Genomic DNA, 56,891 nt, shown 5'->3' with positions numbered 1-56,891 from the left:
GCATGCTGCAGACGTACTGCATCGACCTCCACAACCCGACCCAGCGCGACGCCCAGTACCAGGAGGCCTCCTGGAGCGGCACCTCGCTGAACGGCAACAAGGACGCCGGCAAGATCCGCTGGATCCTGCGGCACTCCTACCCACAGGTGAACGACCTCGCGGCGCTGTCCGACATGGCCGGTGCACACGGCCTCACCGAGCAGGACGCGGCGGCCGGCACCCAGGTGGCCATCTGGCGGTACTCGGACGGCGCCGACGTGGACGCGGTGGACCCGCAGGCGGAGAAGCTCGCCGACTACCTGCAGAAGAACGCACGGAACATGGCGGAGCCCAAGGCCTCGCTGACCCTCGACCCGCCCGCGGTCTCCGGTCACGCCGGCGAGCGGCTCGGCCCGATCACGGTGCACACCGACGCGGACAGCGTGACGGTGACGCCGCCCGCGGACGCGGCCGCCAGCGGGGTGAAGGTCGTCGGCAAGGACGGCAAGGCGATCACCTCGGCGACCAACGGCAGCCGGCTCTACTTCGACGTGCCGAAGGACGCCACGGACGGCTCGGCGGCGCTGACCGTGCAGGCGTCGACGACCGTGCCGGTCGGCCGGGCCTTCGTCTCGGGGACCCGCAGCCAGACGCAGATCCTCGCGGGCTCCAGCGAGTCGACGGTCTCGGCGACGGCGACCGCGAACTGGGCCAAGCAGGGTGCGATACCGGCGCTGTCCGCCACGACGAACTGCGCCAAGGGCGGCGTGGACGTCACGGCGGCCGTCTCGGGCGACGCGCCGTTCACCTTCTTGCTGATGGGGGCCGAGCACACCGTCGCGGCGGGCAAGTCCCTGACGGTGACGGTCCCGCTGAAGGAGGACCAGGCGTACGACTTCACGCTCACGGGTCCGAACGGTTTCGAGAAGCACTTCACCGGCATGCTCGACTGCAAGACACAGGGCAGCGCTGGCGACATCACGACCCAGACGGTCGGTGAGCCGAGCCCGGCCCTGACGAGCGCCGCCTCCACCGGGGACACCAACCTCGCCGAGACCGGTGGCTCCGGGGCGACCCCGGTCATCGCGGGCATCGCCGTCGGCCTGGTCGTGATCGGCGGCGTGGTGATGCTCCTCCTCCGCAAGAAGAAGGCACCGGCGCAGAACTGAGCACAGCAGTACCGCACCTTGGCAACTCAACAGTGAGTGACCGCAAGCACCGGTGGCTCCGTGAGCCGCGGCCCCGGCCCGCCCTCCCAGGCGACCGGGGCCGCGGTCCTTTCCGGGCGCGCCCGTCAGACCATCGCGTCGGACAGCGAGGCGATCAGAGCGGTACGGGCACGGGCCACGCGTGAGCGGACCGTACCTATGGGGCAGTCGCTGACCAGGGCCGCCTCCGCGTACGGCAGTCCGAGCAGCTGGGTCAGTACGAAGGCCTCGCGGCGCTCCTCGGGCAGTTCGGCCAGCAGTTCGTCGAGAGCGATGCCGTCGTCGAAGCCCGGCAGGCCCCGCGGCTGTGCGCGTTCGGCGGCGAGCTGCCAGTCGGCGGAGTCGGCCAGCCGGGGCCGGGCCGCCGCGGTGCGGAAGCTGTCGATGACGGCCCGGCGCGCGATGGCCAGCAGCCAGGTACGGGCCGAGGAGCGGCCCTCGAAGCGGTGCAGGCTGCCGAGGGCGCGCAGGAAGGTGTCCTGGGCCAGGTCGTCGGCGCTCTGCGGGTCCGCGCCGAGATAGGTGACGTAACGGCGTACGTCACGGTGGAGGGCGCGCACGAACCGGTCGACGGCGTCGCGGTCACCGGCGCGGGCGGCCAGCGCCCAGGCCGTCAGCGACGCGTCACGTGAGGTGGGCGGGGCAGGAGTGGTCACCTGGTGTCCTTCTCGGGTCATCCGGGATCCGGACCCGGCGCACGAGGGCGGGCCGAGGGTCCGGTGAGCGAAACGGCCGCACGAGGACATACGGCCGAGGCCCGGGGCGCACTGGGGCGGCCTCGGGGAACCGGCTGTCTTCAGACGACAGCGGTCCCGGCGGGCGGACCCCGAGAAGTGATCGCGTGGACGAGAAGGAGCTGCCGCGGCACGCGGGCGGTGCGGTCGCGGCGGATACGTGGACGCGGGCGGGTTGCCGGCGCGGGCAGCGCGAGCGGCAGCCGCAGCGGGGCGGCCAGCAGGCCGGCGAGAGCCCTCAGGATGCGGAAGGCGGCACGCTCTCCGTGCCCGAGCCAGAGGCCGCACAGCAGGGCGGCCAGCAGGTGGACGGCGAGCATGCCGAGTGAGGACGACGTGCCGTCCGCCGCGTGCCCCATGTGGTCCAAGGGGCCCATGTCCATGGCGTCCATGCGTGCCGAGTCCATGCGTGTCGAGTCCATCGGCATGGAACTCATGGACATGGGGCCCGTGGGCATGGAGCTCATGTCGTGGCCGGTGAAGGCCGCGGCCGTCGCGCCCCACACTCCCAACGAACCCGACGACTGCGCGAGCGAGAACACCGAGTGGAGCACCGCCTGCGCCCCGACCACGGCGGACACGATCAGCGGCAGTCCGCGTTCCCGGCCGGCCAGACACCAGCCCGCGCCGCCGACCGCCGCGCCCGAGGCGCCCAGGGCCCACCCGGGCACCATGCCGCCGGACATCGTCACGTGCCCCAGGGCGGCGAGCAGCACACAGACGACCGCGAACACCGCGGCCCGTAGCGTGCGAGAACACCACCCAGCAGTCATGGCGGGCTCATCCTCGCATCCGGGCAACAGGCGTCATGGGAGGGTACGGAAATTTCTCACGCCCCACTCATGGACGGGCTCAGCTCGCGTCGGACACGCGGTGTTCGAGGAGTTCGGCGGTCGGAGCGTCGCTCCGTCCCGCCGGCGGAGGATGAGGTCGGCGGGACGGCGACCGTTCACCGGCTGATCACCGGCCGGTGAAAGCCAGTGAGAGGCGGTGAGAGGCGGCTCGCTTACTCGGAGCGGGCGTTCCGGCCGCGCGCGAGGGCGAAGCCGGCCGCGGCCAGGCCGAGGACACCCACGACCAGCCCGGCGATGCCCAGACCACGGGCCGTGGAGTCGCTGCTCGAGGTCGAGTCGGACGCGGCGGCCGGGACCGGGCTCGAGGACGAGGCGGAGCCCGACGCCGAGTCCGAGGTCCCGTCGGAACCGGTCTCCGCATCCTCGGCGGTCAGGGTGAGCACCGGCGCCGGGTTCTCCGGCTCCTCCGCGCCCTTCTTCGCCTCCTCGATCCAGCGGGCGACATTGCCGTCCGAGTAGGTCTGCAGGGTCTTGAAGCTCAACTGGTCGGTGTCGTCGGGCAGCTGGCCGAAGGCGACGTTGAAGTCCTGGTACTGGCCGTGCCTGATCCGGCCGCCGGTCCAGGTGATCTCCGAGACGGCCTCGGTGATGGTGCCGTCGTCGGTCTTGACCGGGGTCTTGAGCTTCGTGGTCGTCACCTGCGCCGTCCAGCCCTCCTGGGGGGTGACGAGCACGCCGAGGACCGGGTGGTCCGTCGGCAGGAAGACCTGCACCTTGGTGGTGCTGGCGGTGTCCTCCTCGTTGGGGACGCGGAAGGTGAGAACACCGTCCGTGGCTCCCTTGGCGTAGCTCTCGGGGTGGACCGTCACATGCGCGAAGGCGGCACTCGCGGCGGTCAGAACACCGGCCGTGGTGAGGGCGGCGACAACGCCGGCACGGCGCAGGGTGGTGCGAATCGGGGACATCAGAGGAACTCCGTACTGGTGTGGATGCGGTCAGGGCGTGTACGAGAGCCCTGCCGGCGGTCCCCGACGAGAGACCGCGTGGCGCAGCAGCAACTGTCGAACCGGCCGGGGTTCCCGCGCGGTCCGGCGTACGACGGCCGACCGGGCCGGTACGGCGGACCACCCCGCGCGCACCCGCCACCAGGCGGCGAGCCCCGGCACGAGTGTCGCGGCCCGTCGCAGCAGGGACCAGAAGGCGGCTTCACCGCGCCGCAGCCACCAGGTCGCGAGGAGGGCGGCCACCACGTGGGCGGCGGTGGCGTGCGGTGTGATGGCATGCCCCGGTGGGTTCGCCATGTGCGCGCCGTGCATGTCCATCGCCATCCGCGGGCCGGCCGCCTCGAAGGCGAGGTGCAGTCCGGCCTGGGCGGCCAGCATCCCGCCGCCGATCCCGACGAGTGAGCGTTCGCGTCCGCTCAGCGGCCAGCCGACCGAGAAGACGGCGAGGAGCCCGGCACCGTCCGCCCACAGCGGCGGCGCCTGCCCGGTGGCGAGCCAGTGCCCCCCGGCGGCAAGCAGCACGCACAGCACGGCGAACACCGCCGCGCGCAGGCTCCGTACCTCTGGGGACGCACTCATGGAGCCCAGATACTGCCATGGCGGGTGAACGGCCGTCGCGGCTTCCGGAGCAGCCGCTTCCTCCGAGGCCGCCCGGAGGCCTCGAAACGCCGCTCGCCAGGGTCCGGCAGTGGCGGACGACGTGGAGGTCGCGCGCCCGTCGGCTGACCTGCAAACCCCTGACCGCCCGCAACCCGCACCATCACCGCCCTGGTGGACGTCGGCCCACCAGATTCGAGACGGGCACGCTGACCAGGCCAAGTGGAGAAGCCCAACTGGAGTACTAAGCCCCCGCTCCCATGCCGACGTTCGCCCCGGGCGCCGACTTCAGCAGCGGTCCGAGGACGGCGGCCTGAGGGAACTTCAGGTCCGGCAGTCCGTAGTGATCGGGGTTGGGTGCGCTGAGCGGGGTGTCCATGGCCAGCCCCGGCGTCAGCGTGGTCAGATCGGCCGCGGGTGCGTCCGCCCCGAGGTGATCAAAGCCGTCCCCGAGGAGGTGCGGAAGGGGCGTGCGCAAACCCGCCCCGGGCAGTCCGGCGCCGACCGGCAGTCGCGGGACCGCCCGGTCGGGGAGCAGTCGACCCTCGACGTACCGCGGTCCCTCGGGTCCGCCCGGCATGGGCACCGGAAGCTCTCCGGCGATCTCGGGCGTCCGCAGGTTGAGGGCGCGTCCCACGCCGTCCAGAGGTACGGGGACGGGAACCTTTTCGGCCGCGACGGCCGGGGTCGCGGCGGCGGCACCCATCGCAGCCGCGACGCCGGTGACGACGGCGGCGAGAGTTCCTCGAGTGGTCGACTTCATCTCAGGTACGGTCCCCTTCAGGATTCGGTGGATCTGCGTCCGTACCGGGTAACGATCCTGAGAACGCCTTCAGTTCAAGATTCCCCTGACGGACCCAATAGTCAGCTCATCCAGAAACTCCACCAGCGGGTCAGGATCAGCATTCCAATGATCCCGATGTGCATGACCGGCAGAACCCAGGTGAACTCGTCGAGGAATCCCCTCAACCAGCCAGCTGCGGGCAGAAATGCATGCCGTACGTTGAATGACGTCACGTACCAGAACATGATGATCGTGGCGACCCACGCCAGACAGCACCAAAGACACAGCGCATTGATGCGGTACAGCGACTGGAACTGCAGCCAGGTGCAGAATCCGACACCGAAGAGGGTGCCGGCGTTGAAGGTCAGCCAGTACCAGCGCGGGTAGGTGGCCCGCGCGAGCAGGCTCATCCCGACGCAGATCACGATGCCGTACGCGACGAGACCGAGCATCGGGTTGGGGAACCCGAAGGCCGCGGCCTGCTTGCTCTTCATGATGTTGCCGCAGGAGACGACCGGGTTCAGGCTGCACCCCGGCACGAAGTTCGGGTTCTCCAGCAACTTGAACTTGTCGATCGTGATGACCCACGCGGCGAGCAGACCGGCCGCACCGGTGATCACCAGCAGCACGGCGAACGCCCGGCTGCCACCCGCGGTCCGCACCCTCGCGGCGCCGCCCGCGGTCCGTGTCATCAGCCGCGCAAACTGTGCGCGGGCAGGAGCACGTGGGCCGCGCTGAGCAGGATCTCCTCGTTACCCGCGAAGGCGGCCAGGCTCTCCGGCTGGACGGGCTTGCCGGGCTTGGCCTCGGGCCAGACGTGGGTGGCGAACAGGAAGTAGGCGTAGCCCCGTTCGCCGACCGCCGTGAGCCATTCGGGCGGCACGACGCACTGGGCGTTGAGGTACGGCATCTTGACGACGGCCTGGCCCGCCTCGACAAGGAGGGTGAGCGGCAGGTTCGGCTGCTGGGTCGCGTCGAGCAGCGAGTCGCCGACGGGCAGACCGTTGTTCCGCAGCAGCTGCTCGATGGCGACCGTGGCGGCCTCCGGCCCGCCTTCGCCGTCGCCCAGGGAGTAGGCGAGGAGATAGGGCATGTCGCCGTCGGGCACCTCACCGCTGAAGGCAATGACGGCGAGCGTGCCGAGATCTGCGGCCCGAAAAGGGCGCGTTTGGCTTGAGGTTGAGGTCACCGCGGAACCTTATCGACGCACCCGAACGGGCCCACCCTATTTCTCACCCGAATGGACGACAGCCGACGGGCGACCACACGAATGAGGGACGCTCTTCGAACAACGCGAAGGGCCGACTCCGCGGGCACGGAATCGGCCCTTTCAGTCCCCGTACGACGCTGAGGCCACAGACGTCACCGGAACGACCACGGGTACCAGAATGACGTTACCGGAGGCGACGCCAGGGGGAATTGACCGGCGAGGCCTGGACGCAGGCATCCGCGCCGACGCAGGAGTTCGCCCACTTCGGCTTCATTGTGAGCCTGCCGCTGGAGGACCGGGTGCTGCCGGTCGCCACGTACCGACGGACGAACCTGACTCTGCGGCAGTTCGCCCCGATGTTCGGGATCTCAAAGTCCGCCGCCGTCGCCGAGCAGTCGAAGAACTGGCGAGATTCCACCGACCACCACGTCGTCATCGACGCCGACACCCGCCTCGTTGTCGCCGTTGGCAAACCGGGATGAATCCGCAGGCCTTTCGGAAAGACACGCGATGAAGTGAACCCACTACCCTGAAGGGGACCGACTGGCTCCGGAGGGAACCGATCAGTTCCGGAGGGGAAGTCCGCCGAGGAGCCGCGCGGGGCCGCCGGCCGCGTTGAGCGCCTTCGTCGTGCCGCTCACGGAACTGAGCACCGAACTCTTGTTCTCGGTGTCGAGCGCGTCGGACTGATGCTGCAGGGGCTGCACGTCCTTCAGGCTGAGCGAGTGGTGGTTCGTGACGGTCTCTAGTGCGCTGTTGAGGCTGGTGGGCGTGAGGTCGGAGGCCTCGGCGGCAAAGGCGGGCGCGGCGGCACCAGCGATGACCATGGATCCGGCAACGACAGCGGCAGCCTTCAGGGACTTCATCGTGCTCCTTTCTTCGGCGACTCGTGCCACCGGAGGGAATTTCCGCTTTTTCCGGACTGACTAACGAGACCCGGACGCGAAGGAAACCCTGTACAGACGATTCACGCACCTCACCCGGACGATTTCCGCATCCCGCCCGAACGCCTACCCCGCGATGAACAGCGGGTCACATTCCCCTATAAGGCAGCCGTCGCGCCGACCGAAAATGGCCGGCACGACGGCGGGTGGCGACCAGGGCCATGCGGATCTCATGGCGGTGATGAACCTGGGTGCGTTCGTACTGGCAGACCAATGACCCGCTCCGGTGCGCCGGCGACCGCTTCGCCTCAGGCGCCGCTCCCCGCGCCCAGGAGGGCAGGGTCACCGCCCAGGACCCCGGCACCGTCGGCGAGGTCAATGACCGCGGTGAGGATGCCACCGGCGCCGGCCCACGACGTCACCTGCGCCAGGAGCGCCTCCGCGCCGGGAACGGGTCCGCCTCCCTCGATCGGGGCAACGCGGACCGGCCGCCCTCCCGTTGGGGAAGACGGCCGGTAGAAGGGTGTGCGCTGGCGTCAGCCGTTAGCGCAGGTGTTGCCGAACGCGGGGTTCAGCAGACCAACAACGTTCACAGTGTTCCCGCAGACGTTGACCGGAACGTGGATGGGAACCTGCACGACGTTGCCCGACAGGACGCCAGGGGACTGGGCGGCCGAGCCGGTTGCGCCGCTGTCGGCGGCAGCGATACCGGCGGCGCCCGCCACAGCAGCGGCGGCAACGGTGGTCAGGGCCAGGCCCTTCGCGATACGCGACATGAAGAAGTGCTCCTTGGAATCGTCACAACAACCGGGCGAGATGCCCGGTGCTGGAATCAACGCGCGGCACACGCACGAGTTGCGGCTCCAAAGGAGTGATCTCATCGTCACGAACTCCACCATTCCGATACATTCAGGGGTTTAACCGATAAACGCGGGTCAGCGGCTGGAGTCGAAAGCCGCCCGAGGCTCCTTACCAGGGGATGCCGGAATCAGACTCCGAACACCTCATCGCAGCCTCGGGGTTTCGGGGTGAGCTGCGAGCAGCTCGGGCTGCCGGCCGGCGAGCCGCGCAGGAGTCTGGCGGTGGTGGTCGGCGGTTCTCGGAGGCCGACCGGGACTTCGGGTCCTCGGCGCCGGGCCGCTTCATGGCGGCCACGCTCGTACGAGGGTTACGGCCGCGGCCGCACGCGGAGCCGGGCGGCGAGCGGGTCCCAGCGCCCGGGGACCAGGCACGGGCGGGACGCGGCCATGCGCGTACAGGCCGACATCAAGGAGCAGAAGGAGAAAGGGGACAGCACAATTGGGTGCCGGGCGCGGCGAAGCGTCCGGCACCCAGAGTGTCGTGACTACCGGCGGGAGGCGACTCGACCTCGTCGGTACAGGATGGCTCCGCCGATCAGCAGCGCGGCGCCGGCGGCCGAGGCCCCGAGCACGTTCTCACTGCCGGTGTGCGCCAGGGTGGGCGGATTCTCGGAGGGAGAGACGGGCACGATCGTCTCCCGGAAGGTCCGCGGGGGGGTGGCGGGTGTCGTCGGCGTCGTGCCGGGAGGCGTCACCGGAGGCACGGTCGGAGGCGTCACCGGCGGCGTCACCGGCGGGACAGTCGGAGGCGTCACCGGAGGCGTCACCGGCGGCACGGTCGGAGGCGTCACCGGAGGCGTCACCGGCGGGACGGTCGGCGGCGTCACCGGCGGCGTCACCGGCGGGACAGTCGGAGGCGTCACCGGAGGCGTCACCGGCGGCACGGTCGGAGGCGTCACCGGAGGCGTCACCGGAGGCGTCACCGGCGGTGTGTTGACGGTGCCCCCGGTCTCGTTCCCGCACCTGTTGCCGAACGCCGGGTTCAGCAGGGCGACGACGTCGACCGTGTTGCCGCACGCGTTCACCGGAACGTCCACCGGGGCCTGGACGAGATTGCCCGACAGAACGCCGGGCGAGCCCTGGGTCCTGCCGGACGCCGTGGCGCCGGAGGTGCGGCCCTGTGAACCCGAGCCGTTGATGCAGGAGTTCCCGAAGGTCGGGTTGAGCGCGCCGATCACGTTGACAGTGTTGCCGCAGGCGTTCACCGGCACGTGCACCGGAACCTGAACGCTGTTGCCCGACGCGACGCCGGGCGAGTCCGTAGCGCTGGCGTCCGCGTGCGAGTCCGCGAACACGGGGGTGCCGTACAGGGACAGGATGCTCGTCGTGGCCGCGGCCATGACGATTCCCCTACTCAGGTTCTGTCGCAATCTCGTTGTCTTCCTGCTTGAAACGAAGTGAGGAAAGCCGGCCTTGGAGCCGAAAGAGTGGCCCAAGGCCGACCGTGACGCAGCCGGAAAGGCTGGTGCTGTCGCGTCAGCCGTTGGTGCAGCTGTTGCCGAACGCCGGGTTCAGCAGGGCGATGACGTCGACCGTGTTGCCGCACGCGTTGACGGGGATGTGAATGGGAACCTGGATCACATTGCCCGAGAGGACACCCGGCGAGCCGACGGCGGCACCCTCGGCACCGGCGTCCGCGAAGGCCGGGGCGCCCATCCCCAAGGCCATGATCGCGCCGGCGACAACAACAGCGCTCTTCTTGTGCTTCACGTGTTTTCCTTTCTCTGCGGTCATGGCCCTATGACGGCCGAAACCGAGCGAGCACACCTTGAGCTGCTCGCACCACGACCTGCAGCCTGTAAACGAGGGAGGACCGTCCGAAGAAACTAAAGAACGTGCGCCGCTTGGGAATTCACTCGAATCGCCCTGCCTTCGAATGGACACCGAGACGCACACGAACACCCATACGAGAAGAAACGGTTCCCTTGAATGCCCAGAAGAGTGCGGGGTTCCTTTCTCCATGAAGACACATGTTCCTACTCTCGTATCAACCCGGTGATCCTGGACCAGTTTCGGTGATTCACCCGATCGGCCCCCATGGGCCATCAGGATGAATCGGAGCAACCAAGGGCGTCCGCGGCGGTTGAACCAAAAACGCTCCGGTGGACGGGGTTTCTTCAGAATGGAACCAGCCAGTGATCAAGAAGTTCATGACCGCCGCCGCGGTCGCCGTTTGCGCCGTCGGCGCTTCCGCTGCTGCCGCGCCGCAGGCGCTGGCGACCGGGAATGACGGTGGCACGACGTCCAGCAGCGGCGTCGGTGCCACGCAGTCGTTCGGCAACTCGGCGACCACGGGCGACATGAGCCCGCAGATGGCGCTCATCCAGGGCTCGCTGAACAAGCCCTGCGTCGGCCTGCCCGCGAAGGCCAACGTGGGCTCGCTCGTCGGCGTCGTCCCGATCGCCGTCCAGGACGTCCCGGTCCTGTCGGCCCCGCAGAACCAGCAGTGCGTCGAGAACTCCACCCAGGCCAAGGGCGACGAACCGCTGTCGCACATCCTGGACGACATCCCGGTCCTGTCCGGCAACGGTGTCGGCAACAAGTAGCACTTTTCCCGCTGGCGGGCCGCGGAATTCTCGGCGGCCCGCCGGCCCGCCTTCTAAACGTGACAATTCATGTGCCGAGTCACGCGCCGAAGAGAAGGCTCCCGCCCTATCCGTAGAAACTCGACAACACCCCTGCCGAGCGACCCGCCACGTTGGGCCAAATGGGGCACTACCCGCAACCCTTGGGCGGTCTGCCCAGTTGATGATCATGCAGCTCCCCAACAGGAGTCCGCTTTCCGAAGGGAATGAACATGAAGAAGCTGTGGGCAACCGCGGCTATCGCCGCTTCCGTCGCCGGTATCTCGGCCACGGCCGCCCCCCAGGCTCTGGCGATCGGCGACGACGGTGGCACCACGTCCGTCAGCGGCTACGGCGCCACGCAGTCGTTCGGCAACTCGGCGACCTACGGCAGCATGAGCCCGCAGATGGCGCTCATCCAGGGCTCGCTGAACAAGCCCTGCGTCGGCCTGCCCGCGAAGGCCAACGTGGGCTCGCTCGTCGGCGTCGTCCCGATCGCCGTCCAGGACGTCCCGGTCCTGTCGGCCCCGCAGAACCAGCAGTGCGTCGAGAACTCCACCCAGGCCAAGGGCGACGAACCGCTGTCGCACATCCTGGACGACATCCCGGTCCTGTCCGGCAACGGCACGAACAACAGCTGATCCCAGCACCGCGAGAGCGGGCCGCCGAGCACCTCGGCGGCCCGCTTTTCGCGTACTCGGTGGCCCTCTTGGCTTACTCGGGGGACCACTCTTCGCCGCTCATTTCCCGTACGCCCGCTGGAACGCGCATCCGCAGGAGCGGCCCACCGGGCGACCGACACGTCGCGCGTCCCAGTCCGTCGTCCGCGCGCTGCCGTCGGCGTGTGCGACGGACCGACCGCCGCCGCTACCCCATGAGCCGGCTCGCCCGCTCCACCGCGTCCGCCAGGTCGTCCACCGCCTTGTCCTCCGCGGCGGACGCCACCCGGTGGGCGCGGTCGGCGAGTTCGCCCAGCGGGAGGGCGCCGGGGAGCGGGCTCCCGTCGTCCTCGCCCGTGCGCAGGTCATCGGCGAAGTACGCGGCCACGGCGTCGACCTGGAGGCGGGTGGAGGAGTTCCACAGATCCTCGTCGAGGGAGCCGGTCTCCAGTTGGCCGGACTCCTCGTGCGGGGCGCGGCTGTCGGGGTCGAGCCAGCGGACGCTGGCGGTGGCGAGATGGCCGGAGGCGCCGGGCTTTGTACGGACGGCGTAGAGGGCCGTGACCGTGTGGCCGGGACCGACCTCGCCGCCGTCCACCCGGTCGTTGCGGAAGTCGTCGTCGGCGACCTGACGGTCGTCGTATCCGATCAGCCGGAACTGCTGGACGGTCTCCGGGTCGAAGGCGACCTGTGCCTTGGCGTCGCGGGCTGTGAGGTCGATGTTCTGCGGGAGCTGGTCGCAGAAGACCTTGCGAGCGTCCTCGGGGGTCGAGACGTACGTCGTGTGGCCGTCGCCCTTGTCGGCGAGGCGCTCCATGAGGGCGTCGCCGTACTCGCTGCCCACCCCGACGCCGAAGAGGGTGATGCCGTGCTCGCGGCGGGCGATGGAGATGTTCTCGAGGATGGCGTCCGCGTCGGTCTCGCCGGTGTTGGCGAGGGCGTCGGAGATCAGCACGACGCGGTTGGTGGCGCCCTCGCGCAGACCCTTGACGGCGGTGGCGTACCCGGTGCGCACGCCCGCGCCGAGGTTGGTCGACTCCGTCGGCTCCAGCCCCCTGATCACGTCGTGGACGCGCTCGCGGTGGTGGCCGAGGCGGGTCATCGGGAGCACGGTCTCGGCCTCGTCGCTGAAGGTGACCAGGGCGACCGAGTCGTCGTCGCGCAGTCGGTCCGTCATCACGCCGAGGGCGTCCTGGGCGAGGTCGAGGCGGCCGGGCTCGCCCATGGAGCCGGAGATGTCGATGACGAAGGTGAGGGCGGCGGGCGGGCGTTCGCCGCTGTCCGCGGCCGCTCGGGTGGCGAGGCCGACGCGGACCAGCGACCAGCCCTTCTCCCGGGTGCGGGCGCCGTCGACGGTGACCGAGAAGCCGTTGCCGTCGGGGCGCCGGTAGTCCTGCCGGAAGCTGTTGACGAACTCCTCGGGGCGGACGGTCGAGGCGTCGGGCAGTCGGCCGTCGGCCAGGGCGCGGCGGGCGTAGCCGTAGGAGGCGGTGTCGACGTCGAGGGCGAAGGTGGAGAGGTAGTCGGGGGACGGCGCGACCTCGCGGTTCGCGTCGCCCGTCGGTGTGTCTCGCTGCTCGCCCTGGGAGGTACCGGAGGTCCCGTTCGGGGCGGGCTGCGGGAACCCGCGTCCGCTGGACTTGTTCGAACCGTCCGCCGACGAGCCGTTGCTGTCGCCCGCGCCGCAGCCGGTGAGGAGCAGGCCGCCCGCGAGCGTCAGGCCGATCAGGGTGGCGACCGGTCGCCCGATCCTCGACTGCCGGCGCCGTCGCCCTGTGTGGTCGTCGTTCCCCGTCCGTGTCATCCGTGCCCCCTCGGTGAGTCGTCTGTCTGCCGACGTCCATGGGCCGACGTCTGTGACTGTGACGCCCGAAGGGGCCCGGATGTGCGTTACGGAGCGTTGCGGATGGATCTCGAAGCGGCCACGAAAGGCGTCCGCCGAGACCGGTAGGTGACGCTCCGGAGATCTACGACACGATGTCCTTGCGCCGGAAACCCCGGAAGGCCAGGGCGAACAGGACGAGGGCGTACGTTATCGAAATCGCGGTGCCCTGGATCATGCCGCCCCACTCCGCGTTGGGCTGGATGGCGTCGGCCCAGGCGAACTGCCAGTGCGCGGGCAGGAAGTCGCGCCAGTGGCCGAGGGCGGTGACCGCGTCCAGGACGTTCCCCACGATTGTCAGGCCGACCGCTCCGCCGACCGCGCCCAGGGGTGCGTCCGTCTTGGTGGACAGCCAGAACGCGAGCCCCGCGGTGACCAGTTGGGACACGAAGACGTACGCGATGACCACGAGGAGCCGCTGGGCCGCGGTGCCCGCGGAGAGCACGCCGCCGGTGGGGATCTCCAACGGGCCCCAGCCGTACGCCGCCGTGCCCACCGCGATCGCGACGACCGGCAGCAGCACCATCGCGGCGAGGCTGAGGCCCAGCGCGACGGTGAGCTTGGACCACAGCAGCCGGGCCCGCGGCACGGGCGCCGCGAGCAGATAGCGCAGCGAGGACCAGCTCGCCTCGGAGGCGATCGTGTCCCCGCAGAACAGGGCGACGGGGATGACGAGGAGGAAGCCCGCGGAGACGAAGAGGTTCACCGCGGCGAAGTTGGCGCCCGACGCGGTCGCCGTGTCCATCAGGGTGACCTGCCCGTTGCGCGAGCCCGGGTCACCGCCGATCGCGAACGCGACGACCAGCACGAAGGGCAGCACCGCGAGGATCGCGCCCATGACGAGCGTGCGGCGCCGCTTCAACTGCCGCAGCAGCTCGACGCGGAGCGGCAGCGTGTGCCGTGCCCGGTACCCGTCCGCCGTCTCGGCCCGTTCGACGAGCGTGCTCATGCGGCACCTCCGATCAGGGTGAGGAACGCGTCTTCCAGCCGTCGGTGGGGGCCCACCGACCGCACGGGGACTTCCAGTCGTACGAGCTCCACGAGCAGGCGCTCGGCGCTGCCGCCCTCGTCGAGGCGGACCAGCAGCCCGCCCTCGGCGGCGACGGCCGAGGCCACGCCGGGCAGCGCGTCGACCTTCTCGACGACCGGCCCCTCCACGGGCACGCTCGTACCGACGAGGAGGGTGTCGCCGGAGCCGACGATCTCGCTCACCGGGCCGGCCTGGATGAGCCGGCCGCGGTCCATGACCACCAGGTGGGTGCAGGACTGCTCGACCTCGGCCAGGAGGTGGCTGGAGACGATGACCGTGCGGCCCGCGGCGACGTAGCGGATCATGACCTCGCGCATCTCGCGGATCTGGGGCGGGTCGAGACCGTTGGTCGGCTCGTCGAGGATGAGGAAGTCCGGGAGGCCCAGCATCGCCTGGGCGATGGCCAGGCGCTGGCGCATGCCCTGGGAGTAGGTGCGGACCGCACGGGCCAGCGCGTCGCCCAGGCCCGCGATCTCCAGCGCCTCCTCCATGTGGGCGTCCTCGGACGGACGGCCCGTCGCCTGCCAGTACAGCTCCAGGTTCTCGCGGCCGGAGAGGTGCGGCAGGAAGCCCGCGCCCTCGACGAAGGCCCCGACCCGGGAGAGCACCGGGGCGCCCGGCCGGATCGCGTGCCCGAAGACGCGGATCTCGCCGCCGTCGGGCTTGATGAGGCCCATCAGCATGCGCAGCGTGGTCGTCTTGCCCGCGCCGTTGGGCCCGAGCAGGCCCAGGACCTGGCCCTTCTCCACGCGGAACGACAGGTCACGTACCGCGTACCGGTCCGCCGACTTCGCGTAGCGCTTGCTCAGGTCGGTGATCTGGAGCGGGACTTCGGCGAGCTCGGGGTCGGGCGCGACCGGAGCCGTACGACGACGGCCGGTCAGCAGGAGTGCGGCGGCGACCAGGGCTCCGGCCAGGGGCAGCCACCACACCCACGAGGGCAGCGCGGCGGCGGCGGTCTTCACACCGGGGGCGGTGGGAACGTGCAGGTCGCCCTTCAGGGAGACCGTGTACGTCGCCGGGGCCGCCGGTGAGGCGTAGCCGAGGTCCGTCGAAGCGAGGACAAGGCGCAGCCGGTGACCCTTCCGGACGTCGTGGTCGATCGCGGGCAGCACGATCGTGACGTCCTTGCCCGCCTTCGCGCCGGTCACCCGCACCGGCGCCACCAGCTGCGAGGGCAATACCTGCTGGGTGCCGCCCGGCCCGACGTCGTACACCTTCCCGAAGAGGACCGCCTCGTCGGTGCTCGACCGGACGTGGACGGTCACGGTCGGCGACCCGGTGATCCGCAGGTCACTGCGGAGTGCCGAGGCGTCGAACTGCGCGTACTGGCCCGGGAAGTCGAGGGACACCCCGAGCCCGAGCGCGGACAGCCGGGACAGGCCGCCGGTGCCGCCGATTCCGGGGAGGGCGGAGATCGCGGGCGGACTCCCGCCCGCGGGGTTCTGGAAGGTCTGCTCGCGCCGGCCGTCGCCCAGCGCGATGGTGTGCTCGCCGCTCTCCAGGCCGGGGTAGGTGTCCGCGCTCGCGCCCCGCAGCTGTGCGGCGCCGTCGGTGGAGTCGATGCCGCCGGTGCGGGTGACGCGGAAGGCGGGCCCGGTGTCGGCGTTCTTGTCGTCCTTCAGGTAGCGGTCGAACCAGGAGCCGACGCGCGCTTCGACACGGCTCGTCTCCGGGTCGCCGCCGTCGTGCCCGCCGGCGATCCAGTCGACGTCCACGGGCGCGCCGCCCGCCCGGATCGCCTTGGCCATCGCGTCGGCCTGGCCGAGCGGGAAGAGGGAGTCGGTCTGGCCCTGCAGGATGAGCGTGGGCACCTTGATGCGGTCGCCGACGGCGGACGGCGAGCGTTCCTCCAGCAGAGCGCGCGCCTGGGCGTCCGGCTTCCCTGACTCCGCCACCCGGTTGTACATCGCGCACAGCTGCGTCTCGAAGTGGCCGCAGCCGCCGCCGGAGTTGATGAAGATGCCGGCCCAGAGCTTCTTGAACACGTCGTTCGGGAAGAGCGCGTCCGCCAGGTTCCAGTACGTGATCGAGGGGGCGATCGCGTCGACCCTCTTGTCGTACCCGGCGGCCAGCAGGGAGATCGCCCCGCCGTACGAGCCTCCGGCGAGGCCCACGCGTGGGTCGCCGCTCTTGTCGAGCCGGACCTCGGGCCGTTTCGCCAGCCAGTCGATGAGCCTGGAGACGTCGGCGACCTCGCCCTTGGGGTCGTTCAGCCCGATCTTGCCGGTGGACCGGCCGAAGCCGCGCGCCGACCAGGTCAGCACCGCGTACCCGTCGCGGGCGAGCTGCTCCGCCTGCCGCCGCATGTCGTCCTTGCTGCCGCCGAAGCCGTGCGCGAGAAGTACGGCGGGGCGGCGGCCGGAGCCCGCGGTGAAGTACGACGTGTCGATGTTCACCCCGGCGCCCGTGGTCATCACGCGGTCGGTGCGGTGGACGGCCGGCCCGTCGTCCGAGGCGACAGCGGTCCACGTACCGGCGCCGGCGAGCACGACGACGGCGGCCGCGGCGGCGAACCACCGTCGGGGTCCTCGCCGTGCGGGCCCGCGCAGTCGGGGCAGTCGAAGATCCATGCGTCAACGGTACGGGCCGCCACCGACAACAAAGGCAGCCACCGGTCTGAACCCGCGCCCCTCCTCCGGGCGTACGAGGCCCCTCCCGCATACCGCGCCCGTGGTACGTACTCCCCCCCCGGCATCTTCACGTGCGCGGTGGTGACGTGAGCCCCTCGCGTGACCCCCGTAGGGCTCAGACCTGGGCGTCCTCCGGGATCGACACCAGCCAGCGGGTCTCGCGGCGCGGGCGGAGGTAGAAGGCCCAGTAGAGGGTGGCGACGGCTGTGATGCCGCCGGTCCAGAGCAGGTACGTCGCCTCCTGCTGGCTCAGGATGTAGGCGAGGACCGCGATCAGGAGCACCGGCATCGCGGGCCACAGCGGCATGCGCCAGGCCGGGGTGTGGCGGTGCTGGCCGCGCCGGGCGAGCAGGGCGGCGACCGCGACGAGCAGGTACATGGCGGTCACCGAGACGCCCGTGACGCCGTACAGGGTGTCCAGGTTGACGAAGCACAGGAGGGCGCCGGGGACGCCCACCAGGAGGGTGGCGACCCACGGGGAGCCGAAGCGGCCGAGGCGGGAGAGGCCCTGGTTGACCGGCTCGGGCCAGGCCTTGTCGCGGGCGGAGGCGAACAGCACCCGAGAGTTCTGGATGACCATGACGATGCCCGCGTTGATGATCGCGAGGGCGACGCAGAGGCTGACGAAGGTGCCGACGGCGGAGTTGGACCAGGCGGTGACCATGGCGCTGATGTCGCCGCCGGTGAGGGTGGACAGGTCCGAGGCGCCCATGGTGATCGCGACGACCGGGACCAGGATGATCACGGTCGAGATGGCGAGGGTGGCCAGGACCGTACGGGCGACGTTGCGGCGCGGGTTCTCCAGTTCCTCGGAGAGGTAGACCGCGGTCGAGAAGCCCTGGGTGACGAAGAGCGCGATCGCGAGCCCGGAGACCACCAGCATGGCCGTCACGGTGTCCGTGTGGCCCCCGGAGCCCGCCACCTGCATCGAGGTGAGGCTGCCCACGCCGCGCTGGCTGTGCGCGAAGCCCAGGACCGCCACGACGGCCGCCGCGATGACCTCCAGGACCAGGAAAACCCCGGTGATCCAGGCGTTGGCCCGCAGGTCGAGCAGGCCCGCGAGGGTGGCCAGGAGCATCACGCCCGCGCCCGCCATCGACGAGTCGAGGTGCACGATCGGCGCCAGGTAGTCCGCGGTGCCCATCGCGATCACCGGCGGCACGATCATGACGACGAGGAGGGAGAGCACGAAGACCAGCCAGCCCGCGAGTCGTCCGGCCATCGTCGACACCATGGCGTACTCGCCGCCCGCGCTGGGGATGAGGGTGCCCAGCTCCGAGTAGCAGAACGCCACGGCGATACAGAGCAGCGAGCCGATCGCGATGGTGAGCGCGGTCGCCGTACCGAGGGACGAGAACAGGTCGGGCACGACCACGAAGAGCGTGGAGGCGGGCGTCACGCACGAGAGCGTCAGCAGGGTCCCGCCCACGATGCCGATGGAACGCTTGAGCTTTTGGGGGCTTCCGGAGGCCGTGGGGTCGGCTTCCGGGGCGGCGGCCTCGACAGGGCGGAGCGTGTCGGTCATGAAGCGGTTCCGATCGACTCATGCGTCAGAAGACGACTCGTGCGTCAGGTGATGAGGTCGGGAGCGCTATCGCCTCCGGCGGCTCGCGTCGTTCATCTCTTCGTCCGCTCCCGACGCGCTGATGGAACCTTGACGGAAACCGTTGCGTCAATGGCCGTTTACCTACGGAATCCGCACTGCCCGAGCGACGCAGGTCACACCACTTTCCCAGGCCATGGCGCCCCTATATTGCAATCACCAAGACCCAACAGACTGTGACCTTGCTTTCGAAGGCAGTAACCGCAAACTGCCTCCGCCATCCGTTTCATCACCTCATGACGAGAACCGCAGTCGAGGCTCCGAAATTCGCCAAGATTGGTCCGCGCTCCGGGGCTCCCGCCGAACAGTAGAGTCCCGCCTCACAGCGCCGCCCGGCAGCAGAGCTGAGCACGCGGACACGGCGGTGCCCCACCCCCCCGGGACGGGGAGCGGGGCACCAGGGGTCACTCAGTGGTTGCGCGGGAAGCCCAGGTCCACGCCCGTCGGGGCGTCGGCCGGGTCCGGCCAGCGGGTGGTGACGACCTTGCCGCGGGTGTAGAAGTGCGTGCCGTCGTTGCCGTAGATGTGGTGGTCCCCGAAGAGGGAGTCCTTCCAGCCGCCGAAGGAGTGGTAGCCGACGGGCACCGGGATCGGCACGTTCACGCCGACCATGCCCGCCTCGACCTCCAGCTGGAAGCGGCGGGCGGCGCCGCCGTCCCGGGTGAAGATCGCGGTGCCGTTGCCGAAGGGCGAGGCGTTGATGAGGGCGACGCCCTCCTCGTAGGTGTCCACGCGCAGCACGCACAGCACCGGGCCGAAGATCTCGTCCTTGTACGCGTCCGAGGTCACCGGCACCCTGTCGAGCAGCGAGAGCCCGATCCAGTGGCCGTCCTCGTACCCCTCGACCGTGTACCCGGTGCCGTCGAGGACGACCTCGGAGCCCTGCGCCGCCGCGCCCTTGACGTAGGACGCCACCTTGTCGCGGTGCACGGCCGTGATCAGCGGACCCATCTCGGAGGTCGGGTCGTTGCCGGGGCCGATCTTGATCTTCTCGGCGCGCTCGCGGATCTTCTCCACCAGCACGTCGCCGACCGAGCCGACCGCGACGACGGCGGAGATCGCCATGCAGCGCTCGCCGGCGGAACCGTAGGCGGCCGACACGGCGGCGTCCGCGGCCGCGTCCAGGTCGGCGTCCGGGAGGACCAGCATGTGGTTCTTGGCGCCGCCCAGGGCCTGCACACGCTTGCCGTTCGCGGAGGCCGTGGTGTGGATGTAGCGGGCGATCGGGGTCGAGCCGACGAAGGACACCGCCTTGACGTCCGGGTGCTCCAGGAGGCGGTCGACGGCCACCTTGTCACCGTGGACGACGTTGAAGACACCGTCGGGCAGACCGGCCTCGGCGAGCAGCTCGGCGACCTTCATGGCGGCCGACGGGTCCTTCTCGGAGGGCTTCAGCACGAAGGTGTTGCCGCACGCGATGGCGATGGGGAACATCCACATCGGCACCATGGCCGGGAAGTTGAACGGCGTGATGCCCGCGACGACGCCCAGCGGCTGCCGGATCGAGGCCACGTCGACCTTGGAGGCCACCTCGGTCGACAGCTCGCCCTTCAGCTGCACGGTGATCCCGCACGCCAGGTCGACGATCTCCAGACCGCGCGCCACCTCACCGAGCGCGTCCGAGTGCACCTTGCCGTGCTCGGCGGTGATCAGCTCGGCGATCGCGTCCCGGTTCGCGTCGAGCAGCGCCCGGAACTTGAAGAGGATCGTGGACCGCTTGGCCAGCGAGGACTGGCCCCAGGTCGCGTACGCGTCCTTGGCCGCGGCGACGGCGGCATCCACCTCGTCGACGGTCGCGAAGGCGACCTGTGTGGTCACGGCGCCGGTCGCCGGGTCGGTGACCGGCCCGTACGTACCCGACGCACCCTCGACGGTCTTGCCACCGATCCAGTGGTTGACGGTCTTCGTCATGGCCAAAAACTCCTTCACAGATGGCGGCGTCGGGCGGCGACGTGCCGGTCGTACTCCTCACGTGCTTTGACCGCCGACGATCGGGTCGCGGTCTCGGCCACAGGTACATCCCACCAGGCTTGGGCCGGGGGCGCGCCCGACACAGTGTCTGCCGTTTCGGTCTCCACGTAGACACATGTGGGAGTGTCCGCGGCGCGCGCCTCGGCAAGGGCCGCCCGCAGGTCACGGACGGTCTTCGCGCGCAGCACCCGCATGCCGAGGCTGGCCGCGTTGGCGGCGAGATCGACGGGCAGCGGCGCCCCCGTGTACGCACCGTCCTCGGAGCGGTAGCGGTACGCGGTGCCGTACCGCTCGCCGCCCACCGACTCGGAGAGGCCGCCGATGGAGGCGTATCCGTGGTTCTGGAGTATGAGGACCTTGATCGCGACGCCCTCCTGCACGGCGGTGACGATCTCGGTCGGCATCATCAGGTAGGTGCCGTCGCCGACCAGCGCCCACACCGGCCGGTCAGGGGCCGCCATCCGGACGCCGATCGCGGCCGGGATCTCGTAGCCCATGCACGAGTAGCCGTACTCGACGTGGTATTGGTCGCGCGACCGGGCCCGCCACAGTTTGTGCAGGTCACCGGGGAGCGAGCCGGCCGCGTTGATCAGGATGTCGTCCTCGGTGACGAGCTCGTCGAGGACGCCGAGGACCTGCGGCTGGGTGGGCCGGATGTCGATGTCCTCGGCCTCGTACGCCGCGTCGACGCGGTACTCCCAGCGCTCCTTGTCGTCCGTGTACTCGGTGGCGTACGCGGGCTCCACGCGGTGCCCGTGCAGCAGCAGCGCCTCGGTGAGTGCCTCCAGGCCGGCCCGCGCGTCCGCGATCAGCGGGATCCCCGACAGCTTGTGACCGTCGTAAGGCGAGATGTTGAGGTTCAGGAAGCGGACGTTCGAGGCGGTGAAGAGGGTGCCGGAGGCGGTGGTGAAGTCGGTGTAGCGGGTACCGACGCCGATCACCAGGTCGGCGGTGCGGGCGAGCTCGTCCGCGGTCGCCGTGCCGGTGTGGCCCACGCCGCCGACGTCCTGCGGGTGGTCCCACTTCAGTGATCCCTTGCCCGCCTGCGTGGAGGCGACGGGGATGCCGGTGGCGGTGGCGAGCTCGGCGAGCACGTCCTCGGCACGGCTGTGGTGCACCCCGCCACCCGCGACGATCAGCGGGCGCCGGGCCTCACGGATCGCCGTGACGGCGGCGGCCAGCTCGGAGGCGTCGGCCGCCGGGCGGCGCACGGTCCAGGTCCGCTCCTGGAAGAACTCCTCCGGCCAGTCGTAGGCCTCCGCCTGCACGTCCTGCGGCAGCGCGAGCGTGACGGCGCCGGTCTCGGCCGGGTCGGTGAGCACACGCATGGCCTGCAGGGCGGCCGGGATGAGCGCCTCGGGCCGGGTGACCCGGTCGAAGTACTTCGACACCGGGCGCAGACAGTCGTTGACCGACACATCGCCCGCGTAGGGGACTTCGAGCTGCTGCAGGACCGGGTCGGCGGGGCGGGTCGCGAAGATGTCACCGGGCAGCAGGAGCACCGGGAGGTGGTTGATCGTCGCGAGCGCCGCGCCGGTGACGAGGTTGGTGGCACCGGGTCCGATGGAAGTGGTCACGGCGTGCGCCGACAGCCGGTTGGACTGGCGTGCGTAGCCGACCGCCGCGTGCACCATCGACTGCTCGTTACGGCCCTGGTGGTACGGCATCTCGTCGGCGTACTCGATCAGTGCCTGGCCGAGTCCGGCGACGTTGCCGTGACCGAAAATGCCCCAGGTCGCGCCGATCAGCCGCCGCCGCTCACCGTCCCGCTCCGTGTACTGGGCGGCCAGGAAGCGCACCAGCGCCTGTGCGACCGTCAGCCTCGTCGTTGAGGTCATCGGTATCCCTCTGTGCTCGCTGTGTTGTCTACGTGTTCCGGGTGGAAGCAGATCTGCCACTCCCTGTCCTCGCCCGGTCCGGCCATCACGTTCAGGTAGTACATGGTGTGGCCGGGCTGGGCGATGGACGGGCCGTGCCATCCGTCGGGGACGAGGACGGCATCGCCGGTGCGGACCTCGGCGAGGACGTCGGATCCGCCCTCGCGCGAAGGGAATACGCGCTGATAGCCGAATCCGTTCGGGCCGTCGATCTCGAAGTAGTAGATCTCCTCCAGCTGCGACTCGACACCGGGACGGTGCTCGTCGTGCTTGTGCGGCGGGTACGAGGACCAGTTGCCGCCGGGGGTGATGACCTCGACGGCGATGAGCTTGTCGCACTCGAAGGCGTCGGCGGAGGCGAAATTGCGCACCTGACGTGCGCAGTTGCCACTGCCTCGGTCTTCGACGGGGACCTCCGGCGCGGGGCCGTAGCGGGCGGGGAGTCTGCGCTCGCACTTCGCTCCTGCCAGGGCGAAGCGGCCTCCCGCACCGGAGGCGATCTGGGCCCGGGCGTCACGGGGCACGTACGCGAAGTCGGAGACTCCCGCGAACACGCTTTCCCTGCCCAGGATTTGGAACTCTTCGTCCTCTATGCGCACGGTACAGGCGCCACCGAGCGGAAGCACGATCCACTCACTGTCGCCGGTCGTGAAGGTATGTGTGCCGCCCGGTCCGAGTTCGACCACGCGCAGGCTGCTGTGGGTCCAGCCGGCCCGCTTGGGGTCGATGTCGACGGCGTACAGCCCGCCCGCGGTGGCACCCTTGGGCACGTACAGGCCCTCGCTCCAGGTCGCGTCCGTCGCCGAGTGGGTCCGGGGGTCCGTCATCGGGTCCTCACAGCAGTCCTACGGCGGTGTCCACGGCGGCGGTCACGTCCCCGTCGGCCGGGTAGAGCAGCGAGCGGCCGACGACCAGACCCTGCACGGTGGGCAGTTGGAGCGCGCCGCGCCACTTCTCGTACGCGCTCTCCTGGTCCTCGCCGACATCGCCGCCGAGCAGTACGGCCGGCAGGGTGGAGGTCTCCATGACCCGGGCCATGTCGTCCGGGTTGTCGGTGACGGGAACCTTCAGCCAGGTGTAGGCCGAACTGCCACCCAGACCACTGGCGATGGCGATGGACTTGATGACGGCCTCGGCGCTCAGGTCGTTGACCAGCCGGCCCTCGGGGGTGCGGCGACTGAGGAACGGCTCGACGAAGACCGGGAGGTGACGCTCCGCCATCGCGTCGATCACGCGGGCCGTGGACTCGAGGGTGTCGAGCGAGCCCGGATCGTCGTAGTCGATGCGAAGCAGCAGCTTGCCCGCGTCGAAGCCGAGCCGTTCGATGTCCTGCGGACGGTGGCCGGTGAAACGGTCGTCCAGCTCGTAGGAGGCGCCCTGGAGGCCGCCGCGGTTCATCGACCCGAGGACCACCTTGTGGTCGAGGGCGCCCAGGAGCAGCAGGTCGTCGAGGATGTCGGCGGTCGCGAGGACGCCGTCGACGCCGGGGCGGGAGAGCGCGACGCAGAGCCTCTCCAGCAGGTCGGCACGGTTCGCCATGGCGAACTTGCGGTCGCCGACGGCGAGCGCTCCGCGGGCCGGATGGTCCGCGGCGACGATCATCAGCCGCCCGCTGTCGCCCACGAGGGGACGGCGGGGGCGGCGCGCGGCGGCCTCGGCGACGGCTTCGGGGTGATGGGTGCGCAGTCGGACGAGCTCCCCTGTGTCGACCGCCCGCGGCGGGGCGGGAGCCGGGGTCACGACGGCGTCGCCGCCCTCGCGACCCACGCGGCCCGCCCTCATCGGACCGCTCCCGCCGAGAGCGCGTCCTCGACCTCTTCGGGGGTCGGCATCGCGGAGGAGCACTCCAGCCGGGAGGCGACGATGGCACCGGCCGCGTTGGCGTGCCGCATGATCCGTTCCAGGTCCCAGCCGGCGAGCAGGCCGTGGCAGAGGGAGCCGCCGAAGGCGTCACCGGCACCGAGGCCGTTGAGGACCGTCACCGGGAGGGGCGGGACCTCGGCCGACGTGCCGTCGCGGTGGACGGCGAGGACACCCTTGGGGCCCTGCTTGACGACGGCGAGTTCGACGCCCGCCTCGAGGAGGGCCGCGGCCGCCGCGTGCGGTTCGCGGACACCGGTGGCGATCTCGACCTCGTCGAGGTTGCCGACGGCGACGGTGGTGTGGCGCAGTGCCTCGGCGTAGAAGGCTCGGGCGGAGTCCTCGGGAGACTTCCCGGCCGTGCCCTTCCCGGCTGTGCCCTTCCGGTCTGTGCTGTTCCAGAACATGGGCCGCCAGTCGAGGTCGAAGACCGTCGTCGCGGACTTGGCGCGGTGGGCGAGCGCGGCGAGCGTCGCCGTCCGGCTGGGCTCCTCGCTCAGGCCGGTCCCGGTCACCCAGAAGACGCGCGCCTCGCGGACCGCGTCCAGGTCGAGGTCGTGCGCGTCGATCTCCAGGTCCGGGGCCTTGGGCTGCCGGTAGAAGTACAGCGGGAAGTCGTCGGGCGGGAAGATCTCGCAGAACGTCACCGGGGTGGGCAGCCCGGCGACCGGGGTGACCCAGCGGTCGTCCACGCCGAAGCCGCGCAGTGCCTCGTGGATGTACGCGCCGAAGGGGTCGTCACCGGTACGCGTGATCACCGCCGTACGCCGTCCGAGCCGGGACGCGGCCACCGCGACGTTCGTCGCCGAGCCGCCCAGGAACTTCCCGAAGGACGTCACCTGGGCCAGCGGGACCCCCGTCTGCAACGGGTAGAGGTCCACACCGATCCGCCCCATGGTGATCAGGTCGTACGCCATCGAGTTCCCTTCGCTTCGGCTCCCCCAAGGTCTAGCGCCGCGCGGGGAGCCCTGTCAACAGTTTGTCCGGACATTCGGACCAGGCCTTGACACCTCCCGCGCGTCGGCCGGAAGCTGACGCCCATGTCGTCGTTGTCACCGCAGGCATCACCTCAGCCCTCACTGTCCCGCATCCGGGTCGGTTCGGCTCCTGACTCGTGGGGCGTCTGGTTTCCCGACGACCCTCAGCAGGTGCCCTGGCAGCGCTTCCTCGACGAGGTCTCCCAGTCCGGGTACGAGTGGATCGAGCTGGGCCCCTACGGTTATCTGCCCACGGATCCGGTCGTGCTCGAGGCGGAGACCGCGCGACGCGGGCTCAACGTGTCGGCCGGCACCGTCTTCACCGGGCTGCACCGGGGTCCCGAGGTGTGGGACGCCACCTGGGCGCACGTCTCGGACATCGCCACGCTCACCCAGGCGATGGGCGCCGAGCACCTGGTCGTCATCCCGGCGTTCTGGCGGGACGACAAGACGGGCGCGGTCCTGGAGGACAGCACGCTGACGCCGACGCAGTGGCGCAATCTGACCGCTCAGACCGAGCGCCTCGCCCATGAGGTGCGGGAACGCTACGGGCTGAAGATCGTCGTCCACCCGCACGCGGACACGCACATCGACAGCGAGGAGAACGTCACGCGTTTCCTCGACGCGACCGACTCCTCGCTGGTGTCGCTGTGCCTGGACACCGGCCACTACGCGTACTGCGGCGGCGACAACGTCAAGCTCATCGAGACCTACGGGGAGCGCATCGGCTATCTCCACCTCAAGCAGGTGGATCCGCTGATCCTGGCCGAGGTGCGGGCGAACGAGGTGCCGTTCGGGCCCGCCGTGGCCAAGGGCGTGATGTGCGAACCGCCGTCCGGCGTACCGGCGCTGGAGCCCGTCCTCGCCGCCGCCCAGAAGCTCGACGTCGAGCTCTTCGCCATCGTCGAGCAGGACATGTACCCGTGCCCGCCGGACAAGCCGCTGCCGATCGCCCAGCGCACCCGGGCATTCCTGAGGTCCTGCGGAGCCTGACCGCTCATCGAGATCCTGCGGAGCGCGACCGCTCGTTGAGGCCCTGCGAAGCATGACCGCTCGCTGAGGCCCTGTAGAGCGTGACCGCTTCCTGATGTCCCGCGGAGCCTGACCCTCCGCGGGGGGCCGTGGGGCCCGTCGAGAGCCCGGGGCTCGGCGGGCCTTCCGGCGCCGCTGTGCCGCGTTACGGGCGGCGGGAGGCTGGAGGCGCCGTCGGCGCGGCGACCCTGTTGCCGGCCTGCGAACAGCCCCTGCGCATCACCCGCGTGGACCGTCCCCCCGCCACCCTCAGGTCGGCGTTCTCGGGACCGACCACCACCGCGGCCGTCGACGAACACGAGGGGCGGCCGGCGGGCATCTTCCGAGTCACGGCAGCCCCCCGACCCGAACGGGTCACCGCGGTCCCCCGGCACGAATGCGTCACGCGTGTCACAAAAACCACCGCCCTGTCACGCATGTCTCGTGTACGCGGTTCTTGCGTCACACCTCGCCAACAGCCCCTGTCCCGCGATCACTCTGCGTCGTTCAACGGACGCAGGCTTTGTGATCGCCAGCGCAGCGCCCGGCTCCCCCGACGGCCACCCCCCGGCCGCCGCCGCGGTGCGCGCGGGGAGGTGCACTCATGACCGACCGTAGGCTCTGGTCGTACAAGGAGATCGCGGCGCACATCAAGGTGCAGCCGGACACCGTGCGGTCGTACCGCAAGCACGGACTGCTGCCCCCGCCCGACCACGTGGAGAGCGGAAAGCCCTACTGGTACGCGGACACCGTCCGCGCCTGGGTCGCCTCCCGTCCGGGAAACCGCGGCCGAAGAGAGTAGGGCCTGTCCCGGCCGCCGGGGCCACGCGCTGTGCCCCGCCCCTCGGGTGCGGGGCACAGGTCCCTGTCCGGGCTCAACTCCACGGTTCGATGACCGTCACCCCTGACCCCGGTGCCGTCCCCATCGCCGCCAGGGCCGCCGGGGCCGCGTCCAGCGGGATGGCGGAGGTGACCAGGAGGTCGGGGCGGAGCACCCCGGCGCGGACCAGTTCGAGCATGCGGGGGTAGGCGTGTGCCTGCATGCCGTGGCTGCCCAGGAGTTCGAGTTCGAGTCCGATCACACGGGCCATCGGAACGGCGGGATCCTGGGGCAGCAGACCGACCTGGACGTGGCGCCCCCGGCGGCGCAGACCGTTCACCGAGGCCGCGCAGGTGACCGGGGAACCGAGCGCGTCGAGGGAGAGGTGGGCGCCGCCGCCGGTCAGCTCCCGGATGGCCGCAGCCGTGTCCCCGACCCGCGAGGCGTCCACGACCTCCGCCGCGCCGAACTTCCGTGCCAGGTCCAGGGCCCGGGGCGAGAGGTCCACGGCCACGACCCGTGCTCCGGCCGCCGCCGCGATCATCACCGCCGACAGCCCCACGCCTCCGCAGCCGTGCACCGCGACCCACTCCCCCGCCGCCACCCGGCCCTGCGCGACCACCGCGCGGAACGCCGTGGCGAACCGGCATCCCAGCGACGCCGCCGTCGCGAAGGACAGCTCGTCCGGCACCGCCACCAGGTTCACCTCGGCGTGGTCGAGTGCCACGTACTGGGCGAAGGACCCCCAGTGGGTGAACCCTGGCTGGGTCTGCCGCTCGCACACCTGCTGGTCACCCGCCGCGCAGGAGGGACAGGTTCCGCAGGCGCAGACGAACGGGACGGTGACCCGGTCGCCGGGGCGCCATCCGGTCACCCGCGCGCCGACCGCCTCCACGGTCCCCGCGAGTTCATGGCCCGGCACATGCGGCAGCGTGATGTCCGGGTCGTGCCCCATCCAGCCGTGCCAGTCGCTGCGGCACAGCCCGGTGGCCTCGACCCGCACCACCACCCCGTGCTCCGCGGGCACCGGATCCGCCACCTCGCGCACCTCGGCCGGCTCCTCGTACCGCTCGAACACCACTGCCCGCATCCGTCCAGCCCCTCCGCCCGAAAATCACCCTTCCGGAGCGAACGCTATCCGCGCGCCGACGTCGTTCCGGTCCCGATCGCGATCTTCCGCCGCGGGCTCGCGCATTTCCTCGGGCAAGGACGTCCTGTCCCGCTCTCTCGAGCCGCTGATCCGCCACAGAGAACTCACCCCGGCGGACCGCACCGCCGGCCCCGGGGAGTTCGCGACCCCAGCCCCCTGGCCACGCACCCCCTGACCACGCTCGCCTCCAACCCCCCGACCACACACGGCGCCCCGGCCATCGAGCGCGGCCAGCGCACTCCGGCCGGGGCCGGGTACGCCATACTGCGACATTACGGACATTTGCCATAAGGTTCGGTTAAATCAGACCGAGCCCAAGGGGCAAGCCGTGACCCAGAATCAGCCGCCCGGCGCGCCCCGGGCCCGCATTCCCGGACCTCAGCAGCCCCCGCCGTCGTACCCCCAGATCCGCACCGGACTGTGGCGACGCTGCCTGGGCGGCGGGCTCGCGCTCTGGACGCTGACGGCGATCGTCACGTACACGACGAGGAACACCACGCCGCTGCCCACCCTGATCCTGCTCGGCAGCTTCCTCGCGCCCGTCGCCTTCACGCTCTGGGCGTACGAGCGCCACGGCCGCGACCTCGGCGTCCAGGTGATCCTCGGCTGCTTCCTGGCCGGCGGGACCCTCGGGGTGCTGGGCGCCTCGGCGATGGAGAACCACCTGCTCCACCCCTCACTGTCGAGGTGCGTCGGCATCGGGCTGATCGAGGAGGCGGCGAAGCTGGCCGCGCTGGTGTTCGTCCTGCGCCGCCACCCCCGCATCCGCGGACTGCGGGCCGGTCTCGTGCTCGGCGCGAGCGTCGGCTTCGGCTTCGCGGCGCTGGAGAGCGCGGGGTACGCGTTCAACGCCGCCGCCTCCCTCAGGGGACTGGATCTGCGCGCACTGCTGGAGACGGAGATCCTGCGCGGGCCGCTCGCCCCCTTCGGGCACGGCCTGTGGACGGCGATCACGGGAGCGGTGCTGCTCACGCACCGCTCCCCGCACGGACGCTTCCAGTACGCCGGCCCGGTGGCGGGCGCCTACCTCGGCGTGTCGCTGCTGCACGCCCTGTGGGACTCGACACACGGCATCGCGCTCTGGCTGGTCGCGCGGCTGACCACGACGGGGCTCGATCGGACGCTGTTCCGACTGGGGTACCTGCCGGGGCCCACCGACGAGCAGAAGCATCTCTTCACGCTGTTCTCGGTGGGTGGCCTGGTCCTCGTCGCGCTCGCGGGGGTCGGCTGGGTGCGTTCGCTGACACGCCGCGACTACGCTTGGAGAAATACCCCCTAGGGGTATAGTGTTGGGTATCTGAGCAAGTCACCCAGACCCCACACGCCTCGACGAGGAGTACGCCATGACCGCGCAGACCGACACCCCGGCTTCCGTCACGACCGTCTACCAGGTGAGCGGAATGAGCTGCGGGCACTGTGAGGGCTCCGTCTCCGGCGAGATCGCCGAGATCGCCGGTGTCACCTCGGTGAAGGCCGTCGCCGCCACCGGCGAGGTGACCGTGGTCTCCGCGGCACCGCTCGACGAAGAGGCCGTGCGCGCCGCCGTCGACGAGGCGGGCTTCGAGCTCGCCGGCAAGGCCTGAGTCACCGGCCTCACACTCACCAGTCGTTCTCCCGCGCCACCCGTTCGCCCCGCGCCACCCAGCGCTTCACGCAGCTCTCCACACCGGGCCGTACCGACCAGCTGATACTGGCTCCGTACGGCCCGGCTCATTCCCTGGAGCCCGACCATGACCATCGCAGTACCCGAGCAGGCCATAGCCGAGACGAGCCCGGCCACCACGACAGCCGCCCCGTCCGAGGTGGAGCTCACCATCGGCGGAATGACCTGCGCCTCTTGTGCGGCCCGCGTCGAGAAGAAGCTCAACCGCATGGACGGCGTCACCGCCACGGTCAACTTCGCGACGGAGAAGGCCAAGGTCTCCTACCCGGTGGGGGTACAGGTCGCCGACCTCATCGCCACCGTGGTGAAGACGGGATACACGGCCGCGGAACCCCCGCCGCCGCGCCCCGAGACACCCGAAGCGGCCACCGATGTCGACGCCGGCGTGGACCCCGAACTCGTCTCCCTGCGCGAACGGCTCGTCGTCTCGGCCCTGCTCGCCCTCCCCGTCGTCCTGATGTCGATGGTCCCGGCGCTGCAGTTCGACAACTGGCAGTGGCTCTCGCTGACGCTCGCCGCGCCCGTCGTGGTCTGGGGGGCGCTGCCCTTCCACCGGGCCGCGTTCACCAACGCGCGGCACGGCGCGGCCACCATGGACACCCTCGTCTCGGTCGGCACGCTCGCGGCCTTCGGCTGGTCCCTGTGGGCGCTGTTCTGGGGACACGCGGGCATGCCGGGCATGCGGCACGGCTTCGACCTCACCGTCTCGCGTACGGAGGGGTCCTCGACGATCTATCTCGAAGTCGCCGCGGGTGTCGTCGCGTTCATCCTCCTCGGCCGCTACCTGGAGGCCCGCTCCAAGCGGCGGGCCGGAGCCGCGCTGCGGGCGCTGATGGAGCTGGGGGCCAAGGACGTCGTGGTGCTACGGGGCGGCCGCGAGGTCCGTATCCCGGTCTCGCGGCTGGCGACGGGCGACCGTTTCGTCGTACGGCCCGGCGAGAAGATCGCCACCGACGGAACGGTGGTGGAGGGTTCCTCCGCCGTCGACGCCTCCATGCTGACGGGCGAGTCGGTGCCGGTGGACGTGACGGTGGGTTCCGCCGTCACCGGCGCGACCGTGAACGCCGGCGGACGGCTCGTCGTCGAGGCGACCCGGGTCGGCGCCGACACCCAGCTCGCGCGGATGGCCCGGCTCGTCGAGGACGCGCAGAACGGCAAGGCAGAGGTGCAGCGCCTCGCCGACCGGATCTCCGGGATCTTCGTGCCGGTGGTGCTGGTGATCGCGCTCGGCACCTTCGGGGTGTGGCTCGGCGTCACGGGCGACACGGTCGCCGCCTTCACCGCGGCCGTCGCGGTGCTGATCATCGCCTGCCCGTGCGCCCTCGGCCTCGCGACCCCGACCGCCCTGATGGTCGGCACGGGCCGGGGCGCGCAACTCGGCATCCTCATCAAGGGCCCCGAGGTCCTGGAGTCCACGCGCCGCGTCGACACGGTCGTCCTGGACAAGACCGGCACGGTGACGACGGGACGGATGACGCTGCGGGAGGTCCACGTCATCGCCGACACCGACGAAAAGGAGCTCCTGCGGCTCGCAGGCGCCCTGGAACACGCCTCCGAGCATCCGGTGGCCCGGGCGATCGCCGCGGGCGCTCAGGAGCGGACTGGTGACCTTCCCCCGGTGGAGCACTTCGAGAACGTCCCCGGGCTCGGCGTACGCGGGCGCGTGGAGGGTCACGACGTCCAGGTGGGGCGGCTCCACGAGGGCGAGCTCCCCGAGGCGCTGGCCCGCGCCAAGGCCGAAGCGGAGGCGGAGGGACGTACGGCCGTCGTGGTCACCCGGGACGGCCTGGCACTCGGTGTCCTGACCGTCGCCGACGCGATCAAGGAGAGCAGCGCCGAAGCGGTGCGCGCACTGCGCGCCCTGGGGCTCACACCGGTCCTGCTGACCGGGGACAACCGGGCGGTCGCCCGGTCCGTGGCGCGTGCCGTCGGCATCGACCCCGGAGAGGTGATCGCCGAGGTGCTGCCCGAGGACAAGGTCGCGGTCGTCAAGCGCCTGCAGAGCGAGGGGCGGACCGTGGCGATGGTCGGCGACGGGGTGAACGACGCGGCGGCGCTCGCCACCGCCGACCTGGGCCTCGCCATGGGGACGGGCACGGACGCGGCGATCGAGGCGAGCGATCTGACGCTGGTCCGGGGGGATCTGCGGGTGGCGGCGGACGCGATCCGGCTGTCGCGCAGGACCCTGTCCACGATCAAGGGGAACCTGGTGTGGGCGTTCGGATACAACGTGGCGGCGCTGCCGCTCGCCGCCGCCGGACTTCTCAACCCGATGATCGCGGGGGCCGCCATGGCCTTCTCGTCGGTGTTCGTGGTGACGAACAGCCTTCGACTCAGGACATTCTCATGACGGCGGGGTAAGAGTCCCCCTAGAGTCCAACGGGAGCCTCACATAAGCTCTTCACAAGGCTCGCGCATCTTCCTTACGCTTGGGTCTCGATTTGTCATATCAGGCTCTTGCGTATCTTCAGGACATACGCAAGAGACGCAGATCACAGTGATGTGAACGTAACCATCGAAGGGGTTCGTGAGTCTAAGTTGGCGATGCCAGAGACGTCTTGGGGGGCGTCTCTGACATCTGGGGATGTCTTGGGGGACGTTCCCGGAACTGCGTTGCCGGGGCACGTGCATCGGGGAGCTTTGAGCGGCCCTCCCGTTGGTACGGGTCCCGGCAGACCGCAACCCAGCAGTACATAAGCACCGCAGTAGTACAGAGAGTTTTGCTCGTTCTGCTCACGGCCGGTCCGGTCAGCCCGGTCGGCCGGGAGCAAGGCGTCAGCACGCTCGTAGCGATTCAGGCGCTGTCCCACAGACGCCCGGCCGGATCCCGTGGGGGGAATCCGCACCGGGACAAGGAAAGCGCCCTGACTGCCGGCCCGTGGGGGGACCGGTAGCAGGGCGCTTTCCGTTTTCTTTCGAGGGCTCGGTTCGCCTCCGGGGCGCAAAAGCCGGTGTCGAGACGGCGATCGTGCTCGACCCTCCTTCGTCGGGCCTCCGCGCGTTCACCGTCTCGACACCGGCGCGCCCCTTCGGCTCACTCGCCGTAGGGCACCGTAAGTAACCTGGGCCTAGCGGGCCTCGACCGGGACGAAGTCGCGCTCGACGACTCCCGTGTAGATCTGGCGCGGGCGGCCGATGCGGGAGCCGGGCTCCTTGATCATCTCGTGCCACTGGGCGATCCAGCCCGGAAGGCGGCCGAGGGCGAACAGGACCGTGAACATCTCGGTCGGGAAGCCCATGGCGCGGTAGATCAGGCCCGTGTAGAAGTCCACGTTCGGGTAGAGGCTGCGCGAGACGAAGTAGTCGTCGGAGAGCGCGTGCTCCTCCAGCTTGAGCGCGATGTCCAGCAGCTCGTCGGACTTGCCGAGCGCCGAGAGGACGTCGTGCGCCGCCGCCTTGATGATCTTCGCCCGGGGGTCGAAGTTCTTGTAGACGCGGTGGCCGAAGCCCATCAGGCGGACGCCGTCCTCCTTGTTCTTCACCTTGCGGATGAAGGAGTCGACATCGCCGCCGGAGGCCTGGATGCCCTCCAGCATCTCCAGCACGGACTGGTTGGCGCCACCGTGCAAGGGGCCCCACAGCGCGCTGATGCCGGCGGAGATCGACGCGAACATGTTCGCCTGCGACGAGCCCACCAGGCGCACGGTGGAGGTCGAACAGTTCTGCTCGTGGTCCGCGTGCAGGATGAGCAGCTTGTCGAGCGCGGCGACGACGACCGGGTCGAGCTCGTAGTCCTGGGCGGGGACCGAGAAGGTCATGCGCAGGAAGTTCTCGACGTACCCGAGGTCGTTGCGCGGGTAGACGAAGGGGTGACCGATCGACTTCTTGTAGGCGTACGCCGCGATCGTCGGAAGCTTGGCGAGAAGGCGGATCGTCGAGAGGTGACGCTGCTTCTCGTCGAACGGGTTGTGGCTGTCCTGGTAGAACGTCGACAGGGCACTGACCACCGACGACAGCATCGCCATCGGGTGGGCGTCGCGCGGGAAGCCCTGGAAGAAGCGCTTGACGTCCTCGTGCAGCAGGGTGTGCTGCGTGATCTCGTTCTTGAAGGTGGAGAGCTCGTCCACGTTCGGCAGTTCGCCGTTGATCAGCAGAGAGGCCACCTCAAGGAAGGTGGAGCGCTCGGCCAGCTGCTCGATCGGGTAGCCGCGGTACCGGAGGATGCCCTGCTCACCGTCGAGGTAGGTGATCGCGGATTTATACGCGGCGGTGTTGCCGTACCCGCTGTCCAGCGTCACCAGCCCGGTCTGAGCGCGGAGCTTCCCGATGTCGAAGCCCTTGTCGCCGACGGTGCTGTCGATCACCGGGTAGGTGTACTCGCCATCGCCGTACCGCAGTACTACAGAGTTGTCGCTCACGTCATCCCTCACCGACGTTGTGCCTCTTCTTCGAGGTGCCCTGACTGTCTCTACCATCCCCCATTTGGCCCTGGAGAGTGCACTCGGGGTCGACCATTGGGCCTATCGGCGGCACTCAGTGCCGCCAACCTGCTCATCCTGCCCCCCTTCGCCCTGGTTCCGGAAGTGCTGTGTGACCTTTGCGACTCGTTTGATCGATCATTTTTTGTGATGCCTGCGGTGGGGGTGGGTGTCGAAGGGTGTCCCATCCCCCCGGGCTCCGCCCCGGACCCCGTTGGGCGTCCTTTTCAGCCGCGGGCCGGTGGGGGCTGGTCGCGCAGTTCCCCGCGCCCCTAAAAGCCTCGGGAAAGGCCTCGGGGCGCCCGGTGTTCGCCCGGGTCCGTCACGTGGCGAGGCGGTAGGCGAGGGACGTGCAGCGGCGGCCCGCCGACACCGTGCGGACCGCCTGGCCGATCGCCTTGCGGGAGCCGACCAGGACGACCAGCTTCTTCGCCCGGGTGACCGCCGTATAGAGCAGATTGCGCTGGAGCATCATCCACGCGCCGGTGGTGACCGGAATCACCACCGCGGGATATTCGCTGCCCTGGGAGCGGTGGATCGTCACCGCGTACGCGTGGGCCAGCTCGTCGAGTTCGTCGAAGTCGTAGGGAACTTCCTCGTCCTCGTCCGTCAGCACCGTCAGACGCTGCTCCTCGGAGTCGAGCGAGGTGACCACACCCACGGTGCCGTTGAAGACGCCGTTCTCGCCTTTTTCGTAGTTGTTGCGGATCTGGGTCACCTTGTCGCCGACCCGGAAGACACGGCCGCCGAAGCGTTTTTCGGGGAGGTCGGGGCGGCCTGGCGTGATCGCCTGCTGCAACAGGCCGTTGAGGGTGCCCGCGCCCGCCGGGCCGCGGTGCATGGGGGCCAGCACCTGGATGTCCCGGCGCGGGTCGAGCCCGAACTTGGCCGGAATCCGCCGTGCCGCCACATCGACGGTGAGCCGCCCGGCCTCCTCGGTCTCGTCCTCGACGAAGAGGAAGAAGTCCTTCATGCCGTCGGTGACGGGGTGTTGACCCGAGTTGATCCGGTGCGCGTTCGTCACCACTCCGGACTGCTGGGCCTGGCGGAAGACCTGGGTCAGCCGGACCGAGGGGATGGGGCTCTGGTCGGCGAGCAGGTCGCGCAGGACCTCGCCGGCACCGACGCTGGGGAGCTGGTCGACGTCTCCGACGAACAGCAGGTGGGCGCCCGGCGGCACCGCCTTGACCAGCTTGTTGGCGAGGAGGAGGTCGAGCATGGAGGCCTCGTCCACGACCACCAGGTCGGCGTCCAGCGGTCGTTCCTTGTCGTACGCCGCGTCACCGCCCGGCCTGAGCTCCAGGAGCCGGTGCACGGTGGACGCGTCCGCTCCGGTCAGCTCGGCGAGTCGCTTGGCGGCGCGGCCCGTCGGCGCCGCGAGCACCACCTTCGCCCGCTTGGCGCGCGCCAGCTCCACGATCGAGCGGACCGTGAACGACTTGCCGCAGCCGGGGCCCCCGGTGAGCACCGCGACCTTCTTGGTCAGCGCCAGCCGTACGGCCTCCTCCTGCCCGGGCGCCAACTCCGCGCCCGTACGCCCCTTCAGCCAGGTCAGTGCCTTGTCCCAGGCCACGTCGTGGAAACCGGGCATGCGGTCCTCGGTGGTGCGCAGGAGGCGCAACAGCTGGGCCGAGAGGGAGAGTTCGGCGCGATGGAAGGGGACCAGGTAGACGGCCGTGACCGTCTCGGGGCCGCCGTCGGGACCGGGGACCCTCTCGCGTACGACGCCCGGCTCCCGTACGCCACCGGGTTCGTTCTCGTCCACGGTCGGCTCCGCCAGTTCGGCCAGGCACTCGATGACCAGGCCCGTGTCCACCTGGAGCAACTTCACCGCGTCCGCGATCAGTTGCTCCTCGGGGAGGAAGCAGTGGCCCTGGTCGGCGGACTGCGACAGGGCGTACTGCAGGCCCGCCTTGACCCGCTCGGGGCTGTCGTGCGGGATGCCGACGGACTGGGCCATCTTGTCGGCGGTGAGGAAGCCGATGCCCCAGACGTCGGCGGCCAGGCGGTAGGGCTGGTTCTTGACGACCGAGATCGACGCGTCGCCGTACTTCTTGTAGATGCGCACCGCGATCGACGTCGACACCTCGACGGTCTGGAGGAAGAGCATGACCTCCTTGATCGCCTTCTGCTCCTCCCAGGCCTCGGCGATCTTCTTGGTGCGCTTGGGACCGAGGCCGGGGACCTCGATGAGCCGCTTCGGCTCCTCCTCGATGATCTGGAGCGTGTCCAGCCCGAAGTGCTGGGTGATGCGGTCGGCGAAGATCGGGCCGATGCCCTTGACGAGGCCGGAGCCGAGGTAGCGGCGGATGCCCTGGACGGTGGCGGGGAGGACGGTCGTGTAGTTCTCCACCGTGAACTGCTTGCCGTACTGCGGGTGGGAGCCCCAGCGGCCCTCCATCCGGAGCGATTCCCCCACCTGGGCACCGAGGAGTGCGCCCACGACGGTGAGCAGGTCGCCGGCGCCGCGGCCGGTGTCCACCCGGGCGACCGTGTACCCGTTCTCCTCGTTGGCGTACGTGATCCGCTCGAGCACGCCCTCGACAACCGCCAGCTGTGTCTGCCGGTTCCCCACCTGATTGGACATGATCCGAAGGTACCGGTGAGAACTGACAGCCGGGCGGGACCGGCCCCTCCTCCCACGGTGCCCTCCTGAGCCCGATTCATCACGATCCGGTCTCGACATCTGGTTGAGGGCTTGATTAATGCCCGTGGAATCGATTCCAATCCTCCGTGTAATCGATTCCACGAGGAGGTGGAGCAGCGATGGCGAGCATCAAGGACGTTGCCGCCGAGGCCGGCGTATCCGTCGCCACGGTCTCGCGCGTCCTGAACGATCATCCGTCGGTCAGCGAAGACGCACGCACCCGCGTGCTGGCCGCCGTACAGACCCTGGGCTACCGCCCGAACGCCGTCGCCCGCTCCCTGCGCACCGATCAGACCCGCACCCTCGGCCTGGTCATCAGCGACGTACTCAACCCGTACTTCACCGAGCTGGCCCGCTCCGTCGAGGAGGAGGCCCGCGCCCTCGGCTACAGCGTGATCATCGGCAACGCCGACGAGCGGCCGGACCTGCAGGACCACCACGTACGGACCCTGCTGGACCGCCGTATCGACGGTCTCCTCGTCTCCCCCGCCGACGGCGGCTCCCCCGGAATGCTGGACGCCGCGCGGGCGGGGACGCCGATGGTCTTCGTGGACCGCTGGATCCCGGGCGTGGACGTGCCCGTCGTACGGTCGGACGGACGCGCGGCGGTACGGGATCTCGTGGCGCATCTGCACGGGCTCGGACACCGCCGGCTCGCGATCATCGCGGGGCCCGCGGCGACCACCACCGGCAGCGAGCGCGTCGAGGCCTTCCGGGAGGCCATGGCCGAGCACGGGCTTCCGCTCCCGGACGCCTACATAGGCCAGGGCGACTTCCAGGCCGAGAGCGGCCGGCGGGTCACCGAGGGCTTCCTCGATCTGCCTGAGCCGCCCGAGGTCGTCTTCGCCGCCGACAACCTGATGGCGCTCGGCGCGCTGGACGCGATCCGCGCGCGCGGCCTGCGGGTTCCCGAGGACATCGCGCTCGCGGCGTTCGACGACATCCCGTGGTTCGTGCACACCGATCCGCCGATCACCGCGGTCGCCCAGCCGACCGGCGAGCTGGGGCGGGCCGCCGTGCGCGCGCTCGTCGACCGGATCGAGGGGCGGCCCCCGCAGTCGGTCACCCTTCCCGCCCGTCTGGTCGTCCGCCGCTCGTGCGGCGAACCGGCCCCCACCCCGCACTCCCCCGTAACGAACAGGAGCACGTCGTGAGCAACCAGGACGAGTTGCTGCGCATCGAGGGCATCCGAAAGACCTTCCCCGGCGTGGTCGCGCTCGACAGCGTCGACTTCGATCTGCGCCGCGGCGAGGTGCATGTGCTGCTCGGCGAGAACGGTGCCGGCAAGAGCACGCTCATCAAGATGCTCTCGGGCGCCTACCAGCCCGACTCCGGGCGCGTCCTCGTCGACGGCGAGGAGGTGCGCATCCACGCGGCGCAGGACTCCGAGCGCCTCGGGATCGCGACCATCTACCAGGAGTTCAACCTCGTTCCCGATCTGACGGTCGCCGAGAACATCTTCCTGGGGCGGCAGCCGCGCCGCTACGGGCTGATCGACCGCAAGAAGATGGAGGCCGACGCCGCCGAGCTGCTGGAGCGGGTCGGTGTCAGCGTCTCCCCCCGCGCGCGGGTGCGTGAACTGGGTATCGCACGTCTCCAGATGGTCGAGATCGCGAAGGCGCTGAGTCTGAACGCCCGTGTGTTGATCATGGACGAGCCGACCGCGGTGCTCACCTCCGAAGAGGTCGAAAAGCTCTTCGCCATCGTGCGCCAGCTGCGCGAGGACGGGGTGGGCATCGTCTTCATCACGCACCACCTGGAGGAGATCGCCGCTCTGGGGGACCGGGTCACCGTCATCCGGGACGGCAAGAGCGTCGGGCAGGTCCCGGCCTCCACCGCCGAGGACGAGCTCGTACGCCTCATGGTGGGACGGTCGATCGACCAGCAGTACCCGCGTGAACGGGCCGATGCCGGGGCCGCCCTGCTGACCGTCGAGAGGCTGACCCGTGACGGGGTCTTCCATGACGTGAGTTTCGAGGTGCGGGCCGGTGAGGTCGTCGGTATCGCGGGGCTCGTGGGGGCCGGGCGCACCGAGGTCGTACGAGCGGTCTTCGGGGCCGATCCGTATGACAAGGGCGCCGTCAAGGTCGCCGGTTCCGCGCTGCGGCGCCACGACGTGAACGCGGCGATGGCGGCCGGGATCGGGCTCATCCCCGAGGACCGCAAGGGCCAGGGACTGCTCCTGGACGCCTCCGTCGAGGAGAACCTCGGCCTGGTCACCATGCGGGCCGCCACCCATGGCGGATTCGTCGACCTCAAGGGTCAGCGGGCGGCCGCCGCGCGGATGGCCGAGCAGCTCGGCGTACGGATGGCCGGTCTCGGCCAGCATGTGCGCACCCTCTCCGGCGGCAACCAGCAGAAGGTCGTCATCGGCAAGTGGCTGCTCGCCGACACCAAGGTGCTGATCCTCGACGAACCGACCCGCGGTATCGACGTCGGCGCCAAGGTCGAGATCTACCAGCTCGTCAACGAACTGACGGCCGCCGGAGCCGCCGTCCTGATGATCTCCAGCGATCTGCCCGAGGTGCTCGGCATGAGCGACCGGGTGCTGGTGATGGCCCAGGGCCGGATCGCGGGCGAACTGTCCGCCGACGAGGCCACCCAGGACTCCGTGATGGCCCTCGCCGTCAGCACACCAACCACCAACTCTGTTACCGCTGTGGAGGGCTCCCGTGGCCACTGACACGCTCAAGAGCACTACGGGCGCGAGTGGCGCCTCGGCGGTCCGCCGCCTCCTGCTCGACAACGGGGCGCTCACCGCGCTCATCGCCCTCGTCATCGCGATGACGGCGCTGTCCGGCGACTTCCTGACGACGGACAACCTGCTCAACATCGGCGTCCAGGCGGCCGTGGTCGCCATCCTCGCCTTCGGATCGACGTTCGTGATCGTCTCGGCGGGCATCGACCTGTCGGTCGGCTCCGTCGCCGCGCTGTCCGCCACCGTCCTCGCCTGGATGGCGACCTCGGAAGGCGTCCCGGTCTGGATCGCGGTGATCCTCTCGGTCGCCGTCGGCATCGCGTGCGGCCTGGTCAACGGCTTCATGGTCGCGTACGGGAAGCTGCCGTCGTTCATCGCGACGCTCGCCATGCTGTCGGTGGGCCGCGGTCTGTCGCTGGTGATCTCGCAGGGCTCGCCGATCGCCTTCCCCAGCTCGGTCTCGCACCTCGGTGACACGCTCGGCGGCTGGCTGCCGGTCCCGGTCCTGGTGATGGTCGCGATGGGTCTGATCACGGCCGTGATCCTGGGCCGTACGTACATCGGCCGCTCCATGTACGCGATCGGCGGCAACGAGGAGGCGGCTCGCCTCTCCGGCCTGCGGGTGAAGAAGCAGCAGCTCGCGATCTACGCCCTGTCCGGTCTCTTCGCGGCTGCCGCGGGCATCGTGCTCGCCTCCCGTCTGTCCTCCGCGCAGCCGCAGGCCGCGCAGGGCTACGAACTGGACGCGATCGCCGCGGTCGTCATCGGCGGCGCTTCCCTCGCGGGCGGCACCGGCAAGGCGTCCGGCACGCTGATCGGCGCGCTGATCCTCGCGGTGCTCCGCAACGGCCTCAACCTCCTGTCCGTGTCCGCCTTCTGGCAGCAGGTCGTCATCGGTGTCGTGATCGCGCTGGCGGTGCTGCTGGACACGGTGCGGCGCAGGGCCGGGGCGACCCCGGTGGCCGCCGGGGCCGGTACGCCGGGCGGCAAGGGCAAGCAGGCGGCGACGTACATCCTCGCGGCCGTGGTCGCGGCGGCGGTCGTCGGTGGGTTGTCCTCCATACACAACGACTCCTCCTCGTCGGCGTCGAAGAAGGTCGGCCTGTCCCTGTCCACCCTGAACAACCCCTTCTTCGTACAGATCAAGTCGGGCGCGCAGCAGGAGGCGAAGAAGCTCGGCGTGGACCTGACGGTCACCGACGCGCAGAACGACGCCTCGCAGCAGGCCAACCAGCTGCAGAACTTCACCAGTTCGGGGCTCGGTTCGATCATCGTCAACCCGGTGGACTCGGACGCGGCGGGCCCGGCGGTCCGCTCGGCGAACAAGGCCGGCATCCCCGTCGTCGGCGTGGACCGGGGCGTGAACAAGGCCGACACGGCCGCGCTGGTCGCCTCCGACAACATCGCGGGCGGCAAGCTCGGCGCCAAGGCGATGGCCGAGAAGCTGGGCGGCAAGGGCAAGATCGTGATCCTGCAGGGGCTGGCGGGCACCTCCGCGAGCCGTGAGCGCGGCGCGGGCTTCGCCGAGGGCCTCAAGGACTACCCGGGCATCAAGGTCGTCGCCCGGCAGCCCGCGGACTTCGACCGCACCAAGGGTCTCGACGTGATGACGAACCTGCTTCAGGCGCACCCCGACATCCAGGGCGTCTTCGCCGAGAACGACGAGATGGCGCTCGGCGCGGTCAAGGCGCTCGGCTCCAAGGCCGGCAAGTCGGTCTCGGTGATCGGCTTCGACGGCGAACCCGACGGCCTGAAGGCGGTCAAGGACGGCACGATGTACGCCTCCGTGGCCCAGCAGCCGAAGGAACTCGGCCGGATCGCGGTGGAGAACGCGCTGAAGGCCGCCGAGGGCAAGAAGGTCGACAAGACGGTGATGGTGCCGGTGAAGGTGGTCACCAAGGAGAATGTGGCCGGTTTCGGCGGATGACCTGAGCGGGCCGTCCGGGCAGCGTGACGCGGACGACCTCCGCGCACCGCCGGGCGGCTCGCGCCGTTGCTTCGACTCACCTTCATAGGGAGAAAGTTCATGTACGACTACGACCTGCTGGTCGTGGGATCGGCCAACGCCGACCTGGTGATCGGGGTTGAGCGGCGGCCCGCGGCCGGCGAGACGGTGCTCGGCTCCGACCTCGTCGTCCACCCGGGCGGCAAGGGCGCCAACCAGGCGGTCGCCGCCGCCCGCCTCGGGGCCCGGACGGCCCTGCTGGCCCGCGTCGGCGACGACGCGCACGGGCGGCTGCTGCTCGACTCGCAGCGGGCGGCCGGGGTCGACACGGCAGGCGTGCTCGTCGGCGGCGCGCCGACCGGGGTCGCGCTGATCACGGTGGACCCCTCCGGGGACAACAGCATCGTGGTCTCACCGGGCGCCAACGGCCGCCTCACACCCGAGGACGTGCGGTCCGCCGGAAACCTCCTGGCGGCCTCCCGAGTGGTCTCGGCACAGTTGGAGATCCCGTTGGAGACGGTCGTGGAGGTCGTCCGGAATCTCGCCCCCGGCAGTCGTTTCGTACTGAACCCGTCGCCGCCGCGCGCGCTGCCCGCCGAGGTGCTCGCGGCCTGCGACCCACTGATCGTGAACGAGCACGAGGCGCGGGTGATCGTCGGGACGGACCTCGGGGACTCCCCGGAGGACTGGGCGTCCGCCCTGCTCGCCCTCGGCCCGCGCTCGGTGGTGATCACGCTGGGCGCGGGCGGCGCGCTGGTCGCCACCGCGTCCGACAGCACCCACGTCCCGTCCCTGAAGGTGGAGGCCGTGGACACGACGGGCGCGGGGGACGCGTTCACCGCGGCGCTGGCGTTGCGGCTGGGGCTCGGCGAGCCGCCGGCCGAGGCCGCCGCGTACGCCGCCCGTGTCGGAGCCGCTGCGGTCACCCGCCCCGGCGCGCAGGAGTCCTACCCGACCGCCGAGGAGGTCGCGTCGCTATGAAGAAGGCCGGAATTCTGAACCGCCATCTCGCGGGCGCGCTGGCCGAACTGGGCCATGGGCACGGGGTCCTGGTGTGCGATGCGGGGATGCCGATACCGGCGGGCCCGCGCGTCGTGGACCTGGCGTTCCGGGCCGGGGTCCCGTCCTTCGCCGAGGTGCTCGACGGGCTGCTGGCGGAACTGGTGGTCGAGGGCGCCACGGCTGCGCGCGAGGTCCACGGGGCCAACCCGGAGGCCGCCGCGCTGCTCACCGCCCGTATTCCCGCGCTGGAGCTGGTCCCGCACGAGGAGCTGAAGGTGCTGTCGGCGGGCGCTCGGCTGATCGTCCGCACGGGAGAGGCACGGCCGTACGCGAATGTGCTGCTGCGGTGCGGGGTGTTTTTCTAGAACCGAGTTTTTCTGGCGCGGTGTCCGACAGCACGGCGCCCGACATACTTCGAGGGGCCCGGTCCGTCGACTGGGCCCCTCGGTTTTCCCCTCCCACATCAGAACCCCCGCGATCCCCCGGATCCCCCTCCAGAAGTCCTGATGCCAAGTACGACCCGCGGGGTAGGGGAAGGGTTGCACGGGGTTTTGAAGATTTTTTCGCTCGCTGGAGTGAACTGCCGGAGTGGACTGGTGGTCAGCCCGGATCACCGGGATCGGGAGCCGGGACGAGCCGCGCTCCCCTGCTCTCCGCGACCCGTTTCACGTCTGCCAGGGACTCGGTGAGCCGACTCGCGAGGTACCGCAGCTCTCCGGCGGTCGCGCCGCGCTCCGCAAGGAGTCCGGCTGCGTGGCCGAGCAGGTCGTCGGCCATCCCCAGCTGGATGCTCTCGATGTCGTCGGCGAGCCGCGAGACATATCCGGTGCCGTCCCCGACGACGTAGCAGGGCTTGCCCTCGTGGCCCGCCCAAGGCAGCAGGCGTCCGGCGAGCCGCTCGTATCCCGCGCCGCTCACGTGGCCACCGCCGCGAGGTGGGCCCGCTCGTGTGCCAGCAGATAGGGGCGTACCAGTGGGCTGTCCTCCCCGCGCAACGGGCGCTCTCCCCTGCGGTAGACGGTCGGGCCGCCGACGTACTGGCACGAGTACGGATACGAGTCCTCCGTATACGAGTCCGTATACGCGCGCGGAGCCGATGTGCGGCGCCGCCGCCTGCCGGTCGGGAAGAGGAATCGCAGCAACGACTCGAAGAGCCGGGCGATAAAGTCGGGCACGTCAACCTGCTTTCGTCTTGGTCGGGTTGGCCACGCCCCCGGGCCGACCGCATCGGCCGCGGGGGTCTGCTGCCACCTGGGATGACTGCGCTCTGTGGTGAATCCATCACAGAGTGACGTCGGATGTGGCTAGGCTTCCAGTACCTGAGGGTTGACAACGCGCCCGTCAAGTGGGGAGTTGGCAGCATGGCGAAGCCTCGTACGCCGCGGACGCAGCGGGAGAAGTACGGAGAGGAACTGAGGTTGCGGCGGACAGCGGCCGACCTCACCCAGGAGGAACTGGGCAACCAGGTCGTGTGCTCACCCACCCTGATCAGCCACTTCGAGGCGGGCAGGCGGCTTCCGAGGCCAGATGACGCGCAGCGGATCGACCGGGCGCTGGGGACGGACGGGTTCTTCGCCCGTTGGCTGGAGGACCTGGGGTCGAAGTACAACGACTACTTCGCGGCCGTGGCCGAGTTGGAGCAACAGGCCACGCTGATCCAGCAGTTCGCGCTCTCGCTGGTTCCCGGTGTGCTCCAGACCGACGACTACGCGCGCGCCCTCTTCTGCGCCTACCGGCCGAACTACACCCCCGAGGAACTTGACGAGTTCGTTGTCATCCGAACAAAACGTCGCCGCATCCTCGACGGGCCGTTGAAGCCGGTCTTCTGGACGTTACTCGACGAATCCGTGCTGCGACGCCGCGTCGGCGGACCGCAGGTCATGGCCGAACAGGTGCACAAGATCGCGGACTTGGCCGAGATCGGAAGGGTGCGGTTGCATGTAATTCCGTACGGCGTCGGCGCGCACGCGCTCATGGAGAGTCTGCTCACGCTGATGAGCTTCGAGGACTCCGCCCCGGTGGCCTACGTCGAGGGTTTGCTGACCGGGAACTTGATGGATGATCCGGCCCTGGTGAGCACCTCTCAGACCGCCTACGCTCTAGCGCTGAGCGACGCGTTGTCGCAGCAGGAGTCACTTGCCCTCGTCAGAGCGGCAGCGGAGGAACACGCACATGGCCAGCAGTGAGCACACCGTCTCCGACGCATCCACCCTCACCGGGTGGTACAAGTCCAGCTACAGCGGCGGCAGCCAGGGCGAGTGCCTCGAAGTGGCCCGTGGCCACGTCGGCGTGCCCGTCCGCGACAGCAAGGCCGTCAGCGGTCCGGCTCTGGTCTTCTCGGCGGGCGGCTGGGCCGCGTTCGTCGGGGCCGTGCGAGACGGGCGTGTCAGTAGCTGACGCCCCGGAAGTGCAGAAACGCGGACCGCAGTTCGGAATCGCGGAGGAGGTCGAGGACCTCCTCCTCTCCCGCGAACAGGGCATCGGCCGCCGGATGGCCGGACTGGTGGAACATGGCGACCAGCACATCGATGAGGGGGCGGTTCCAGGCGACCCGGACGATCCGCGTCGCCTTGTCACGTTGTCCCTTGTCCATGGCTATCCGCCACAGCTCGATGGAGTCCTTGGCCGTCGAGTAGGCGTCCATGCGTCCCTTGACCAGGACCGCCCTGGCGTTGAGGCCGAACACCTCGATACAGGCCCGTCCCCGGTCGGTCAGGCCCCGGTACGTTCCGACCGGGAGCACCAGTCGGAGGTGATCCAAGGGATCCTCCGCTGTCGGGTCCACGAGCAGGGGGCTGCCGTCGGCCGCTGCGGGAAAGAGGTCCCGCTTCTGGTTGCTGTTGCAGAACGAGCAGGCGAGCAGATGGTTGAGCCAGTCGAAGGTACGCAGCGGAGCGAGGCTCTTCGGCTCGAAGTGGTCGATGTCCGTGCCTTGGCCGTCACCGCAGTACATGCAGCGTTCATGGCCGGGCGCCATCTCCGCAAGCCCCGCGACGAGTGCGGGACGGACCTGTCGGCGATTCGCCCAGAGTTCCTTCGCCCTGTCCTTGCGTTCCTTCTCCGTGGCCTGCTGCCGGATGTCGTCGGTGTAGCCCCTCAGCAGCTCCGTCGTGCCCGGCGCCAGGATCGCACGTCGAAGCCGGATCACTCCTCCTCGTCCTTCCCGCCCTCGGTGATCTCCCCCGCCAGCCGGTCGAGGTGGGAGTTCATCTCGTCCAGACGAGCCGACGGAGAACTGGCGAGCCGCTCCTTGAGCTCCCGGTAACGGGCGAGCAACTCGGGTGATGCGGCCCCGTCGTAGATCTCCGCCTCCAACTCCACGAACTCGGCCCTCGCCTGCTCGGCCCGCTCGGAGTAGGGCGTGTCGAGACCGAAAAGGACGGAGAGAACGGCGTCGTCGCCGCTGCCATACACCACTCGGTCGTACAGGTCCTCTCCGATGACCTCGGGTGGGCGCGCCTCGTCCACGCCTGGCAGCCGGATCAGGCCGCCAGGATCCGCGGCCTGGCAGATGTACGGGCTGTGCGTGGTGACGATGAACTGGATGCGGGGGAAGTGGGCGGTCAGCCACGGGCCGATGCGGCGTTGCCAGGAGACGTGCAGATGTGCGTCGATCTCGTCGATGATGACGACGCCGGGTACAAGGCGAAGCAGTGCGTTCTCGCCCAGGCCGGTGAACGCGACGTCGCCGAAGGCATCGTGAATCTGCTTCAGGAGGTCGACGACCAGAGCGGCGACCGTACGGAAGCCGTCGCTCATCTCCCGCAGCGGGAAGCGCTGCCCGTCGCGGGTGACCCACAGCCCCTCGGAATCGACATCCTCCACTCGATACCCGTCGGGGAGCAGTCCGTCGCCGAGGACAGCCAACGCCGCCTTCTTGAGTTCCTCGGCGCCCTGCCTGCCTTCGAACGCGCGCAGGTGCTGCTCGATCAGCCAGGCGACGCCTTCAGCGAGGGACGCGTCCTCGTGGAACAGGCTTGCCTGTCGGGCCACCGGGCCGGAGGCCAGCATCAGCCGCTGGACCTCGCCCGAGCCCCCCGCCATGCGCCGGAACGGGCCGTAAGCCGCACAGAACCAGCCCACCGGGTTGTCGGCCCACGGTCCCCTCTGCGCCGGACTGGTGCTCGCCTTCGCGCTGTGCCTGATCTCCTCCAGCGCGGGCTGCGCACCTCTACGGCTCGTGGGTCCCTCCGCCGGTGCCGTCCACCTCAGCCCTGCCCAGAACTTGTTCAGTGTCCGCCCCGAGGCAGTGAACCCGTCGAAGTCCTTGTGCCTGACGATCTCGGCCACCACGGTGCCCGAATCCGCTCCTCGGGCGATCCAGTTCTCGAATCCCTGGACAAGACCGCGAGCGGCCACCGGTCCGCCCAGCGCGAGTGCCAGCGCGCGCAGCAACGTCGTCTTTCCGGAGCCGTTACGGCCGGCGAGCACCGTCCACCCGGCATGACTGCCGTCGGGGCGGGTCAGGGTCAGGTCGACCTGACGGGGGCCGTGGAAGGACTTGATGTCCTCCACGAGAATCCGGCTGACGTACATGGGCGTCGACATCCGTTCGCTCGGGTATCGCGCCCGATCCTACGGCCGAGGGTGTGCCCGACCCGGTGCGGCCCGAGGGCCCAGCACACTCCCGTATCGTCCCGTCACTCCCCGACGTGCGTGACGAACCTCTCCGCCGTCTCCGCCAGCACCTCGTGCCCGTCCCGCGCCCACAACCCGTCGTTGAACAGCTCGACCTCGATCGGCCCGGAGTAGCCCGCCGCCTCGACGTACCCCCGCCACTCCCGCATGTCGATCGAACCGTCACCGATCTGACCGCGACCGTTGAGCACGCCTTCGGGCAATGGAGTCGTCCAGTCGGCGAGCTGGAAGGTGTGGATACGGCCGCCGGCACCCGCGCGGGCGATCTGGGCGGGAGCTGTGTCGTCCCACCAGATGTGGTACGTGTCGACGGTGACGCCCACCTGCTCCGCGGGGAAGCGTTCCGCGAGGTCCAGGGCCTGGGCCAGGGTGGACACCACACAGCGGTCCGCGGCGTACATGGGGTGGAGGGGCTCGATGGCCAGCCGCACACCCCGCTCGGCGGCGTACGGGCCCAGCTCCCCCAGCGCGTCGGCGATCCGCTCCCGCGCGCCGTGCAGGTCCTTCGAGCCGGCCGGCAGCCCCCCGGAGACCAGGACCAGGGTGCCGGTGCCGAGGGTCGCGGCCTCGTCGACGGCCGCACGGTTGTCGTCCAGGGCGCGGGCCCGCTCCCCCGGGTCGATCGCCGTGAAGAAGCCGCCGCGGCAGAGGGTGGTGACGGCCAGGCCCGCGTCGCGGACGAGCTTGGCGGTGGCGTCGAGACCATACGACTGGACGGGTTCACGCCAGAGACCGACGCCCGGAACACCCAGATCCAGGCAGGCCTCGACCAGTTCGGGCATCGACAGTTGCTTGACCGTCATCTGGTTGATGGAGAAGCGGGCGAGACTGCTCATGAGGTCACTCCGTACAGGGCCAGCAGGGTCTTCATCCGGGTCTCGGCGAGTTCCGGGTTCGGGAACAGGCCCAGGGTGTCCGCCAGCTCGTACGCCCGCGCGAAGTGCGGCAGCGAGCGGGCCGACTGCAGCCCGCCGACCATGGTGAAGTGCTCCTGGTGCCCGGCGAGCCACGCCAGCAGGACGACGCCCGTCTTGTAGAACCGGGTCGGCGCCTCGAAGAGGTGGCGGGAGAGCTCGACGGTGGGGTCGAGCAGTTCGCGGAAGCCCTTCACGTCACCGGTGTCGAGCACCCGTACCGCCTCCGCGGCGAGCGGGCCCAGCGGGTCGAAGATGCCGAGCAGGGCGTGGCTGAAGCCCTGCTCATCGCCCGCGATCAGCTCGGGGTAGTTGAAGTCGTCACCCGTGTAGCAGCGGACGCCCTGCGGCAGGCGGCGGCGCAGGTCGACCTCGCGCCGGGCGTCGAGGAGGGAGACCTTGATGCCGTCGACCTTGTCCGGGTGGGCCGCGATGACCTCCAGGAACACATCCGTCGCCGCGTCCAGGTCGCGCGACCCCCAGTAGCCCTCCAGGGCCGGGTCGAACATGGGGCCCAGCCAGTGCAGGATCACGGGCTCGGCCGACTGCCGGAGCAGATGCCCGTAGACGTCCAGGTAGTCCTCGGGACCCCGCGCGCTCGCCGCCAGCGCCCGGGAGGCCATGAGGATGGCCTGTGCCCCCGACTCCTCGACGAGGGTGAGCTGCTCCTCGTACGCCGCGCGCACCTCCGCCGGCGAGGCCGGGCCGGTGAGCTGATCGGTGCCGACGCCGCACGCGATACGGCCGCCGACCGCCTTCGCCTCCGCCGCCGACCGGCGGATGAGTTCCGCCGCGCCCGCCCAGTCCAGGCCCATCCCGCGCTGCGCGGTGTCCATCGCCTCGGCGACGCCGAGCCCGTGGGACCACAGGTGTCGGCGGAAGGCGAGGGTGGCGTCCCAGTCGACGGCGGCGGCCGAGTCCGGCGAGACGTCCGCGAACGGGTCGGCGACGACATGCGCGGCCGAGAAGACCGTACGGGAGGTGAAGGGTGCGCCGTTGGTGAGGGCGAGCGGGGTGGCGCGCGGCTCATAAGCCCTCAACCGCCCCCCGCCGTCCGGCAGTCGAATGGTCACAGCGAGATCTCCGGTACGTCGAGACGGCGGCCCTCGGCCGAGGACTTCAGGCCCAGTTCGGCGAGCTGGGCGCCGCGGGCGCCGGCGAGGAGGTCCCAGTGGTAGGGGGCGTCGGCGTAGACGTGCCGCAGGAACAGCTCCCACTGGGCCTTGAAGCCGTTGTCGAACTCGGTGTTGTCGGGGATCTCCTGCCACTGGTCGCGGAAGGAGTACGTGGCCGGAAGATCGGGGTTCCAGACCGGCTTGGGCGTCGCGGAGCGGTGCTGGACGCGGCAGTTGCGCAGCCCGGCGACGGCCGACCCCTCCGTCCCGTCGACCTGGAACTCGACGAGCTCGTCGCGGTTGACGCGGACGGCCCAGGAGGAGTTGATCTGGGCGATCGCGCCGCCCTCCAGCTCGAAGACGCCGTACGCGGCGTCGTCGGCCGTCGCGTCGTACGGCTTGTCCTGCTCGTCCCAACGCTGCGGGATGTGGGTGGCGGTGAGCGCCTGGACGGAGGTGACCCGGCCGAACAGCTCGTGGAGCACGTACTCCCAGTGCGGGAACATGTCGAGGACGATGCCGCCGCCGTCCTCCGCGCGATAGTTCCAGGAGGGCCGCTGGGCGCTCTGCCAGTCACCCTCGAAGACCCAGTAACCGAACTCCCCGCGGATGGACAGGATCCGCCCGAAGAAGCCGCCGTCGATGAGCCGCTTGAGCTTGAGCAGCCCGGGGAGGAAGAGCTTGTCCTGCACTACCCCGTGCTTGATGCCCTTCTCGTGGGCGAGGCGGGCCAGCTCCAGGGCGCCGTCGAGGCCGGTGGCGATGGGCTTCTCGGTGTAGATGTGCTTGCCCGCCGCGATGGCCTTCTGGAGGGCCTCCTCACGGGCCGAGGTGACCTGCGCGTCGAAGTAGATGTCGATGGTCGGGTCGGCGAGGACCGCGTCCACGTCCGTCGACCAGTGCTCCAGGCCGTGCTGCTCGGCGAGCGCCTTCAGAGCGTGCTCCCGGCGGCCGACGAGAACCGGCTCGGGCCACAGCACCGTGCCGTCGCCGAGATCGAGGCCGCCCTGGTCGCGCAGCGCGAGAATCGAGCGGACCAGGTGCTGGCGGTAGCCCATGCGCCCCGTCACGCCGTTCATGGCGATTCGCACCGTCTTGCGTGTCACGTGATTCCCTTCGTACGCGGGTTCCGCGCCGCGTACACCCCCTACTCGTCCACTGATGAACTGGTGAGCGTGACAGCAAGCGCTTTCTACTCAAGAAGAAGTTAGCCTCTGTCCTGCCGATTGGACAAGACCATACGGACGACGAGATGTTCGACCGTCCGGACAGCTGGACGTAGGGGGCGTGAGCACGGTCGGATGGAGCACTACGAGTACGACGACCACTTCGAGCACTTCGAGCACGACGGGTACGGCAGACCAAAGAGCACAGCGAGCACGAGAAGCACGATGAGGTGCTACGAGATGCGTGACCGGAGGACGACGAGATGACCGTGACCCTGGCGGACGTGGCGGCGCGTGCGCAGGTCTCGCCCGCGACCGTGTCCCGGGTGCTGAACGGGAACTATCCCGTCGCGGCGTCCACGCGCGAACGGGTGCTGCGCGCGGTGGACGACCTGGACTACGTGCTGAACGGCCCCGCGAGTTCACTGGCCGCCGCCGCCTCCGACCTGGTCGGCATCCTGGTGAACGACATCGCCGACCCCTTCTTCGGGATCATGGCGGCCGCGATCCAGTCGGAGATCGGCGGCCCCGGTGGACGGGCGGGCGGCGAACGGCTCGGGGTCGTGTGCAACACCGGCGGCTCCCCGGAGCGTGAACTGACCTACCTCACGCTCCTTCAGCGCCAGCGCGCCGCCGCGGTCGTCCTGACGGGCGGCGCCGTCGAGGACGCGCCGCACGCGGCGGCGGTCGCGGCGAAGCTGCGCAAGCTCGGGGACGCGGGGACCCAGGTGGTCCTGTGCGGGCGGCCGCCCGCGCCCGACGCCCCCGAGGCGATCGCGCTCACCTTCGACAACCGGGGCGGCGGTCAGCAGCTCACCGAGCACCTGATCGGGCTCGGCCACCGCCGGCTCGGCTACATCGCGGGCCCGGAGGAGCGGACGACGACCCGCCACCGCCTCGAGGGACACCGCGCCGCCCTCGCCGCGCACGACATCGAGGACGATCCGCGCCGCACGGTCCATGGACGCTACGACCGTCGCGCCGGCTACGAGGCGACCCTCGAACTCCTGCGCCGCGACCCGTCGTTGACGGCGGTCGTCGCCGCCAACGACACCGTCGCCCTCGGCGCGTGCGCCGCGCTGCGCGACGCGGGCCTGCGCATCCCCGACGACGTGTCCGTCGCCGGCTTCGACGACCTGCCCTTCAGCATCGACGCGGTGCCCGCGCTGACGACGGTGCGGTTGCCCCTGTCGGAGGCGGGGGCCCGGGCCGGCCGCATCGCGATGGGGCGCGAGGAGCCGCCGCCGGGAGGGATCGCCACGGTGCAGGGGGAGTTGATGGTGCGGGGCTCCACGGGGGTGCCGCGGGCCTGAACGACGGGGCTTCTCGCCCCCGCCGCCCCTACCCGTCCCCTCCCCAGGGGCTCCGCCCCTTCGACCCCACGGGGGGGCTCCGCCCCCAGACCCCCGCATCGGCATGAACGGCCTCGTCCTCAAACGCCGGACGGGCTGAAGATGCGGGGCGAAGCCCCACTTCAGAGGCGCGGGGAACTGCGCGACCAGCCCCACCCACCCACCCACGGCCTCGATGCGACGCAAGGGGCCGTGGTGGTGCGTCGCAAGCCCGTCGCTTACGTTCGGATCGAGCAGCGGCTCGCTGGCCCGGCCCACGTCTGATCCGGCGGCGACGGGCTCGACGTACCGGCACGGCCCCGACCCACGCACCACCCGCATACGCTCACACGTGCGGACGGTGCCCCTTCTCCTGGTGGGGGAACGACTGGTCGGCACCGGGCAGCGTCGGCTTCGGAAGAGTCGCGACCTCCTCCTTCGCCTTCTCCAGCTGCTCCGCCGTGTCATCGGGCAGCCGCGGCGGCCGCGGACGCGCGTGCGAGAAGCGGAACGCCGACGTGAAGTCGCCGAACGCCGTCCGCCGCCAGTCACTGACGTTGGGCTCCTCGACCCCCGTGGACGCTCGGCGGGAGGAGGGAGAGTGCCGCGGCGGCGCCCAGCGCGCCCGCGGCCGAACCCGGGAGTCTACGACGAGTCAACTCGTCTATTACTAGCCCTTCTTGAGACTTCGTCATCTATCCGGAGTCGAACTGCGGCCCGCACGGGGGCGGGCCCGCGGGGCGGGCCCGCCGCTTCACTCTCCTAGGGGTGGGCGAGGGTTGGCAGAGCCCTGAGATGAACTCGTGGTCAGCGTGCGGAAAGGGGTTGGCCAAGTCATGACCGGGGTTACCGAGGAGCTGCCCGGCCGTTGCCCACGCTTGGCCGAAGTCGTAGGCTCGACACACACCTCTGACTGAGTCAACTATCCAGAGACGAGCAAACAGAGCCGAGCAAACAGAGCCGATCCGGGGTTGAGCACTCATGACCGTCCAGGACGTCCGCTCCTTCAACCGCTTCTACACGAACGTCATCGGCGCCCTCGACTACGGCCGCCACCTCTACGCCCCTTACACCCTCACCGAGTCCCGCGTGCTGTTCGAGCTCGCCCACTCCCCCCGCACCGACGCCGCCGACCTCCGCACAGAACTGTCCCTGGACGCCGGTTACTTGAGCCGCATCCTGAACAAGTTCGAGCAGGACGGCCTGATCGAGCGGACGCCCTCGGAGCGGGACCCCCGGCGGCGCCGTATCGCGCTCACGGCACGCGGCCGGGAGACGGCGGCCCTGCTGGACGAGCGCTCACGGGAATCGGTGGGGGCGCTGCTGGCGACCGTTCCGGCCGACGACCGCCCCCGGCTAGCCGAGGCGATGCACACGGTACGCACGCTCCTCTCCCACGGCCGCCCTCCCCGCCGCGAGGACGTCGTCCTGCGCGAACCCGGCCCCGGCGACCTCGGCTGGATCGTGCAGCGCAACGCCGCGCTGTACGCCGCCGAGTACGGCTGGAACGCCGACTACGAGGGCCTGGTCGCCCGGATCGTGGCGGACTTCGCCGAGGACCACGATCCGCACCTGGAGCGGGTGTGGATCGCCGAGCTGGACGGGCGGCCGGTGGGCTGCGTGATGTGCGTACGCGACGACGCGCCCGGGACCGCCCGCCTGCGCCTGCTCATCGTCGAGCCCGACGCGCGCGGGCTGCGCATCGGCGACCGGCTGGTCGAGGCGGCCATCGACTTCGCACGGGACGGCGGCTACCGCGACCTCGTCCTGTGGACCAACGACGTCCTCTCCGCCGCCCGCCGCATCTACCAGCGCCACGGTTTCGTCCTCGTCGCCGAGAAACCGCACCGCTCGTTCGGCGCGGACCTGCTCGGCCAGGACTGGCGGTTGGATCTGCATGGCGCTCAGGAGTGACCGGTCGGCTCACACGGGTTTCCACGTACCGCCGCTGAGCCGGTAGACGGTCACCGTCTGGGACACGGCGTCGCCGTTCGCGTCGAATCCGACCTTTCCCATCACCCCGTCGAAGTCGACGTTCTGGACCGACGCCCGCAGGCTCTCGCGTTTGGTCGAGGGCACGGTGCCGGAGGGATCGACGTGGAGGGATTTGAAGGCCTGGATCAGTGCCGAGGTCGCGTCGTAGGCGTATCCGCCGTACGAGCCGTACGAAGAGGTGTAGCCCGCCGCCTTGTAGTCCTTGATGAAGGTCTGGGCCGAGGGGAGCGAGCCGGCGACGGCGCCGCCCGAGGTGCAGATGTCGGCGCCGTCGTCGGCGCCGGCCAGGGTCGCGTACGTGTCCGAGAGGATGCCGTCCCCTCCCGCGAGCAGGACGCCGGGACTCGCGGCGTGGAGTTTTCTGCTCAACCGACCCGCCGCGTCGTATTCGCCTCCGTAGTACACGACGTCGGCGCCCGCGTTCACGGCCTGCGACACCTGCGTCGAGAAGTCCTCCCGGATGGGGTCCACGTGGGCCTCCCCCACGACGGTTCCACCCTCCTCACCGAACGCCTTTTTGAACGACTCGGCCAGTGAGACACCGTAGGTCTGCTCGTCGTCGATGACGAACGCCTTGCGGCGCTTGGACTTCACGTACAGGTACCGGGCGGCGGCGGGCGCCTGCGCCGTGTCATTGGCCACCGTACGGAAGTAGGTGTCGTACGGCCTGGAGACCGTGCCCTGCGCCCAGTCCTTCCCCAAGGTCAGCGCCGGAGCGGAGTTCGCCGGGGAGATCTGGGTCAGATGGGCGTCGTGGAAGACCTTCTGCATGACTTGGGCCACGCTGCTGGTCATGGGGCCCACCACTCCCACGACACTGTCGTCGGCGACGAACTCGGTGGCGTTCCGCTTTCCCGTGGTGGCGTCACTCTTGTCATCCAGAGCCCTGATCTTGAAGGTGACGCCGGGAACGGCGTTGTCGGCGTTGGCCTTCTTGACCGCCAGATCCGCCGAGTCCCTGATGCCCAGGCCGATACTGGCGTAGACGCCACTCAGGGGAGCGCTCACACCGATCGTGACGGTCAGGCTGCTCTTGGTCTTCGGGCCGGCACCGGATCCCGTGCCGCCCGAGGAGCCGCCGTCCGATCCGCCTCCGTCGATGAGGTGCAACGCCACCGGGAGCGATCCCAGTACCGCGACCACCAGGGCGGACGCCGTGACGACGACCCGGCGACGCCGCAGGCCCGGTAACCGCCCGCGCGATCCCCCGGCCGGCGGGTCCTTGAGCGGAGGAGCATCGACCGGCGAGGGAGCAGAGGGATCAACCGATGATTCCTCGGCCGACGGCACCGCATCCTCCGGCCCCGGCACGAACGGCCGGTGGCGGTTGCGGGCGACGGCGATCGACCCCGCCGTGTTGCCGTTGCGCTGCTGGGGCGTCGGGCGCCCCTTGGCCACCAGGGCGTCGTACAGGTGGTGGTACAGCGTCGTCATGGTCAGCAGCGGCGGTGCCTGCGGTACCCCCTGTTCGAGGGCGCCGATCAGATCGCCGGTGAACGCCGTGTACGTCTCTCCCGGCGGTGCGAGCGCCATCCGGGTCTCCGACGTCGCGGTCAGCACGAACGTGCCGCCGATGTCCGACATCCCGCCGAGTCCCGAGGCCGACATCGCGCCGTGCAGGGCGAGGCCGCTCCAGCAGCAGTCGAGGATCACCACCTTGCGGCGGGCCCGGACCTGGGGGCTCAGAAGCAGCTCGCGGATGTCCTGGTAGCGCAGGGCGGTGTAGAGGCGGCGCGGATCGGTGCGGGGCAGCGCGAGATACAGCTCGTTCGACAGCTCGTGCACGAAGCCGTGCCCCGCGTAGTACACGAGCAGGGTGTCCTCGGCCTCCTCGGCCAGCCGGCCGACCTGCTCCAGTGCCTGGTCACGCTCGGGTTCCGTGAGCACGGACAGGTGGTCGGCGGACAGACCCCAGACGCTCGGGTCGCGTAACAGCTCGGCGAGCCGGTCGAGGTTGCGCGCTACGGCGGGCAACGGTTCAAGGTCCGGGTCGGTGAAGGAGTGGGAGCCGATCAGCAGGGCCCGGCTGCGGGCCGGATTCGAGAGTTCGGTCATGTCTCGGTCGTGGTCCCGGTCATGCCTGGGGCCGGTCGAGCGTGGCGGGGTCCGACGTGTCGTCACCGGCCTCGGCGCTCGGCCCGGTCAGCTGCCGCACCAACCGCTCGATGTGCCGTGGGTCGGCTCCGCTCACGGTCACGGTGACACCCCGGTGCTCCACCCGCACCTCGGCCCCGTTCCCGCGCGACTGACGCCAGTTGGCGACGGCGAGGAGCAGTCCGCCGAGGCCCACGGCGTTGCTGAGCACCACGTTGATCAGTTCCAGGCCGCCGCCCATGGTGCCCGGTCGTTCATGACGGTCCCGTAGCGAGAGGCTCGCTCCCGCCGTGTCCGGATCCCGCATCAGCCAGCGCCGCAGTGCGCGCAGCTGTCTCCCGTCGTCTTCGAGCACTTCGATTTCAAGTCGCATGCTTCCCCCCGCACACCAGCGATTTCGGCATCTTAGCGACACAAAGGGCACGTCGTAGCGCTTGTGGAAAAGGACCTCCCGAACCACCCACAACCCCTTTTCCTTTCGGCTCTCCTTTCGACTCGACTCTCCTTACGACCGGCAACGGCCGACAACGGCACGCGAGTAAGGTCCATGCACATGAAGCTGGCCTTCTCCACGCTCGGCGTGCCCGGGCTTCCCATCCCCGACGTCGTACGACTCGCCGCCACGCACGGCTACCACGGTGTGGAGTTGCGCGCGCACCCCGAGGAACCGGTGCACCCCGGCATCGGGGCGGCCGAGCGGCACGAGGTCGTCGCCGAGTTCAAGGCGGGCGGCATCGAGATCCTGGGCCTGGCGGGGTACGTGCGCGTGGCGGCGCCGGGTGACGACGACGCCGTCATCGCCGAGATCAAGGAGCTTCTCGACCTCGCCCACGACCTGGGCGCCCCGTTCGTACGGGTCTTCCCGGGCGCGAGTTCCGAGCAGAGCGTCGAGGAGGCGGACGCGACGGCGGCGCGGCGGCTCGGGACGGCGGCGGAGTACGCCGCCGACCTGGACGTACGCATCCTGCTGGAGACCCACGACTCGCACCGCACCGGCGCGGACGCGATCAGGATCCTGGGCCTGGTCGGCCACCACCACGTGGGCGCGCTGTGGGACGTCATGCACACCTGGCTCGGCGGCGAGGAGCCACCGGCGACGTACGCGGCCCTGTGCACCTACCTCGGCTACCTCCAGGTCAAGGACATCGCCTCCGCCGAGGACACCACCCCGCTC

At 70.2% G+C, this 56,891-nt stretch carries 51 protein-coding genes and 2 pseudogenes (2 of these 53 running past the window's edge); 19 read left to right on the top strand and 34 right to left on the bottom strand.

The genetic code is table 11. The features are described from left to right. Window positions 1–1,148 carry the 3' portion of a Cys-Gln thioester bond-forming surface protein gene (locus OG819_RS19985; protein WP_266650725.1) on the top strand. It extends 262 nt beyond the left edge of the window, so 1,148 of the gene's 1,410 nt are visible here — the last part of the coding sequence; its start codon lies off the left edge, out of view; it ends in the stop codon at window positions 1,146–1,148. A gap of 125 nt (window positions 1,149–1,273) precedes the next feature. Here OG819_RS19985 and OG819_RS19980 read toward each other — a convergent pair whose 3' ends face one another. From OG819_RS19980 to OG819_RS59100, 8 genes are all read right to left on the bottom strand, one after another. Then, window positions 1,274–1,864: a sigma-70 family RNA polymerase sigma factor gene (locus OG819_RS19980; RefSeq protein WP_266413829.1), complete on the bottom strand. Its 591-nt coding sequence runs from the start codon at window positions 1,862–1,864 to the stop codon at window positions 1,274–1,276. A gap of 119 nt (window positions 1,865–1,983) precedes the next feature. After that, window positions 1,984–2,694, bottom strand: a complete 711-nt coding sequence (locus tag OG819_RS19975) for a hypothetical protein (protein ID WP_266650724.1) — start codon at window positions 2,692–2,694, stop codon at window positions 1,984–1,986. 233 nt (window positions 2,695–2,927) lie between these two features. After that, entirely contained in the window at window positions 2,928–3,680 is a 753-nt protein-coding gene (locus tag OG819_RS19970) for a YcnI family protein (protein ID WP_266650723.1), read from the bottom strand. A gap of 30 nt (window positions 3,681–3,710) precedes the next feature. Further along, on the bottom strand, window positions 3,711–4,298 hold the full coding sequence (locus OG819_RS19965; RefSeq protein ID WP_266582554.1) for a hypothetical protein: 588 nt from the start codon (window positions 4,296–4,298) through the stop codon (window positions 3,711–3,713). Between the two features lie 262 nt (window positions 4,299–4,560). Continuing rightward, complete coding sequence (locus OG819_RS19960) at window positions 4,561–5,079, bottom strand: hypothetical protein (RefSeq protein WP_266650722.1); 519 nt, start codon at window positions 5,077–5,079, stop codon at window positions 4,561–4,563. A gap of 101 nt (window positions 5,080–5,180) precedes the next feature. After that, window positions 5,181–5,792 (bottom strand): vitamin K epoxide reductase family protein, encoded by a 612-nt coding sequence (locus OG819_RS19955; RefSeq protein WP_266624815.1) that lies wholly within the window; start codon window positions 5,790–5,792, stop codon window positions 5,181–5,183. Further along, window positions 5,792–6,289 (bottom strand): DUF5949 family protein, encoded by a 498-nt coding sequence (locus OG819_RS19950; protein WP_266413821.1) that lies wholly within the window; start codon window positions 6,287–6,289, stop codon window positions 5,792–5,794. The genes OG819_RS19955 and OG819_RS19950 overlap by 1 nt, the downstream gene beginning before the upstream one ends. Window positions 6,290–6,430: 141 nt before the next feature. After that, the gene (locus OG819_RS59100; RefSeq protein ID WP_353962860.1) at window positions 6,431–6,547 is read right to left on the bottom strand and encodes a chaplin family protein; all 117 of its coding nucleotides are present in this window, start codon (window positions 6,545–6,547) and stop codon (window positions 6,431–6,433) included. Window positions 6,548–6,588: 41 nt separating this feature from the next. Here OG819_RS59100 and OG819_RS19945 point away from each other — a divergent pair. Beyond that, window positions 6,589–6,786 (top strand): annotated as a pseudogene (locus tag OG819_RS19945) (transposase family protein); the annotation flags it as partial. 87 nt (window positions 6,787–6,873) lie between these two features. On the opposite strand, the gene OG819_RS19940 reads toward OG819_RS19945, so the two are convergent. From OG819_RS19940 to OG819_RS19925, 4 genes are all read right to left on the bottom strand, one after another. Beyond that, a complete protein-coding gene (locus OG819_RS19940; protein WP_266624816.1) occupies window positions 6,874–7,176 on the bottom strand; it encodes a hypothetical protein in 303 nt (100 codons plus the stop codon). A 554-nt stretch (window positions 7,177–7,730) separates the two neighbouring features. After that, a complete protein-coding gene (locus OG819_RS19935; protein WP_266413818.1) occupies window positions 7,731–7,970 on the bottom strand; it encodes a chaplin in 240 nt (79 codons plus the stop codon). Window positions 7,971–8,539: 569 nt separating this feature from the next. Continuing rightward, window positions 8,540–9,394, bottom strand: a complete 855-nt coding sequence (locus OG819_RS19930; RefSeq protein WP_323139355.1) for a chaplin — start codon at window positions 9,392–9,394, stop codon at window positions 8,540–8,542. Between the two features lie 136 nt (window positions 9,395–9,530). Beyond that, window positions 9,531–9,788, bottom strand: a complete 258-nt coding sequence (locus OG819_RS19925) for a chaplin (protein ID WP_323136956.1) — start codon at window positions 9,786–9,788, stop codon at window positions 9,531–9,533. A gap of 401 nt (window positions 9,789–10,189) precedes the next feature. Between OG819_RS19925 and OG819_RS19920 the strand changes: the two genes are divergently transcribed. Both OG819_RS19920 and OG819_RS19915 read left to right on the top strand, forming a co-directional pair. Next, on the top strand, window positions 10,190–10,600 hold the full coding sequence (locus OG819_RS19920; protein ID WP_266413816.1) for a rodlin: 411 nt from the start codon (window positions 10,190–10,192) through the stop codon (window positions 10,598–10,600). Between the two features lie 251 nt (window positions 10,601–10,851). Continuing rightward, complete coding sequence (locus OG819_RS19915; RefSeq protein WP_266413815.1) at window positions 10,852–11,259, top strand: rodlin; 408 nt, start codon at window positions 10,852–10,854, stop codon at window positions 11,257–11,259. A 226-nt stretch (window positions 11,260–11,485) separates the two neighbouring features. Here OG819_RS19915 and OG819_RS19910 read toward each other — a convergent pair whose 3' ends face one another. The 9 genes from OG819_RS19910 to iolC all read right to left on the bottom strand — a co-directional run bounded on the left by OG819_RS19910 (window position 11,486) and on the right by iolC (window position 25,050). Beyond that, entirely contained in the window at window positions 11,486–13,081 is a 1,596-nt protein-coding gene (locus OG819_RS19910; protein ID WP_266650720.1) for a VWA domain-containing protein, read from the bottom strand. Window positions 13,082–13,244: 163 nt separating this feature from the next. Further along, window positions 13,245–14,108: an ABC transporter permease gene (locus tag OG819_RS19905; RefSeq protein ID WP_266624818.1), complete on the bottom strand. Its 864-nt coding sequence runs from the start codon at window positions 14,106–14,108 to the stop codon at window positions 13,245–13,247. Beyond that, window positions 14,105–16,762: an alpha/beta fold hydrolase gene (locus tag OG819_RS19900; protein WP_266650719.1), complete on the bottom strand. Its 2,658-nt coding sequence runs from the start codon at window positions 16,760–16,762 to the stop codon at window positions 14,105–14,107. The genes OG819_RS19905 and OG819_RS19900 overlap by 4 nt, the downstream gene beginning before the upstream one ends. A 175-nt stretch (window positions 16,763–16,937) precedes the next feature. Then, a complete protein-coding gene (locus OG819_RS19895; protein ID WP_266624820.1) occupies window positions 16,938–18,347 on the bottom strand; it encodes an APC family permease in 1,410 nt (469 codons plus the stop codon). A gap of 486 nt (window positions 18,348–18,833) precedes the next feature. After that, a complete protein-coding gene (gene mmsA / locus OG819_RS19890) occupies window positions 18,834–20,336 on the bottom strand; it encodes a CoA-acylating methylmalonate-semialdehyde dehydrogenase (RefSeq protein WP_266624821.1) in 1,503 nt (500 codons plus the stop codon). 14 nt (window positions 20,337–20,350) lie between these two features. Further along, window positions 20,351–22,234: a 3D-(3,5/4)-trihydroxycyclohexane-1,2-dione acylhydrolase (decyclizing) gene (gene iolD / locus OG819_RS19885; protein ID WP_266650718.1), complete on the bottom strand. Its 1,884-nt coding sequence runs from the start codon at window positions 22,232–22,234 to the stop codon at window positions 20,351–20,353. Then, window positions 22,231–23,100, bottom strand: coding sequence for a 5-deoxy-glucuronate isomerase (iolB, locus tag OG819_RS19880; protein WP_266650717.1), 870 nt, complete (start codon window positions 23,098–23,100; stop codon window positions 22,231–22,233). The genes iolD and iolB overlap by 4 nt, the downstream gene beginning before the upstream one ends. Before the next feature lie 7 nt (window positions 23,101–23,107). Beyond that, entirely contained in the window at window positions 23,108–24,055 is a 948-nt protein-coding gene (locus OG819_RS19875; protein ID WP_323138131.1) for a deoxyribose-phosphate aldolase, read from the bottom strand. Continuing rightward, entirely contained in the window at window positions 24,052–25,050 is a 999-nt protein-coding gene (gene iolC, locus OG819_RS19870; protein WP_266650716.1) for a 5-dehydro-2-deoxygluconokinase, read from the bottom strand. The genes OG819_RS19875 and iolC overlap by 4 nt, the downstream gene beginning before the upstream one ends. A gap of 123 nt (window positions 25,051–25,173) precedes the next feature. Between iolC and OG819_RS19865 the strand changes: the two genes are divergently transcribed. Further along, entirely contained in the window at window positions 25,174–26,103 is a 930-nt protein-coding gene (locus tag OG819_RS19865) for a sugar phosphate isomerase/epimerase (RefSeq protein ID WP_266650715.1), read from the top strand. Between the two features lie 622 nt (window positions 26,104–26,725). Beyond that, a complete protein-coding gene (locus tag OG819_RS19860; RefSeq protein WP_266413799.1) occupies window positions 26,726–26,923 on the top strand; it encodes an AlpA family transcriptional regulator in 198 nt (65 codons plus the stop codon). Window positions 26,924–26,996: 73 nt separating this feature from the next. Here OG819_RS19860 and OG819_RS19855 read toward each other — a convergent pair whose 3' ends face one another. Beyond that, window positions 26,997–28,031, bottom strand: coding sequence for a zinc-dependent alcohol dehydrogenase family protein (locus OG819_RS19855; protein WP_266624826.1), 1,035 nt, complete (start codon window positions 28,029–28,031; stop codon window positions 26,997–26,999). Between the two features lie 388 nt (window positions 28,032–28,419). On the opposite strand from OG819_RS19855, the gene OG819_RS19850 reads away from it, so the two are divergent. The 3 genes from OG819_RS19850 (at window position 28,420) to OG819_RS19840 (ending at window position 32,104) form a co-directional block, all read left to right on the top strand. Next, a complete protein-coding gene (locus OG819_RS19850) occupies window positions 28,420–29,370 on the top strand; it encodes a PrsW family intramembrane metalloprotease (protein ID WP_266624827.1) in 951 nt (316 codons plus the stop codon). A 64-nt stretch (window positions 29,371–29,434) separates the two neighbouring features. Further along, entirely contained in the window at window positions 29,435–29,674 is a 240-nt protein-coding gene (locus tag OG819_RS19845) for a heavy-metal-associated domain-containing protein (protein WP_266624828.1), read from the top strand. Window positions 29,675–29,821: 147 nt separating this feature from the next. Further along, window positions 29,822–32,104 (top strand): cation-translocating P-type ATPase, encoded by a 2,283-nt coding sequence (locus OG819_RS19840; protein ID WP_266624829.1) that lies wholly within the window; start codon window positions 29,822–29,824, stop codon window positions 32,102–32,104. A 718-nt stretch (window positions 32,105–32,822) separates the two neighbouring features. Here the strand turns inward: OG819_RS19840 and OG819_RS19835 are convergent. Beyond that, on the bottom strand, window positions 32,823–34,112 hold the full coding sequence (locus OG819_RS19835; RefSeq protein ID WP_054231840.1) for a citrate synthase: 1,290 nt from the start codon (window positions 34,110–34,112) through the stop codon (window positions 32,823–32,825). Between the two features lie 382 nt (window positions 34,113–34,494). Further along, window positions 34,495–36,759, bottom strand: coding sequence for an ATP-dependent RecD-like DNA helicase (locus OG819_RS19830; RefSeq protein WP_266650714.1), 2,265 nt, complete (start codon window positions 36,757–36,759; stop codon window positions 34,495–34,497). 179 nt (window positions 36,760–36,938) lie between these two features. On the opposite strand from OG819_RS19830, the gene OG819_RS19825 reads away from it, so the two are divergent. The 5 genes from OG819_RS19825 (at window position 36,939) to rbsD (ending at window position 42,829) form a co-directional block, all read left to right on the top strand. After that, the gene (locus OG819_RS19825) at window positions 36,939–37,973 is read left to right on the top strand and encodes a LacI family DNA-binding transcriptional regulator (protein WP_266582574.1); all 1,035 of its coding nucleotides are present in this window, start codon (window positions 36,939–36,941) and stop codon (window positions 37,971–37,973) included. Beyond that, entirely contained in the window at window positions 37,970–39,502 is a 1,533-nt protein-coding gene (locus tag OG819_RS19820; RefSeq protein ID WP_266624832.1) for a sugar ABC transporter ATP-binding protein, read from the top strand. The genes OG819_RS19825 and OG819_RS19820 overlap by 4 nt, the downstream gene beginning before the upstream one ends. Next, the gene (locus tag OG819_RS19815) at window positions 39,492–41,444 is read left to right on the top strand and encodes a substrate-binding domain-containing protein (RefSeq protein ID WP_266624833.1); all 1,953 of its coding nucleotides are present in this window, start codon (window positions 39,492–39,494) and stop codon (window positions 41,442–41,444) included. The genes OG819_RS19820 and OG819_RS19815 overlap by 11 nt, the downstream gene beginning before the upstream one ends. A 99-nt stretch (window positions 41,445–41,543) precedes the next feature. Beyond that, on the top strand, window positions 41,544–42,443 hold the full coding sequence (locus tag OG819_RS19810; RefSeq protein ID WP_266650713.1) for a ribokinase: 900 nt from the start codon (window positions 41,544–41,546) through the stop codon (window positions 42,441–42,443). Beyond that, window positions 42,440–42,829 (top strand): D-ribose pyranase, encoded by a 390-nt coding sequence (gene rbsD / locus OG819_RS19805; protein WP_266624835.1) that lies wholly within the window; start codon window positions 42,440–42,442, stop codon window positions 42,827–42,829. Before OG819_RS19810 ends, rbsD begins: the two co-directional genes overlap by 4 nt. 235 nt (window positions 42,830–43,064) lie before the next feature. Here the strand turns inward: rbsD and OG819_RS19800 are convergent, their stop codons facing one another. Further along, window positions 43,065–43,382, bottom strand: coding sequence for a hypothetical protein (locus OG819_RS19800; RefSeq protein ID WP_266624836.1), 318 nt, complete (start codon window positions 43,380–43,382; stop codon window positions 43,065–43,067). Continuing rightward, entirely contained in the window at window positions 43,379–43,639 is a 261-nt protein-coding gene (locus OG819_RS19795) for a hypothetical protein (RefSeq protein ID WP_266650712.1), read from the bottom strand. Before OG819_RS19795 ends, OG819_RS19800 begins: the two co-directional genes overlap by 4 nt. 186 nt (window positions 43,640–43,825) lie before the next feature. On the opposite strand from OG819_RS19795, the gene OG819_RS19790 reads away from it, so the two are divergent. Together OG819_RS19790 and OG819_RS19785 are read left to right on the top strand one after the other, a co-directional pair. Then, entirely contained in the window at window positions 43,826–44,650 is an 825-nt protein-coding gene (locus OG819_RS19790) for a helix-turn-helix transcriptional regulator (RefSeq protein ID WP_266624838.1), read from the top strand. Beyond that, window positions 44,637–44,861 (top strand): DUF397 domain-containing protein, encoded by a 225-nt coding sequence (locus OG819_RS19785; protein ID WP_266624839.1) that lies wholly within the window; start codon window positions 44,637–44,639, stop codon window positions 44,859–44,861. Before OG819_RS19790 ends, OG819_RS19785 begins: the two co-directional genes overlap by 14 nt. Here OG819_RS19785 and OG819_RS19780 read toward each other — a convergent pair. The 5 genes from OG819_RS19780 to OG819_RS19760 form a co-directional block, all read right to left on the bottom strand. Further along, the gene (locus OG819_RS19780; RefSeq protein ID WP_266650711.1) at window positions 44,851–45,612 is read right to left on the bottom strand and encodes an HNH endonuclease; all 762 of its coding nucleotides are present in this window, start codon (window positions 45,610–45,612) and stop codon (window positions 44,851–44,853) included. The genes OG819_RS19785 and OG819_RS19780 overlap by 11 nt on opposite strands. Further along, window positions 45,609–47,012: an AAA family ATPase gene (locus OG819_RS19775; protein WP_266650710.1), complete on the bottom strand. Its 1,404-nt coding sequence runs from the start codon at window positions 47,010–47,012 to the stop codon at window positions 45,609–45,611. The genes OG819_RS19780 and OG819_RS19775 overlap by 4 nt, the downstream gene beginning before the upstream one ends. Window positions 47,013–47,104: 92 nt before the next feature. Further along, window positions 47,105–47,938 carry a sugar phosphate isomerase/epimerase family protein gene (locus tag OG819_RS19770; RefSeq protein ID WP_266650709.1) on the bottom strand — a complete coding sequence of 278 codons (834 nt, stop codon included), beginning with the start codon at window positions 47,936–47,938 and terminating at the stop codon, window positions 47,105–47,107. Further along, window positions 47,935–49,089, bottom strand: a complete 1,155-nt coding sequence (locus tag OG819_RS19765) for a dihydrodipicolinate synthase family protein (protein WP_266650708.1) — start codon at window positions 49,087–49,089, stop codon at window positions 47,935–47,937. Before OG819_RS19765 ends, OG819_RS19770 begins: the two co-directional genes overlap by 4 nt. Continuing rightward, window positions 49,086–50,237 (bottom strand): Gfo/Idh/MocA family protein, encoded by a 1,152-nt coding sequence (locus OG819_RS19760; RefSeq protein WP_266650707.1) that lies wholly within the window; start codon window positions 50,235–50,237, stop codon window positions 49,086–49,088. Before OG819_RS19760 ends, OG819_RS19765 begins: the two co-directional genes overlap by 4 nt. Window positions 50,238–50,560: 323 nt before the next feature. On the opposite strand from OG819_RS19760, the gene OG819_RS19755 reads away from it, so the two are divergent. Next, window positions 50,561–51,610, top strand: coding sequence for a LacI family DNA-binding transcriptional regulator (locus OG819_RS19755; RefSeq protein ID WP_266650706.1), 1,050 nt, complete (start codon window positions 50,561–50,563; stop codon window positions 51,608–51,610). A 364-nt stretch (window positions 51,611–51,974) separates the two neighbouring features. Here OG819_RS19755 and OG819_RS19750 read toward each other — a convergent pair. Further along, window positions 51,975–52,205, bottom strand: a pseudogene (locus OG819_RS19750) (phospholipase); the annotation flags it as partial. Between the two features lie 404 nt (window positions 52,206–52,609). On the opposite strand from OG819_RS19750, the gene OG819_RS19745 reads away from it, so the two are divergent. Next, window positions 52,610–53,542, top strand: a complete 933-nt coding sequence (locus OG819_RS19745) for a bifunctional helix-turn-helix transcriptional regulator/GNAT family N-acetyltransferase (RefSeq protein WP_266650705.1) — start codon at window positions 52,610–52,612, stop codon at window positions 53,540–53,542. A gap of 9 nt (window positions 53,543–53,551) precedes the next feature. Here OG819_RS19745 and OG819_RS19740 read toward each other — a convergent pair whose 3' ends face one another. Then, window positions 53,552–55,678, bottom strand: a complete 2,127-nt coding sequence (locus OG819_RS19740; RefSeq protein ID WP_266650704.1) for an ABC transporter substrate-binding protein — start codon at window positions 55,676–55,678, stop codon at window positions 53,552–53,554. Window positions 55,679–55,697: 19 nt separating this feature from the next. After that, complete coding sequence (locus tag OG819_RS19735) at window positions 55,698–56,090, bottom strand: hypothetical protein (protein WP_266650703.1); 393 nt, start codon at window positions 56,088–56,090, stop codon at window positions 55,698–55,700. Window positions 56,091–56,270: 180 nt separating this feature from the next. Between OG819_RS19735 and OG819_RS19730 the strand changes: the two genes are divergently transcribed. Next, on the top strand, window positions 56,271–56,891 hold the 5' portion of the coding sequence (locus tag OG819_RS19730; protein ID WP_266650702.1) for a sugar phosphate isomerase/epimerase family protein. Its footprint extends 180 nt past the window's final position; the window shows 621 of its 801 coding nt (coding positions 1–621); its start codon is at window positions 56,271–56,273; the stop codon falls past the right edge of the window.

This window comes from Streptomyces sp. NBC_01549, from assembly GCF_026339955.1.
Taxonomy (GTDB): Bacteria; Actinomycetota; Actinomycetes; order Streptomycetales; family Streptomycetaceae; genus Streptomyces.
Note: the sequence above shows the minus strand (reverse complement) of the source record. Positions and strands in the feature narration are given on the sequence as shown.

Excerpts from the sequence above, each read along its gene's own strand:
- OG819_RS19980 (WP_266413829.1), bottom strand. The coding sequence starts at position 1,864 with ATGACCCGAGAAGGACACCAGGTGACCACTCCTGCCCCGCCCACCTCA.
- OG819_RS19975 (WP_266650724.1), bottom strand. The coding sequence starts at position 2,694 with ATGACTGCTGGGTGGTGTTCTCGCACGCTACGGGCCGCGGTGTTCGCG.
- OG819_RS19970 (WP_266650723.1), bottom strand. The coding sequence starts at position 3,680 with ATGTCCCCGATTCGCACCACCCTGCGCCGTGCCGGCGTTGTCGCCGCC.
- OG819_RS19965 (WP_266582554.1), bottom strand. The coding sequence starts at position 4,298 with ATGAGTGCGTCCCCAGAGGTACGGAGCCTGCGCGCGGCGGTGTTCGCC.
- OG819_RS19960 (WP_266650722.1), bottom strand. The coding sequence starts at position 5,079 with ATGAAGTCGACCACTCGAGGAACTCTCGCCGCCGTCGTCACCGGCGTC.
- OG819_RS19955 (WP_266624815.1), bottom strand. The coding sequence starts at position 5,792 with ATGACACGGACCGCGGGCGGCGCCGCGAGGGTGCGGACCGCGGGTGGC.
- OG819_RS59100 (WP_353962860.1), bottom strand. The coding sequence starts at position 6,547 with ATGCCTGCGTCCAGGCCTCGCCGGTCAATTCCCCCTGGCGTCGCCTCC.
- OG819_RS19940 (WP_266624816.1), bottom strand. The coding sequence starts at position 7,176 with ATGAAGTCCCTGAAGGCTGCCGCTGTCGTTGCCGGATCCATGGTCATC.
- OG819_RS19935 (WP_266413818.1), bottom strand. The coding sequence starts at position 7,970 with ATGTCGCGTATCGCGAAGGGCCTGGCCCTGACCACCGTTGCCGCCGCT.
- OG819_RS19930 (WP_323139355.1), bottom strand. The coding sequence starts at position 9,394 with ATGGCCGCGGCCACGACGAGCATCCTGTCCCTGTACGGCACCCCCGTG.
- OG819_RS19925 (WP_323136956.1), bottom strand. The coding sequence starts at position 9,788 with ATGACCGCAGAGAAAGGAAAACACGTGAAGCACAAGAAGAGCGCTGTT.
- OG819_RS19915 (WP_266413815.1), top strand. The coding sequence starts at position 10,852 with ATGAAGAAGCTGTGGGCAACCGCGGCTATCGCCGCTTCCGTCGCCGGT.
- OG819_RS19910 (WP_266650720.1), bottom strand. The coding sequence starts at position 13,081 with ATGACACGGACGGGGAACGACGACCACACAGGGCGACGGCGCCGGCAG.
- OG819_RS19905 (WP_266624818.1), bottom strand. The coding sequence starts at position 14,108 with ATGAGCACGCTCGTCGAACGGGCCGAGACGGCGGACGGGTACCGGGCA.
- OG819_RS19900 (WP_266650719.1), bottom strand. The coding sequence starts at position 16,762 with ATGGATCTTCGACTGCCCCGACTGCGCGGGCCCGCACGGCGAGGACCC.
- OG819_RS19895 (WP_266624820.1), bottom strand. The coding sequence starts at position 18,347 with ATGACCGACACGCTCCGCCCTGTCGAGGCCGCCGCCCCGGAAGCCGAC.
- mmsA (WP_266624821.1), bottom strand. The coding sequence starts at position 20,336 with ATGACGAAGACCGTCAACCACTGGATCGGTGGCAAGACCGTCGAGGGT.
- iolD (WP_266650718.1), bottom strand. The coding sequence starts at position 22,234 with ATGACCTCAACGACGAGGCTGACGGTCGCACAGGCGCTGGTGCGCTTC.
- iolB (WP_266650717.1), bottom strand. The coding sequence starts at position 23,100 with ATGACGGACCCCCGGACCCACTCGGCGACGGACGCGACCTGGAGCGAG.
- OG819_RS19875 (WP_323138131.1), bottom strand. The coding sequence starts at position 24,055 with ATGAGGGCGGGCCGCGTGGGTCGCGAGGGCGGCGACGCCGTCGTGACC.
- iolC (WP_266650716.1), bottom strand. The coding sequence starts at position 25,050 with ATGGCGTACGACCTGATCACCATGGGGCGGATCGGTGTGGACCTCTAC.
- OG819_RS19865 (WP_266650715.1), top strand. The coding sequence starts at position 25,174 with ATGTCGTCGTTGTCACCGCAGGCATCACCTCAGCCCTCACTGTCCCGC.
- OG819_RS19860 (WP_266413799.1), top strand. The coding sequence starts at position 26,726 with ATGACCGACCGTAGGCTCTGGTCGTACAAGGAGATCGCGGCGCACATC.
- OG819_RS19855 (WP_266624826.1), bottom strand. The coding sequence starts at position 28,031 with ATGCGGGCAGTGGTGTTCGAGCGGTACGAGGAGCCGGCCGAGGTGCGC.
- OG819_RS19845 (WP_266624828.1), top strand. The coding sequence starts at position 29,435 with ATGACCGCGCAGACCGACACCCCGGCTTCCGTCACGACCGTCTACCAG.
- OG819_RS19840 (WP_266624829.1), top strand. The coding sequence starts at position 29,822 with ATGACCATCGCAGTACCCGAGCAGGCCATAGCCGAGACGAGCCCGGCC.
- OG819_RS19830 (WP_266650714.1), bottom strand. The coding sequence starts at position 36,759 with ATGTCCAATCAGGTGGGGAACCGGCAGACACAGCTGGCGGTTGTCGAG.
- OG819_RS19825 (WP_266582574.1), top strand. The coding sequence starts at position 36,939 with ATGGCGAGCATCAAGGACGTTGCCGCCGAGGCCGGCGTATCCGTCGCC.
- OG819_RS19810 (WP_266650713.1), top strand. The coding sequence starts at position 41,544 with ATGTACGACTACGACCTGCTGGTCGTGGGATCGGCCAACGCCGACCTG.
- rbsD (WP_266624835.1), top strand. The coding sequence starts at position 42,440 with ATGAAGAAGGCCGGAATTCTGAACCGCCATCTCGCGGGCGCGCTGGCC.
- OG819_RS19790 (WP_266624838.1), top strand. The coding sequence starts at position 43,826 with ATGGCGAAGCCTCGTACGCCGCGGACGCAGCGGGAGAAGTACGGAGAG.
- OG819_RS19785 (WP_266624839.1), top strand. The coding sequence starts at position 44,637 with ATGGCCAGCAGTGAGCACACCGTCTCCGACGCATCCACCCTCACCGGG.
- OG819_RS19775 (WP_266650710.1), bottom strand. The coding sequence starts at position 47,012 with ATGTCGACGCCCATGTACGTCAGCCGGATTCTCGTGGAGGACATCAAG.
- OG819_RS19770 (WP_266650709.1), bottom strand. The coding sequence starts at position 47,938 with ATGAGCAGTCTCGCCCGCTTCTCCATCAACCAGATGACGGTCAAGCAA.
- OG819_RS19755 (WP_266650706.1), top strand. The coding sequence starts at position 50,561 with ATGACCGTGACCCTGGCGGACGTGGCGGCGCGTGCGCAGGTCTCGCCC.
- OG819_RS19745 (WP_266650705.1), top strand. The coding sequence starts at position 52,610 with ATGACCGTCCAGGACGTCCGCTCCTTCAACCGCTTCTACACGAACGTC.
- OG819_RS19740 (WP_266650704.1), bottom strand. The coding sequence starts at position 55,678 with ATGACCGAACTCTCGAATCCGGCCCGCAGCCGGGCCCTGCTGATCGGC.
- OG819_RS19735 (WP_266650703.1), bottom strand. The coding sequence starts at position 56,090 with ATGCGACTTGAAATCGAAGTGCTCGAAGACGACGGGAGACAGCTGCGC.